General features: G+C 69.7%; 51 protein-coding genes, 1 tRNA gene and 1 pseudogene. 22 read left to right on the top strand and 31 right to left on the bottom strand.

Features of this window, described 5'->3' with window-relative positions:
• Together AX721_RS27800 and AX721_RS05265 are read left to right on the top strand one after the other, a co-directional pair.
• Nucleotides 1–308 (top strand): annotated as a pseudogene (locus AX721_RS27800) (MCE family protein); the annotation flags it as partial.
• On the top strand, nt 305–934 hold the full coding sequence (locus tag AX721_RS05265) for an ABC-type transport auxiliary lipoprotein family protein (protein WP_068874971.1): 630 nt from the start codon (nt 305–307) through the stop codon (nt 932–934). The pseudogene AX721_RS27800 and the gene AX721_RS05265, both read left to right, overlap by 4 nt.
• On the opposite strand, the gene folD is transcribed toward AX721_RS05265, so the two are convergent.
• Genes folD through AX721_RS05245 form a run of 4 tightly spaced genes read right to left on the bottom strand, consistent with a single transcriptional unit; the run spans nt 931 to nt 3,931 of the window.
• Nucleotides 931–1,824 (bottom strand): bifunctional methylenetetrahydrofolate dehydrogenase/methenyltetrahydrofolate cyclohydrolase FolD, encoded by an 894-nt coding sequence (gene folD / locus AX721_RS05260; protein ID WP_068874970.1) that lies wholly within the window; start codon nt 1,822–1,824, stop codon nt 931–933. The two genes, AX721_RS05265 and folD, sit on opposite strands and share 4 nt — an antisense overlap.
• Nucleotides 1,825–1,841: 17 nt before the next feature.
• Complete coding sequence (locus AX721_RS05255; protein ID WP_068874969.1) at nt 1,842–2,300, bottom strand: NUDIX domain-containing protein; 459 nt, start codon at nt 2,298–2,300, stop codon at nt 1,842–1,844.
• The gene (locus AX721_RS05250; protein ID WP_068874968.1) at nt 2,300–3,307 is read right to left on the bottom strand and encodes a S1/P1 Nuclease; all 1,008 of its coding nucleotides are present in this window, start codon (nt 3,305–3,307) and stop codon (nt 2,300–2,302) included. The genes AX721_RS05255 and AX721_RS05250 overlap by 1 nt, the downstream gene beginning before the upstream one ends.
• Before the next feature lie 42 nt (nt 3,308–3,349).
• Nucleotides 3,350–3,931 (bottom strand): glutathione S-transferase family protein, encoded by a 582-nt coding sequence (locus tag AX721_RS05245; RefSeq protein ID WP_068874967.1) that lies wholly within the window; start codon nt 3,929–3,931, stop codon nt 3,350–3,352.
• Nucleotides 3,932–4,117: 186 nt separating this feature from the next.
• Here AX721_RS05245 and AX721_RS05240 point away from each other — a divergent pair, with 186 nt between their 5' ends.
• Together AX721_RS05240 and AX721_RS05235 are read left to right on the top strand one after the other, a co-directional pair.
• Nucleotides 4,118–4,597 (top strand): 3D domain-containing protein, encoded by a 480-nt coding sequence (locus AX721_RS05240; protein WP_068874966.1) that lies wholly within the window; start codon nt 4,118–4,120, stop codon nt 4,595–4,597.
• Nucleotides 4,582–5,223 carry an AAA family ATPase gene (locus tag AX721_RS05235; RefSeq protein WP_082765587.1) on the top strand — a complete coding sequence of 214 codons (642 nt, stop codon included), beginning with the start codon at nt 4,582–4,584 and terminating at the stop codon, nt 5,221–5,223. The genes AX721_RS05240 and AX721_RS05235 overlap by 16 nt, the downstream gene beginning before the upstream one ends.
• 92 nt (nt 5,224–5,315) lie before the next feature.
• On the opposite strand, the gene AX721_RS05230 is transcribed toward AX721_RS05235, so the two are convergent.
• From AX721_RS05230 to cobA, 7 genes are all read right to left on the bottom strand, one after another.
• A complete protein-coding gene (locus AX721_RS05230; RefSeq protein WP_082765586.1) occupies nt 5,316–6,278 on the bottom strand; it encodes an adenylate/guanylate cyclase domain-containing protein in 963 nt (320 codons plus the stop codon).
• Nucleotides 6,279–6,420: 142 nt separating this feature from the next.
• The gene (locus tag AX721_RS05225) at nt 6,421–7,245 is read right to left on the bottom strand and encodes a ferredoxin--NADP reductase (protein WP_068874963.1); all 825 of its coding nucleotides are present in this window, start codon (nt 7,243–7,245) and stop codon (nt 6,421–6,423) included.
• Nucleotides 7,246–7,255: 10 nt separating this feature from the next.
• Nucleotides 7,256–7,993 carry a phosphoadenylyl-sulfate reductase gene (locus AX721_RS05220; protein WP_068874977.1) on the bottom strand — a complete coding sequence of 246 codons (738 nt, stop codon included), beginning with the start codon at nt 7,991–7,993 and terminating at the stop codon, nt 7,256–7,258.
• 3 nt (nt 7,994–7,996) lie between these two features.
• Nucleotides 7,997–8,497, bottom strand: a complete 501-nt coding sequence (locus tag AX721_RS05215; RefSeq protein ID WP_068874962.1) for a DUF934 domain-containing protein — start codon at nt 8,495–8,497, stop codon at nt 7,997–7,999.
• Nucleotides 8,481–10,136, bottom strand: a complete 1,656-nt coding sequence (locus AX721_RS05210) for a nitrite/sulfite reductase (protein ID WP_068874961.1) — start codon at nt 10,134–10,136, stop codon at nt 8,481–8,483. The genes AX721_RS05215 and AX721_RS05210 overlap by 17 nt, the downstream gene beginning before the upstream one ends.
• A 4-nt stretch (nt 10,137–10,140) precedes the next feature.
• On the bottom strand, nt 10,141–10,503 hold the full coding sequence (locus AX721_RS05205; protein WP_068874960.1) for a DUF2849 domain-containing protein: 363 nt from the start codon (nt 10,501–10,503) through the stop codon (nt 10,141–10,143).
• Nucleotides 10,500–11,354 carry a uroporphyrinogen-III C-methyltransferase gene (gene cobA, locus AX721_RS05200; RefSeq protein WP_068874959.1) on the bottom strand — a complete coding sequence of 285 codons (855 nt, stop codon included), beginning with the start codon at nt 11,352–11,354 and terminating at the stop codon, nt 10,500–10,502. Before cobA ends, AX721_RS05205 begins: the two co-directional genes overlap by 4 nt.
• Before the next feature lie 177 nt (nt 11,355–11,531).
• On the opposite strand from cobA, the gene gcvA reads away from it, so the two are divergent.
• Together gcvA and AX721_RS05190 are read left to right on the top strand one after the other, a co-directional pair.
• A complete protein-coding gene (gene gcvA / locus AX721_RS05195) occupies nt 11,532–12,488 on the top strand; it encodes a transcriptional regulator GcvA (RefSeq protein ID WP_068874958.1) in 957 nt (318 codons plus the stop codon).
• 25 nt (nt 12,489–12,513) lie between these two features.
• Nucleotides 12,514–13,143, top strand: a complete 630-nt coding sequence (locus tag AX721_RS05190; protein ID WP_197422473.1) for a hypothetical protein — start codon at nt 12,514–12,516, stop codon at nt 13,141–13,143.
• Here AX721_RS05190 and AX721_RS05185 read toward each other — a convergent pair.
• The 3 genes from AX721_RS05185 to AX721_RS05175 all read right to left on the bottom strand — a co-directional run bounded on the left by AX721_RS05185 (nt 13,140) and on the right by AX721_RS05175 (nt 14,025).
• Entirely contained in the window at nt 13,140–13,430 is a 291-nt protein-coding gene (locus tag AX721_RS05185; RefSeq protein WP_068874956.1) for a hypothetical protein, read from the bottom strand. The genes AX721_RS05190 and AX721_RS05185 overlap by 4 nt on opposite strands.
• 60 nt (nt 13,431–13,490) lie before the next feature.
• Nucleotides 13,491–13,811, bottom strand: a complete 321-nt coding sequence (locus tag AX721_RS05180; RefSeq protein ID WP_068874955.1) for an Hpt domain-containing protein — start codon at nt 13,809–13,811, stop codon at nt 13,491–13,493.
• Nucleotides 13,812–13,949: 138 nt separating this feature from the next.
• Nucleotides 13,950–14,025 (bottom strand) — tRNA-Lys (locus AX721_RS05175).
• 237 nt (nt 14,026–14,262) lie between these two features.
• On the opposite strand from AX721_RS05175, the gene AX721_RS05170 reads away from it, so the two are divergent.
• Nucleotides 14,263–14,709 (top strand): hypothetical protein, encoded by a 447-nt coding sequence (locus AX721_RS05170; protein WP_068874954.1) that lies wholly within the window; start codon nt 14,263–14,265, stop codon nt 14,707–14,709.
• Nucleotides 14,710–14,713: 4 nt separating this feature from the next.
• Here AX721_RS05170 and AX721_RS05165 read toward each other — a convergent pair whose 3' ends face one another.
• Nucleotides 14,714–16,297, bottom strand: a complete 1,584-nt coding sequence (locus AX721_RS05165; RefSeq protein WP_068874953.1) for a caspase family protein — start codon at nt 16,295–16,297, stop codon at nt 14,714–14,716.
• 213 nt (nt 16,298–16,510) lie between these two features.
• Between AX721_RS05165 and AX721_RS05160 the strand changes: the two genes are divergently transcribed.
• The 5 genes from AX721_RS05160 (at nt 16,511) to AX721_RS05140 (ending at nt 22,111) form a co-directional block, all read left to right on the top strand.
• Nucleotides 16,511–17,881, top strand: coding sequence for a lipopolysaccharide biosynthesis protein (locus AX721_RS05160; RefSeq protein ID WP_068874952.1), 1,371 nt, complete (start codon nt 16,511–16,513; stop codon nt 17,879–17,881).
• A complete protein-coding gene (locus tag AX721_RS05155; RefSeq protein ID WP_068874951.1) occupies nt 17,878–19,587 on the top strand; it encodes a fatty acyl-AMP ligase in 1,710 nt (569 codons plus the stop codon). Before AX721_RS05160 ends, AX721_RS05155 begins: the two co-directional genes overlap by 4 nt.
• Nucleotides 19,584–20,534, top strand: a complete 951-nt coding sequence (locus AX721_RS05150; RefSeq protein ID WP_156467020.1) for an NAD(P)-dependent oxidoreductase — start codon at nt 19,584–19,586, stop codon at nt 20,532–20,534. Before AX721_RS05155 ends, AX721_RS05150 begins: the two co-directional genes overlap by 4 nt.
• A 108-nt stretch (nt 20,535–20,642) precedes the next feature.
• Complete coding sequence (locus tag AX721_RS05145) at nt 20,643–20,894, top strand: acyl carrier protein (RefSeq protein ID WP_068874975.1); 252 nt, start codon at nt 20,643–20,645, stop codon at nt 20,892–20,894.
• 2 nt (nt 20,895–20,896) lie between these two features.
• Nucleotides 20,897–22,111, top strand: coding sequence for a pyridoxal phosphate-dependent aminotransferase family protein (locus AX721_RS05140; protein WP_068874950.1), 1,215 nt, complete (start codon nt 20,897–20,899; stop codon nt 22,109–22,111).
• Here the strand turns inward: AX721_RS05140 and AX721_RS05135 are convergent.
• From AX721_RS05135 to AX721_RS05125, 3 genes are read right to left on the bottom strand one after another with little or no spacing between them, the layout of a single operon-like run.
• Entirely contained in the window at nt 22,084–22,995 is a 912-nt protein-coding gene (locus AX721_RS05135; protein ID WP_068874949.1) for a hypothetical protein, read from the bottom strand. The two genes, AX721_RS05140 and AX721_RS05135, sit on opposite strands and share 28 nt — an antisense overlap.
• Complete coding sequence (locus AX721_RS05130) at nt 22,992–23,909, bottom strand: diacylglycerol kinase family protein (protein WP_068874948.1); 918 nt, start codon at nt 23,907–23,909, stop codon at nt 22,992–22,994. The genes AX721_RS05135 and AX721_RS05130 overlap by 4 nt, the downstream gene beginning before the upstream one ends.
• Entirely contained in the window at nt 23,906–25,012 is a 1,107-nt protein-coding gene (locus AX721_RS05125; RefSeq protein WP_068874974.1) for a CDP-alcohol phosphatidyltransferase family protein, read from the bottom strand. Before AX721_RS05125 ends, AX721_RS05130 begins: the two co-directional genes overlap by 4 nt.
• A 76-nt stretch (nt 25,013–25,088) precedes the next feature.
• Between AX721_RS05125 and AX721_RS05120 the strand changes: the two genes are divergently transcribed.
• Nucleotides 25,089–25,973 carry a metallophosphoesterase gene (locus AX721_RS05120; RefSeq protein ID WP_068874947.1) on the top strand — a complete coding sequence of 295 codons (885 nt, stop codon included), beginning with the start codon at nt 25,089–25,091 and terminating at the stop codon, nt 25,971–25,973.
• Here AX721_RS05120 and AX721_RS05115 read toward each other — a convergent pair.
• Nucleotides 25,970–26,437, bottom strand: coding sequence for a DUF2141 domain-containing protein (locus AX721_RS05115; protein WP_068874946.1), 468 nt, complete (start codon nt 26,435–26,437; stop codon nt 25,970–25,972). The genes AX721_RS05120 and AX721_RS05115 overlap by 4 nt on opposite strands.
• A gap of 63 nt (nt 26,438–26,500) precedes the next feature.
• Between AX721_RS05115 and AX721_RS05110 the strand changes: the two genes are divergently transcribed.
• Genes AX721_RS05110 through AX721_RS05090 form a run of 5 tightly spaced genes read left to right on the top strand, consistent with a single transcriptional unit; the run spans nt 26,501 to nt 31,085 of the window.
• Nucleotides 26,501–26,935, top strand: a complete 435-nt coding sequence (locus AX721_RS05110; protein ID WP_068874945.1) for an HIT family protein — start codon at nt 26,501–26,503, stop codon at nt 26,933–26,935.
• A 22-nt stretch (nt 26,936–26,957) separates the two neighbouring features.
• Nucleotides 26,958–28,145 (top strand): LptF/LptG family permease, encoded by a 1,188-nt coding sequence (locus AX721_RS05105; RefSeq protein WP_231733345.1) that lies wholly within the window; start codon nt 26,958–26,960, stop codon nt 28,143–28,145.
• Nucleotides 28,142–29,200: an LptF/LptG family permease gene (locus tag AX721_RS05100; RefSeq protein WP_068874944.1), complete on the top strand. Its 1,059-nt coding sequence runs from the start codon at nt 28,142–28,144 to the stop codon at nt 29,198–29,200. The genes AX721_RS05105 and AX721_RS05100 overlap by 4 nt, the downstream gene beginning before the upstream one ends.
• A gap of 2 nt (nt 29,201–29,202) precedes the next feature.
• Nucleotides 29,203–30,339 (top strand): dATP pyrophosphohydrolase, encoded by a 1,137-nt coding sequence (locus tag AX721_RS05095; RefSeq protein WP_231733344.1) that lies wholly within the window; start codon nt 29,203–29,205, stop codon nt 30,337–30,339.
• Nucleotides 30,336–31,085, top strand: coding sequence for a nucleotidyltransferase family protein (locus tag AX721_RS05090; RefSeq protein ID WP_068874943.1), 750 nt, complete (start codon nt 30,336–30,338; stop codon nt 31,083–31,085). Before AX721_RS05095 ends, AX721_RS05090 begins: the two co-directional genes overlap by 4 nt.
• On the opposite strand, the gene AX721_RS05085 is transcribed toward AX721_RS05090, so the two are convergent.
• The 7 genes from AX721_RS05085 to AX721_RS05055 all read right to left on the bottom strand — a co-directional run bounded on the left by AX721_RS05085 (nt 31,082) and on the right by AX721_RS05055 (nt 36,466).
• On the bottom strand, nt 31,082–32,164 hold the full coding sequence (locus AX721_RS05085) for a methyl-accepting chemotaxis protein (protein WP_068874942.1): 1,083 nt from the start codon (nt 32,162–32,164) through the stop codon (nt 31,082–31,084). The genes AX721_RS05090 and AX721_RS05085 overlap by 4 nt on opposite strands.
• A gap of 155 nt (nt 32,165–32,319) precedes the next feature.
• Nucleotides 32,320–33,069 (bottom strand): sugar phosphate nucleotidyltransferase, encoded by a 750-nt coding sequence (locus AX721_RS05080; RefSeq protein ID WP_068874941.1) that lies wholly within the window; start codon nt 33,067–33,069, stop codon nt 32,320–32,322.
• Between the two features lie 161 nt (nt 33,070–33,230).
• Entirely contained in the window at nt 33,231–33,491 is a 261-nt protein-coding gene (locus tag AX721_RS05075) for an SWIB/MDM2 domain-containing protein (protein WP_068874940.1), read from the bottom strand.
• A 120-nt stretch (nt 33,492–33,611) separates the two neighbouring features.
• Complete coding sequence (locus AX721_RS05070; protein ID WP_197422471.1) at nt 33,612–34,250, bottom strand: dienelactone hydrolase family protein; 639 nt, start codon at nt 34,248–34,250, stop codon at nt 33,612–33,614.
• 70 nt (nt 34,251–34,320) lie between these two features.
• Entirely contained in the window at nt 34,321–35,433 is a 1,113-nt protein-coding gene (locus AX721_RS05065; protein ID WP_068874938.1) for an HlyD family secretion protein, read from the bottom strand.
• Nucleotides 35,430–35,885: a PaaI family thioesterase gene (locus AX721_RS05060; RefSeq protein WP_068874937.1), complete on the bottom strand. Its 456-nt coding sequence runs from the start codon at nt 35,883–35,885 to the stop codon at nt 35,430–35,432. The genes AX721_RS05065 and AX721_RS05060 overlap by 4 nt, the downstream gene beginning before the upstream one ends.
• Nucleotides 35,882–36,466, bottom strand: a complete 585-nt coding sequence (locus AX721_RS05055) for a TetR/AcrR family transcriptional regulator (protein WP_068874936.1) — start codon at nt 36,464–36,466, stop codon at nt 35,882–35,884. The genes AX721_RS05060 and AX721_RS05055 overlap by 4 nt, the downstream gene beginning before the upstream one ends.
• Before the next feature lie 63 nt (nt 36,467–36,529).
• Between AX721_RS05055 and AX721_RS05050 the strand changes: the two genes are divergently transcribed.
• The 3 genes from AX721_RS05050 (at nt 36,530) to AX721_RS05040 (ending at nt 40,334) form a co-directional block, all read left to right on the top strand.
• Entirely contained in the window at nt 36,530–38,110 is a 1,581-nt protein-coding gene (locus AX721_RS05050) for a DHA2 family efflux MFS transporter permease subunit (protein ID WP_068874935.1), read from the top strand.
• A gap of 62 nt (nt 38,111–38,172) precedes the next feature.
• A complete protein-coding gene (locus tag AX721_RS05045; protein ID WP_068874934.1) occupies nt 38,173–38,634 on the top strand; it encodes an Lrp/AsnC family transcriptional regulator in 462 nt (153 codons plus the stop codon).
• Nucleotides 38,635–38,702: 68 nt separating this feature from the next.
• Nucleotides 38,703–40,334, top strand: a complete 1,632-nt coding sequence (locus AX721_RS05040) for an acyl-CoA synthetase (RefSeq protein WP_068874933.1) — start codon at nt 38,703–38,705, stop codon at nt 40,332–40,334.
• 336 nt (nt 40,335–40,670) lie between these two features.
• Here the strand turns inward: AX721_RS05040 and AX721_RS05035 are convergent, their stop codons facing one another.
• From AX721_RS05035 to AX721_RS05025, 3 genes are read right to left on the bottom strand one after another with little or no spacing between them, the layout of a single operon-like run.
• The gene (locus AX721_RS05035; RefSeq protein ID WP_068874932.1) at nt 40,671–41,987 is read right to left on the bottom strand and encodes a M20/M25/M40 family metallo-hydrolase; all 1,317 of its coding nucleotides are present in this window, start codon (nt 41,985–41,987) and stop codon (nt 40,671–40,673) included.
• 5 nt (nt 41,988–41,992) lie between these two features.
• Nucleotides 41,993–42,379, bottom strand: coding sequence for a helix-turn-helix domain-containing protein (locus AX721_RS05030; protein ID WP_068874931.1), 387 nt, complete (start codon nt 42,377–42,379; stop codon nt 41,993–41,995).
• A 32-nt stretch (nt 42,380–42,411) separates the two neighbouring features.
• Nucleotides 42,412–42,738, bottom strand: coding sequence for a hypothetical protein (locus tag AX721_RS05025; protein WP_156467018.1), 327 nt, complete (start codon nt 42,736–42,738; stop codon nt 42,412–42,414).
• 39 nt (nt 42,739–42,777) lie between these two features.
• Here AX721_RS05025 and AX721_RS05020 point away from each other — a divergent pair, with 39 nt between their 5' ends.
• Nucleotides 42,778–43,050, top strand: coding sequence for a hypothetical protein (locus AX721_RS05020; protein ID WP_156467017.1), 273 nt, complete (start codon nt 42,778–42,780; stop codon nt 43,048–43,050).
• 3 nt (nt 43,051–43,053) lie between these two features.
• Here AX721_RS05020 and AX721_RS05015 read toward each other — a convergent pair whose 3' ends face one another.
• Together AX721_RS05015 and AX721_RS05010 are read right to left on the bottom strand one after the other, a co-directional pair.
• A complete protein-coding gene (locus tag AX721_RS05015; protein ID WP_068874928.1) occupies nt 43,054–45,129 on the bottom strand; it encodes a response regulator in 2,076 nt (691 codons plus the stop codon).
• 1 nt (nt 45,130) lies between these two features.
• On the bottom strand, nt 45,131–48,628 hold a 3,498-nt coding region (locus tag AX721_RS05010; protein WP_156467016.1), incomplete at its 5' end, for a response regulator.

Below are 48,628 nucleotides of genomic sequence, written 5' to 3'. Positions count from 1 at the left end.
CCGAGATCGCCGCCCTCTCCCGCGCCACCCGCGAAGTGGTCGACGGCGACGGCCGCCGCGCGATCAAGAACCTGGCCGACGCCGCCGAGGAAGGCCGCGCCGCGGCCAAGGACGCCCGCGAGATGCTGGGCCGCTTGCAGGGGCCGACCACGGACTTCGCCACCAACGGCCTGCCGCAGGTGACCGCGGCGGTGATCCAGCTGCAGACCACGGCCGAGTCGCTGGAGCGGCTGATCAACGAGGTCCAGTCCAACCCTTCGGGCGCGCTCGCCAAGGGCAAGGCCGAGGAAGTGAAGGTGCCCCAATGATGCGCTCGCCCGCCCTCCTCCGCTTCGTCGTCGTCGGCGCGACCTCGCTGGCGCTCTCGGCCTGCGTTTCGCTGCTTCCGAAGACCAAGCCGGCGCACCTCTACCGCTTCGGCCAGCCCGTGGGCGCCAGTGCGGTCGCCACGCCGATGGGAACCGTCGGGGTGTTCCGCGCCAACGCGACCTTCCAGCGCGAGGCCGCGGGGGACCGGTTGCTCACCATCACGGGCGGCAAGGCGGCCTATGTGGCGGAGACCCGCTGGGTGGCCCCGGCGGCAGTGCTGTGGGACGAGGCCGTGGTCGCCGCCTTCGACGCCGACGAAGGCCCCGTTCGGCTGATCGCCCGGGGCGAGCCGGCCTCCGCGGCCTATGTGCTGCGGCTCGATGTCCGGAACTTCGAGGCGCACTACGACCAGGGACCCAAGGCGCCGCCGCTGGTGGTCGTGCGGGTGCGGGCCGCGATGACGGGCGCGAGTGATCGCGGCCTGGTAGGTGAGAAGCTGTTCGAGAAGCGGATTCGCGCTGGCGACAACCGGGTCTCGGCCATCGTGCCGGCCTACGACCGCGCAGTCTCCGAAGTTCTGGCCGAAGTCGTGGCCTGGACCAACGAGAGCGCCAAGCCGACCTAGCCGGCGAGGCCGGCCTGTCGCCGGGCGGCGGTGACCGTGTTCTGGAGCAGCACGGCGACCGTCATCAGGCCAACGCCGCCCGGCACCGGCGTGATCGATCCGGCGACCTGCAGGGCCTCCTTGTAGTGGACGTCGCCCACCAGCTTGGTGCGCCCCTCGGCGGCCTTTATCGGATCGTCGAACGGCACGCGGTTGATGCCCACGTCGATGACGCAGGCCCCCGGCTTGATCCAGTCGCCACGGATCATGCGCGGCCGCCCCACGGCGGCGACCAGGATGTCGGCCTCGCGGCAGACGGCCGGAAGGTCGCGGGTGCGCGAATGGGCCATGGTGACCGTGCAGTCTTCGGCCAGCAGGAGCTGGGCGACCGGCTTGCCCACCAGCAGCGAGCGGCCCACCACAACCGCCCGCTTGCCCGTCAGGTCGCCCAGCGTCGCCTTGAGCATGATGATGCAGCCCGTGGGCGTGCAGGCCACCAGCGCCGGCAGGCCCGCGACCAGCCGGCCCGCATTGACGACGTGCAGGCCGTCCACGTCCTTGTCCGGGTCGATGGCGGCGATCACCGCCTTCTCGTCCAGGTGCTTCGGCAGCGGAAGCTGGACCAGGATTCCGTGGATCAGCGGATCGGCGTTGAGGTCGGCCACCAGCCGGAGCAGCTCGGCCTGTTGCGTGTCCGCGGGCAGCCGATGCGTCACGGAATGCATGCCCACGGCCAGCGAGTGCTCGCCCTTGGACTTCACATAGACCTGGCTCGCCGGGTCGTCGCCCACCAGCACCACCGCCAGGCCGGGTTGCAGCCCATGCTTCGCCCGCAGTTCGGCGACCTCGGCCGCCACCTCGGCCCGCACGCGCTCGGCGTGGACCTTTCCGTCGATGATTCCCGCCGTCATGGCGCGCTGCTAGACCCTCAGGCCCGCGCGCGCAATCTCAGCCACGCCGCGACGGCCCAGGCATGGGCGTCATGACGCAGGATCGCCAGCGCCTCATGCGGGTCCATCCACACCAGGGTGTGGTCGTCCTCGATCTTCAGGCCAGGATCATCGCCCGCCACCACCAGGGTGAAGAACACCGCCCGGTTGTCGAACGCCTCGCTGTCGGTGTTGAGGAAGTACTGGTCGGCCCGCGCATACTCGCGGCCGACCGCAACCTTCAGGCCGGCTTCCTCCCCGAACTCGCGGACCACGGCGTCTTCAGCCGTCTCGCCGGGGTCCAGCGCGCCGCCAGGCAGATCGTGCCAGGCGGTATGGCCGGGCTTCTCGATCCGGACCAGCGCAATGCGCCCCTCGCGCGCTGCGATCCCGAAGGCGGCCGGGCGATCGCGATAGTCGCGGCCGTCCTCCCGCGTCCCGAACTGGGGAACGGCCATCAGTCGATCCCGTAGAGGGCCGGATAGGGGTCGGCCGCGCCGGCCAGCACGTCCTTCACCGCCACCGGCCGCCAGCCGACCTTGGAGTTCAGGCTGGCCCGCCACGCCTCGACGATCACGTCGCGCAGCTCGGACGCGCCCACCGCCAGGCGCTCGGTAGCCATGGCCGTGCCGCGCGGGTCACCCGGCGCCATGCCCCCCGCCTTCTCCATCTCGTAGAACGGGATCACCTGCCTGCCCGTGGCGGACAGGTATTCGGATACGCGCTGTTCGATCGGGCAGTTGCAGAGGCGCAGCGGCGCAACCTTTGCCGCCACGGCCGCCGGCTTCACCGTGGCCTGGACGAGATCGCTCTCGAACGGACCGTGCAGGCGCGCCTTGGAATAGTTGTTGGGGTTCGGGCCGTCGCCCCAGCCGTTGTAGTGGCTGGTCACGTGCAGCGGCTGGCTGCCGTCTCCCACGAAGTGGCTGAGCTCGCCGATGCCCTTGAAGATCAGGGCTTCGCGGCGGATTCGGTCCGCGGTGAACCACTTGCGGTTCGCCTTCCATTTCGGATTGGCCTCCGCCGCCTTCAGCACCCGCCAGTAGGCGAAGTCGCTGGTGAGCTGCTGGTAGCGGTCGATGATCGAATACGGCAGGTAGCCGACCTTCCACTGGTCGAGGCCGGCAGCGCGGAGCTGGGTCTCGAAGTCGGCCCGGGTGGCCGCCAGGGGCAGCATCTGGGGCCCGCCCAGCAGCTTGCCGTCGTCGTCCAGGTCAATGAAGTGCCCCGGGTCGCGATCCTGGTCGTGCAGCTTGCCGGCGCCCTTGGACCGGTCGGGCTCGCGCGACAGCTCGCCGACATCCGCTGCCGCCGTCTTCGTGAGCAGGAAGGCGGGCATGTCGGACGGCAGGGCCCGCATGGCGATCTCGCCCAGCATGCGGTGGCCGGAGTTCCCCCAGGCGAACAGCGAACTGGGCGCGGCGGCGAGCGCGGCGGCGAGGGCGAGGGCGGGAAGGCGCTTCATGCCTCCGCTTTTCACGCCCGTCCGCGACAATGGCAAGCGCGCTCAGCGGATGCCGAGAGCCGCCTCCACGCGCGCCACCCAGGCCTTCACCCGCGGATAGGGATCGAGGCTGAAGCCGCCCTCGTGGGCGACGCGGGTGTAGGCGACCAGCGCCACGTCGGCGAGCGACAGCGCCTGGCCCACGAGGAACGGGGTCTCGCCGAGCGCCAGCTCCATCCGCTGCAGCGCCGCGTTCCCCCGCTCGATGAGCCGAGGTTCCAGATCGGCGACGGGCTTGCCGAGATAGAAGACCTGGAACCGGGCGACGGCCACGTAGGGCTCGTGGCTGTACTGCTCCCAGAACATCCACTCCAACATCTTGGCGCGGTCGTAAGGGGCAGCCGGAACGAGGTCGGAACCTTCGGCCAAGTGAAGGATGATGGCGTTGGACTGGGCCAGGGCGCGGCCGTCGTCCAGGACCACCGCCGGGACTTGGCCCGCCGGATTCATCGCCAGAAAGTCGGCGGTCCGCGACTCGCCTTTGAGGACGCTGGTCTCGATCCAGGCGTAGTTCAGGCCCAGGAGATCGGCCGTCCACTTCACCTTCAGGCAGTTGCCCGAGATGCTGTCACCATAGATTTTCACGCGCCGGCCTCCCTCGTTCGTCACGTCGCTTTGTGCCGGAAGCCGAGAGGGATCAAGCGATACCGTCTCACGACGACTGTCAGGAAAACTCACAGGGCGCGGCCAATGGCCCGGCGGGGGTTGCCCCGCGGGAGCTCAGCCGGTAGGACTCCGCCACCAGTTCAACGACGAAGGAGGACGCCGTCCATGCGACGCCGCCTCGCCGCCCTGGCAGTGCTTTCCGCCATCGGTATCGCCTCAAACGCGCAAGCCGCGAGCAACGATCCCGTCGGGGACCTCGTAAGCTCGATCATTTCGGGGGCGCTCCCCGGATCGGCGGTCTTCAACGTGAAGGCCACGCTCTATCACGCCGGCGCCAAGGGCGTGGGCGCCCTGGACAGCCTGGGCTGCCGCGTCGTGCCGATGCGCACCCTGGCCGTCGACAAGAACATCATCCCCCGCCGCACGGTGGTCTTCATCAAGGAGACGGTGGGCATCAAGATGCCCGACGGCCAGGCGCACGATGGCTACTGGTACGCGTCCGACGTGGGCGGCGCGATCAAGGGTCAGCGGATCGACCTCTACACGGGTCATGGCGCGGCTTCGATGAAGCCGATGCAGAAGCTCAATCTCGGCACTCTCACCGCGGTGAAGGTCGGGAACTTCGCGGGCTGCCCGCCGAAGTAAGGCGGGCCGGCCCTCGCCTTCCGGGGGCAGCCATCCACAAGCCGAACTTCTTCGTCCTCACCGGCGGCCCCGGTGTGGGCAAGACCACGCTCATCCGCCACCTCCAGGCCATGGGCGAACGTGTCGTCGAGGAGACGGCGCGCGCCGTGATCCGCGAGCAGGTGGCGGCCGGCGGCGACGCCGTGCCGTGGCTCGACAATGACGCCTTCGTGGCGCGGTGCGTGGAGCGCGACATCGCCATCTTCGACGCCCTGGCCTGCGAGACCGGCAGGGTCTTCTTCGACCGCGGGATCATCGACAGCTACGGCGCGAACGGCGCCCTGCCCTCGCCACGGGTCGTGGAGGCGGTGCGGACGCGCCGGTATAATCCGCGGGTCTTCGTCTTCCCGCCCTGGCGCGAGATCTACGCGACCGACGCCGAGCGGCGGCAGGACTGGGTGGAGGCCGAGGCCACGTTCGGGATCATCTGCGCGCGTCTTCCAGCCCTGGGCTACGAGCCGGTGGTCGTACCGAAGGCCGGCGTCGAGGCGCGGGCGGTGTTCGTGCTACGCCGGACAACCGCCTGGCAGGGATCAGCCGAACAGGCGGATCGCGCCGTAGATCAAGGGCGCCCAGAGGACGAGTGAAACGGCAGCTCCGATCATGAGGCCCACGCCTCGCGGAAGTCGCTCGTCGGTGTGAGCCGGGAGAACGGCCTGCTCATGAGCGGTGACGAAGGTCATGCCGCCAACCCCTCGCGCGCCGGCTGGCCCAAGGCGAACACGCCCAGTCGCTGGCTACGTCCGCGCAGGCCGACCCGGCCGATGGCGGTCAGGCCGGCATCCTGACCCAGACGCCGCGCCGTCTCCTCGCCGATCAGAAGGGGCGTGTCGTAGGCCTTGCAGAGTTCCTCGAGCCGGGAGGCGACATTCACCGGGTCGCCCAGAACCGAGTAGTCGAAGCGCCGGCGGCTGCCCACGTTTCCGACAATGCAATCGCCGGAGTTGATCCCGATGCTGATCCCGATGTTCACGGGCGGCGGTTCGCTCTCCTCCGCGAAGATGGCGCGGAAGCGGTCCCGCACCTCGTCCATCGCGGCGATCATGGCCTGGGCGGCATCGAAGGCGTGCGAGGCCTGTGCCGGGTCGTGAGCGGGTGCGCCCCAGAAGGCCATGATGCAGTCCCCCATGTACTTGTCGATCGTGCCGCCGTGCGCCAGCACGATGTCGGTCATCGGGTCGAGGAAGGCGTTGATCAGGTCGGCAAGGCGCCCGGGATTGTCCTTCAGCGCTTCCGCGAGCGAGGTGAAGCCCTGGAGGTCGGCGAACAGCACGGTCACGTCGCGGGTCTCGCTGCCCGCCCCAATGCCGTCCGGATCCGCCATCAGGCGCTCGAGCACGCCGGGCGAGACGTATTGCGATAGGACGCGTTCCATCTCGCGGCCACGCTGCTGCTCGGCGCGAAGCTGGGCGGCGAGATCGCAGGCCGGAGGCTCGGCGTCGGACCCGCAGGCGCCCACCGGTCCGCACGCGCCGGGACTCGTCCCGCCACATGCCGCGGAGCACCCGGGATTCAGCCGCACCACAGCGGAGCGGTCAGTCGGGGCGTCGTGGCTGCAGACCTGCGGCGTGCCGAACCACCCGGACAGGTGGGTCCTGAGCGCTTTGGCGGTCGCGGCGGTGTCGAAATGGGTCTCGGACATGGAGGCTTTCCCTCGATCTGTCCGAGTTTCGCATTCCCGCCGTATGGTTAAAATCCGGGAGGAATCCCTACGTAGAACCTCTTATGGGTAATGCCGCAGGTCGGATTTAACGTTTTGGCGAGCGGGACGTGCAGGCCTTGGTTCAGGTCTCGACGAACGCCTTCTCGAGCACGAAATCGCCAGGCTGCGCGATCGAGCCTTCCTGGTAGCCAAGGTCGATGAGTTGCTGCTTGAGGTCGGCCAGCACCGACGGCCCGCCGCACAGCATGACCCGATCCTCCGCCGGATTGAACGGCGGCAGCCCCAGGTCGGCGAACATCTGCCCGGAGGCGATGAGATCGGTGATCCGCCCCTTGGTCCGGAACTCTTCTCGGGTCACGGTGGGATAGTACCTGAGCTTTCCGTCGATCAGCTCGCCCAGGACCTCGTCCTTGGGCAGCTCGGCGAACAGGTCGGCGTAGTTGAGGTCGGCCACCTCGCGGACGGTGTGGGTCACCACCACGGTCTCGAAGCGCTCATAGACCTCCGGGTCGCGGGCCAACGACAGCCAGGGGGCAAGGCCCGTGCCCGTGCCGAGCATATAGAGACGCTTGCCCGGCTTCAGGCCGTCCAGCACGAGGGTGCCGGTCGGCTTTCGCCCGATGAGGACCTGGTCGCCCACCTTGATGTTCTGCAGGCGCGAGGTGAGCGGGCCGTCCGGCACCTTGATGGAATAGAACTCCAGTTCCTCGTGCCACGACGGCGAGGCGATGGAATAGGCGCGGACCAGAGGCTTGCCGTCCTCCTTCTGCAACCCGACCATCACGAACTGGCCGCTGGAAAAACGCAGCGCCGGATCCCGCGTCGTGCGGAAGGAGAACAGACTGGGCGTCCAGTGATGGACCCAGGTCACCGTTTCGACGAAGAAGGCGCCGGACGCCTTGATAGCGCCGGCCGGCGCCGGCTGAGCCAGGGTCACGTCGTTCATTCCTGAAATCCTAGATATCGCCGCCGACGTTGTCAGGCGTCCCCGGCGCACGCGCCAGATGGATGCCGCACTCGGTCTTGTCCATCCCCTTCCAGCGGCCGGCGCGCACATCCTCGCCCTCCTCCGCCGGCTGGGTGCAGGGCCAGCAGCCGATCGAGGGAAAGCCCTGGGCCACCAAGGGATGGGCCGGAAGGCCGTGCTCGGCCGCATAGGCGTCGAGGTCGGGCTTGCCCCAGTTGGCCAGCGGGTTGAACTTGAGCTTGCCCTCGGACTGTTCGACCACCGGCAGGTGCAGACGGTCGCCGCCGTGGAAGCGCTTGCGGCCGGTGATCCAGGCGTCGAACTCGCCCAAGGCCTTGTCCAGCGGCAGAACCTTGCGGATGTGGCAGCAGGCGTCGGTGTCGGTCTGCCAAAGCTTGGCCTGGGGATCGGCGGTGGCCAGGTCTTGGTACTGAGGCCGCAGGTCGCGCACATTGGTGAGGCCAAGGCGTGCGGCGAGCTGCTGGCGATAGTCCAGCGTCTGGCCGAACAGCATGCCGGTATCCAGGAACAGCACTGCGATGTCGGGCTTCACCTTGGCGGCGATATCGAGGAGCACGGCCGACTCGGCGCCGAACGACGACACCAGGGCCAGCTTGTCCCCGAAGCTCTCGACTGCAGCTTCCAGGATGGTGCGCGGGTGCGCATGGCGCAGCTCGGCGTCGAGGCGCAGAGCCACGGGGTTACGATCGAGAGCGTCAAAGGCCATCACTCAGCCCTCCCGTTCCGCGAAGGCCGGCGCACGGCCGTCGGCGGACCTCTGGTAGACGTGGCGGTAGCGGTGGGCCGCAGCCTGCCACTCGTTGGAACTGGCGTCGTCGGCAGGCTCGAAGGCGTCGAAACCTACCCGGACCATGAAACCGGCCTGCTCGCGCAGCACATCGCCCACGGCGCGCACCTCGCCTTTGAAGTGGAACCGCTCGCGCAGCAGGCGGGCGTTCGTATAGGCGCGGCCGTCGCGATACTTGGGAAACTCGAGCGCGACCACCGAGAGGCGGGGAAGATCGTAAGCCAGGGCCTCGACCTCTTCCTCCGCCTTCAGGCGCACGCCCACGCGACGCCCGTCGGCAAGCAGCCCCTCGCCTTCGGACTGGAAGCGGACCAGCGAGACGATCACGTCGCCGCTCGCCATGTCCTGGTCGTCCGCAACGTGGGTGAAAGGATCTTCGGCGGACTTGGCGACGCCGTCCTTCAGCTCAATGAGCATCGGCATAGACAGCCTCCTTGAAGGGGGTGACGCCGGTGCGGCGGAAGGTGTCGAGGAAGCGCTCGCCGTCCTGCCGTTCGCGCAGGTAGACGTCGACCAGCGTGTCCACGGCGTCGGCGACCCTGTCGTAGGGCAGCGCCGGGCCGAGCATGGAGCCTACCGAAGCGTCCTCGGCGCCCGAGCCGCCCAGCGTCAGCTGGTAGAACTCCTCGCCCTTCTTATCGACGCCCAGGATGCCGATGTGGCCCACATGGTGGTGCCCGCAGGCGTTGATGCAGCCGCTGATCTTGATCTTCAGCTCGCCGATCTTCTCGGCCCGGTCCTGGTCGCGGAACTTCTCCGCGATGTGCTGGGCGATGGGGATCGCCCGGGCGTTGGCCAGGGCGCAGTAGTCGAGCCCCGGGCAGGCGATGATGTCGCTGACCAGGTTGATGTTCGGCGTGGCGATGCCGGCCTCCGCCAGCGCCGCCCAGACCGCCGGGACGTCGTCCAGCTTCACGTGTGGCAGCACCAGGTTCTGTTCGTGCGTCACCCGGATGTCGCCCAGGCCATACTGCTCGGCCAGGTCGGCCACGACCTCCATCTGTTCGGAGGTGGCGTCGCCGGGCGTATCGCCGATGCCCTTCAGGCTGATCTCGACGATGCCGTAGCCGGGCTTCTTGTGCGGCTTGACGTTGTTGCGGACGAAGCGGGCGAACGCCGGCTTGGCGGCCTTGGCGGCCTCGAACGCCTCCGACTGCGCCGGCAAGGTCACGAAGTTGGTCTGGGCGAAGGCGCCGCGGATGCGGGCGAGCTCGGTGTCCGGCAGGTCCGCGCCCTCGCCGATTTTGGCCCACTCAGCCTCCACCTGGCGGGCGAACTCGTCCTTGCCCAGGGCCGCGACCAGGATCTTGATCCGGGCCTTGTAGATGTTGTCCCGGCGGCCGTGGCGATTGTACACGCGCAGGATCGCTTCCAGATACGAGAGCAGCCGGTTGACCGGCAGGAACTCGCGGATCGTGGGGCCGACGTAGGGCGTGCGCCCCATGCCGCCGCCGACGATCACCTCGAAGCCCAGCGCCCCGTCGCGGGCGCGCTTCAGCACCAAGCCGATGTCGTGGACGCGGGCGGCCGTGCGGTCCTTGGGCGCCGCGGTGATGGCGATCTTGAACTTGCGGGGCAGGAACGAGAATTCGGGGTGGAAGGTCGACCACTGGCGGATCGCCTCGGCCCACACTCGCGGATCGTCCACTTCCTCGGCCGTAGCCCCCGCATAGGGATCCGTCGTGGTGTTGCGGATGCAGTTCCCCGAGGTCTGGATCGCGTGCATGTCGACGCTGGCCAGGTGATCCAGGATGTCCGGCGTGTCGGCCAGCTTGATCCAGTGGAACTGCAGGTTCGTCCGCGTCGTGAAGTGGCCGTAGCCCTTGTCGTAGGTGCGGCCGATCCAGGCCAGCTTGCGCAGCTGGGTCGGGTTCAGCGAGCCATACGGGATGGCGACCCGCAGCATGTAGGCGTGGAGCTGCAGATAGAGGCCGTTCATCAGCCGCAGCGGCTTGAACTGGTCCTCGGTCAGCTCGCCGGCGAGGCGGCGGGCGACCTGGCCGCGGAACTCGGCCGAGCGGTCGGCGAGCATCGCCTTGTCGATGGTGTCGTACTGGTACATCGCGCTACTTCCGCTTGATCAGGTTGACGCGGCCGGTCGAGCGGGCCGCGCCGTGGGCGTGTTGCAGCGCCTCGATCACCGCCCCGCCCTCGGCCTGCTTGCCGTGGTGGAGGTGGTTCGAGGGCCCGAGCGCGCGGATGCGCTCGCGATAGCTCAGCGGAGCCCAGAGGCCTTCGGACTCCACCAGGTCGATCAGATAGGCGTCGACCACGACCTTGGGCTGGTTCTTGGCCGCGGCCTCCGCCTCGATGGCCACCGGGTCGTCGTTGGCCCACAGCTGGGCGTCGGCGAAGCGCTCGACCCACTGGCCGGCGTTCCAGAAGACGACCTCGCCGTCGAGCAGGCGGTTGGCGGTCAGAGCTTTCATGCCCGGGCCTCGCGGATAAGCGTTTCGACTTGAGGGCGTCCCTCACCCTCGCGGGCCAGGGCCATGGCCTCGCCCACGATCAGCAGGGCCGGACCACCCAGGTTGGCCGCCGCCTCGGCGAGGCCGGCCAGCGTAGTTTTCAGGCGGCGCTCGGCAGCGCGGCTGGCGTTCTCGACGATCAGGGCGGGCGTCGAACCGGCCCGGCCGGCGGCCATCAGGCGCGTGGCGATCGGGGCGGCCATCGACAGGCCCATGTAGATCACCACCGTCTGGTTCGCCTTTGCCAGGCTCTCCCAGTCCAGGTCGGGCTCGCCGCTTCCCCCTGTTGCTTTCTGCGCCGCATGGCCGGTGACGAAGGTCACCGCCTGGGCCGAGCCGCGGTGGGTCAAGGGCGCGCCCGCGCTGGCGCTCGCCGCCAGGGCCGCGGTGACGCCGGGCACGATGCAGCAATCCACGCCCGCCTCGCGGCAGGCTTCCAGTTCCTCGCCGCCACGGCCGAAGATGAAGGGGTCGCCGCCCTTGAGCCGGACGACGTTCAGGCCGTCGAGCGCGAAGGCCACGAGCATCCGGTTGATCTCGTCCTGGCTGTAGGAGTGCCGCGACTTGCGCTTGGCCACCGAGATGCGGCGCGCCGCCCCCGGCGCCAGGGCCAGGATTTCGTCCGACACCAGGCCGTCGTGGACCACGACCTCGGCCGCTTGCAGCGCCTTGAGCGCCTTGATGGTCAGCAGGTCCGGATCGCCAGGCCCCGCGCCCACCAGCCACACCTGACCCGGGCCGCGCGACGGGGCGCCGCCGCCCAGCACCACGAGGCGATCGTTCCGCCTGCCTTTGCCGCTGCTGACACCCATGTTTAGCTTCTCTATCGACACACCGGCCCCGAAATCATGACGGGGCGGACTGGCGCCCGCCCCGTCTGTCGCCCACCGGTGAAAAGGGCCGATACACCGGCGGACGCTTGCAAATAGGGGCGGAGAAGCCCAAGTCGCAACCCGAGGACTTCTGCCCGGGGTGTCAGGAATTCTAGGATGGATCGAAACCAGCAGCGCCGCCGTCTGCCGCCGCTCAACGCCCTTCGGGCGTTCGAGGCGGCCGCGCGCCACCTGAACTTCAGCCGGGCGGCGGACGAGCTGTCGGTGACGCCGGGCGCCGTCAGCCAGCAGATCCAGAACCTGGAAGACTATGTCGGCGCGGCGCTCTTCAAGCGCACGCCGAAAGGCCTCCTGCTGACGGACGCGGCCCAGACCGCCCTGCCCGCCCTGCGCGAGGCCTTCGACCGCCTGGCCGAGGCCGCCAGCCTGCTGACCGCCGCCGTCGACGGACGGCGCCTGACCATCACCGCCCCGCCCTCCTTCGCCGCCAAGTGGCTGGCGCCCCGCCTGGGAGCGTTCGAGCGGGCGCATCCGCAGGTGGACGTGTGGCTCAACGCCGGCATGGACCTCGTCGACCTCAACGCGGGCGAGGTCGACCTGGCGCTCCGCTACGGCGCCGGCCGCTATCCGGGCCTGGAGGTCAAGCGGCTGGTCAGCGAGGCGGTGATCCCCGTGATCAGCCCGGAGCTCGTCAAGGAACACCCGCTGGAGAGCCCCGAGGACCTGGCCCACCATACGCTGCTGCATGACGGCTCGCCCGAGATCGACGACAGCTGCCCCGACTGGCCGATGTGGCTGGCGGCCCGAGGGCTGCGCGGCATCGATGGGCACCGCGGTCCGCGGTTCAACCAGTCCAGCCTGGTGATCGAGGCGGCCGCCAACGGCCGCGGCGTGGCCCTGGCCAAGCGCACCCTGGCCCAGGCCGACCTGGACGCGGGACGCCTGGTGGCCCCGCTGCAGATGGCGCAGGCCGTCGACTTCGCCTACTACCTCGTCCACCCCAAGGCCAAGGGACGGCTGCCGCAGGTGAAGGCCTTCATCGGCTGGATCGAGGCGGAGGCGCAGGCCCATGAGGAGGCGTTGCGGGCCATCGACAATGGCGCGGGCATTTAGGGATTTGAGGTTGGCAGGAGGTCTCGTGGCGGCGGTTCTGGCCGCGGCCTCGCTCGCGCCCGGCGGCGCGGCGGCGGAAGGCTCGCAAGCGGACTACATCCAGCGCCTGCGCCTGCAGGCCCAGCTCCAGACGCTCAACGCGGACCTGCTGAGCCAGGACAGCGCCACGGCCGTGCTGCAGGACCTCTGCAATCGCCGCGATCCAGAGGCGCCGAAGATCCTGGCCCGGCAGGTGGAAGCGCCCGACAACCTGGCCGCCGCCAACGCCGCCCGCCGCCAGCTGGGCGCGGCTGCCAACGAGCCGGTCCGCCACCGGAGGGTCGAGCTGATGTGCGGCGACGTCGTCCTGTCCCGCGCCGATAACTGGTACCTGCCCAGCCGGCTGACGGCGCAGATGAACATCGACCTGGAATCTACGCAGCGGCCCTTCGGCGTGGTCGTGCGGCCGCTGGCGTTCCAGCGACGGACCCTTTCGGCTCGCCTGCTGTTCAACCCCCTGCCGCGGGGATGGGAGGCCGTCGATCCCGCCGGTCTCGATGCGCCGGTGGCCATTCCCGCCAACGTGCTCCAGCACCGGGCCTATCTCCAGACGCCGGACGGCCGGCCGTTCGCCCTGCTGATCGAGACCTATTCGGACCGGGTGCTGGTCCCTTAGACCCGACGCCAGCGCAGCGGCTTGCCATGGCGCGCCAGGACGCCCTTGGCCTCCAGGTCGAGTTGCACGGCCTTGACCCACCAGCCGGCGGTCTGGCCGCCCGGAAACAGTTCGTCCGGCAGATGCGGCTTCACCGCCGCGGTCATCTCGGCCTGCGACAGACCGGGCTCGGCGGCAGGCAGGATCGCCATCAGCGCCCCGCGTATCGCCTCGTACTTCACCCGGTTCACCGGGCTCGTGCGCCCGGGGTGATTGACGTTCTCCACCAGGATCGTGTCGTCACGCATGTGCCGTCCTCCGCGTTGCGTCTTGATCGACGACGAACGGATAGAGCCGGTTCCGACCGCTCAGCCGCCCCCGATGCGGGTAAGATAGCCCTCGATCTCGGCCAGCGTATCGGCCAGCGCGCGCTTAAGCTCGGGGGCCATCGAGGGGTCGCTCCGCTCGGCACGGCCCGCCACGTCGCCCAGCGCTGCCGCGCCGATGCCGCGAGCCGCCCCCTTGATGGTATGCGCCAGGTCCCGCCAGTCGGGGGTCGCAGGAGCCTCGAGCCGCGCCTGCCAGCCCTCGGCCTGGCCCTGGAACAGGCCCAACACCTCGGTGACGATCTGCATGTCGCCGGCCATGAAGCTTTCGAGATATTCGAAGTCGACCGCCCCGCCGTCCATTCGTCTGCAACTCCTCGCCCCGCGCGCCGCTGGTAGCGGGATGGGCGACTTGCTTCAACAGTGCAGCGGAGCCGCGCGCGCAGGTCCGCTCGCGGACGCAAGCGTTTCGCGACGATCACCATCATTCCGGGAGGAAGGTGGTGGGTGCAGTAGGATTCGAACCTACGACCCGCTGATTAAGAGTCAGCTGCTCTACCAACTGAGCTATGCACCCGCCGTGCCCCGAACACCCCAGGGGGCCGGCGGCGAGGGCGCGGAAAATACGCAAAATCGCGCCGTTGGCAAGGCGCGTCTTCGCCCCTTCGAAAAGAACGCGCGCCGCGGGCCGCACCCCCGCCTTGGCCGACGGGCGTTCGCTGGGCAAAAGCTCCCGCATAGGGCGCATGCCCTTGACCGCATTCGCGCGAGGCGGGATCACTCCCGCAGCGTCGGGGGGTGCTAGGAGCGGTTCATGCGCAAGACGATCCTGGGCTTCATGCTCGCCGCCGGCCTCGCCGGCGTGGCCCAAGCCGCCGACTTCGTCGTCGTCAAGTCGACCGATCCCGCGGTGAGGCCGGGTCTGGAGCTCAGCGCGGGCCAGCGGCTGGCCCTGGGCGAGGGCCAGGTCGCGACCCTGATGTCGGCCAGCGGCTCGGTCGCCACCCTGCGCGGCGGGCCGGGCGGCGCGGTCGCGCCCCGTGCCGGCGGACAGGGCGACGCAGCGCGGCTGGCGGCGCTGAAGGTGCTGGTGGAGCCGGCGCCGACAGGCCGTACGTTCGGAGCCCGGCGCTCGGGCGTCTGTCCCGACCCGTCGACCCTGACCACCTTGGACGAGATCCTCTCGGTGCAGTCCGGCGGCTGCGCCACCCAGGCCAAGGCGGCCCTGGACGCCTACGTCGCGCAGCAGAGCAAGCCCTGAGCCTTCAGGGGCCGGTGTAGAGCTCGCCGAGCGCCATGGCCGCCTGACCCTTGGCGGCGTCCAGCTCGTCGCGCACGAGGCCCGCGGCCACCATGGCGTCGCGCTTGCCGTCGATGCGCTTCAGGGCGGCGCGCAGCACCTTGGGCTCCGTGGGCGTCGCGATGGCCACCACATTGTCGACCCCGAACGGCGGAACCGCCTTGGTCCGCGCCATCACCACCCGCGTCTGGCCCGCCACCATGCGCCCGTCGCCGTCGCCCTCCAGCGGGAACAGCATCTGCACCGTGCCGTCGCCGGCGAGGTTGAACGCCGTCAACCACGCCTCGCCGCCCCTGTGGGTGACGGCCAGGTCGACGCTCTCGCCCTTCTTGTAGAGCTGGCCCTTTGGCCGGGGACCGATGTCGACCTTCAGCTGCCGCTCGTTGGCCGAGGCGGCGAGCTGGCTGATGGCCCGCCGCTTCATGATCACGCCCGAGAGCTGCTCGGCGCTGGTCAGGTTCTCGGCCACACGGTCGCCGCGACTGTCGGTGACCCAGCCCTCCTTGGCGTTCCAGGTCAGGTCAGGGGTCCCGCGCGGGATCGACGCCCAGGGTCCCTTACCGCCCAGGAGGTCGGCGGCCTGTTCGTCCGCGGGCTTCACCTCGATCGGGCGCTCGTCCGGCGGCGGCGGTTTCAGCGGCTGGAAGATCACGCTGCGCTCGTTGCGCGGCGGCACGGCGGCGCTGGACCACTGCTGGGTGCTGGAGAGTTCGCGCGTGCGGCTCTCCAGGCTGGAGGTGAGCTCGGCCAGCGAGAGTTTGCCATCGTCGTCCGCATCGGCGGCCAGGCGGCCGTTGGGCCGGCGGTCCTTGAGCGCGCCCTCCAGGGCGTAGGTCAGCAGGCCGCGAGGCGGCGAGTCGCCGCGCGGCAGCGGGCCTTCCAGGGCGAACTGGTTGTCCTGGGCGGCGCCCACATAGACGAGGTTCGGCGGATCCACACCGGCCGGCGCCACCGCCATCGGGTCGGCGGGGCTGGGCGGCAGCGAGATCGCCATGGGATTGTCCAGGGCCGAGCGCCGCTTGAACGGGGTCGCGGCGACCAGGCTGCGGTTCATCGTGCCCGAGTGACACGCGTCGGCGATCTGCAGCACGTTGACCGAGGTCGGGAAGAAGTTGATCAGCCAACCGCGCAGGTCATTGTCGAGGACGAACTGGTTCGGATCCGGCTTGGCGACCCGAAACCCGCCCAGCGCCAGGAACTCGTCCATGCCGTCGGCCTCGGTGGGGTCACGGGACTTCGCCTGCGAGCCATGGCCTGCGTAGTAGAAGATCACCCAGTCCCCCGGCTTCGCCCTCTGGCCCAGGGCCTGCAGTTGGGCCCGGATCGAGGCGCGCGTCGCCTGCGCGTCGCTCAGCGAGACGATGTCCTTGGCGCCCTGGGCCTCAAGCACCGACTTCAGGGCCGCCGCGTCGTTGGGCGGGCCCTCCAGCGACGGAATCGGGGCCGTGTACTGGGCGACCGTCACGATCAGCGCCCGGATTTCGGCGCTGGCCGGTTGCGCCGCCGACACCATCGCCGCTGTGGCCAGTCCCGCGAACCACCTGCGCATCGACTTAACCCCGCTCCTGAACACCCGTCGCGTAGAATGACGCGCGCGCAGCCCGCGACAAGCAGCTCCGCCACAAATCCTACGGTCCAGCGCCCGGTTCGGAGGCGTCCGCCCTGCGCCCGCGGGTCGCGCGGAGCTTTGCGCGGGGGCATGGTAGGGGCTAGTTGAAGCGCGCCGTCCCGGGACGGCCACCCAAGGAGTTCGATTCCGCGTATGAGCGCTTCCCAGGCGGAACAGATCGCCGGCGTCCGGCCGATCCTGAAGCGTGTGGTGGCCAACGCGGGCCTCCTGCTGGGCGGCCGGACCGTGAACGCGATCCTCGGCCTCGCCTTCATGGCCATCGCCGGCCGGGCGCTGGGCGCCGCCGACCTGGGCGTCTTCGTCCTGATCCAGGCGTTCGGCCAGTTCCTCGGCGAGGTGGTCAAGTTCCAGTCCTGGCAGACCATCCTGCACTATGGCGCGCGGCCGCTGGCCGAGGGCCGGGTCGCCGACTTCCAGCACGTCCTACGGTTCACCCTCCTCCTCGACGTGGCCAGCACGATCCTGGGGGTCGCCGTGGGCGTCGTCGGCGCCTTCGCGTTCGCAGGCGCGCTCGGCTGGGGGCCGGGCGAAGCGCCGGCCGCCGCGCTCTACATGGTCTCGATCGCCTTCATGGTCTCAGCGACGCCTCTGGGGCTGCTGCGGTTGTTCGACCGCTTCGACGTCCTGGCCTGGCAAGCCGGCCTGATCTCGCTGATCCGCGCGGTCGGCGGCGTGGTCGCCCTCGCGCTCGGCGCTTCGATGGAGGGCTTCCTGCTCGCGGCGGCGGTCGCCACGGTCGGCAGTTGGCTCTACCTGGCCGGATCGGCAGTCGCCGAATTGAAGAAGCGCGGCCTGCTGCAGGACTTCTCCTGGCGCGGGCCGCTGGCCACGGGGATGCCGGGCGCCTGGCGCTTCGCCTGGAACACCAACCTCGCCAGTACGCTGGACGTGGCTTTCACCCACGTGGCGACGTTGATCGTCGGCGCGCTGGTCGGTCCCTCTCAGGCGGCGTTCTGGCGGATCGGCCGCCAGGTCGCCGACGCCCTGGCCAAGCCCGCCAAGCTGCTGACGCCCGCCCTCTATCCCGAACTGGCGCGGCTGCGGGCCGACGACCACCATCACGCGATGTGGCGACTGGCGCGCAACGTCGGCCTTTTGGCCGGCGGGGTGGCTCTAGTCATCCTGGGCGCGAGCACGCTCGCAGGCCCCGCCCTGCTGACCCTCGTGATGGGCAAGGCGTTCGCGCCGGCGGCGGAGGTCATGAACTGGCAGGTGGGGGCTGCGGTGATCGGCGTCTTCGCCCTGCCGCTCGAACCGATGCTGATCTCGCTGGGCAAGCCGGGGGCCGCGGTGCGGGTCAGACTGGCGGTCAGCGCGGCCTTCCTCGCCGCCCTGCCCTTCCTCGTGACGCGGTTCGGCCTTATAGGCGCGGGCGCCGGACTGGCTGCGGCGGCAGGCGCCCTTGCCCTCGGCATGCTGTGGTTCATCCTGCGAGAGAACGGGACTCGGCGAAAGGCGGCCACGCCCACGCCGGAACCCGAAAGTCTGAAAGGCGACGTTTGACTGCTACCCCTACCGCTCCGGACCGTCCGTTTCACGCGGACGGCTTCGCGACCCTGACGGAGGCGCTCGATTTCGCGGCCCAGGGTCCGACCGGGATCAACCTCTATGGCCTGCGCGGCGAACTGATCGAGGCCATCCCCTACGCGACGCTGCGCGACCGCGCCCGGGCCATGGCCGCCCGCTTCCTGGCCGCGGGCCTGAAGCCGAACGACCGCATCGGCCTGGTGGCCGAGACGGACGTGGACTTCGTCGTCGCCTTCTTCGCCTGCCAATACGCGCGCGTCACCCCCGCGCCACTGCCGCTTCCCGCCCCGCTGGGGGGCCGCGACGCCTATGTCCAGCAGATCGGCCGCATGCTGGCCTCGGCGAGCGCAGCGGCCGTCTTCGGACCCGAGAGCCTGCTGCCCTGGCTGCAGGAGGCCGCGGAAACGGCGGGCGTCGAGATCGCCATGCGCGTCGGGGACCTGCCCGAGGCGCAGGCGTGGGAGCTGCCGGCGCCGACGCCGGACGATCCGAGCTACGTGCAGTTCTCCTCGGGCAGCACGCGCAACCCCACGGGCGTGCTCTGCACCCACCGCGCCCTGATGGCCAACGCCCTGGCCTCGACCCGCGAAGGCCTGCAGGTCACGCCGCACGACCGCGCGGTCTCCTGGTTGCCGCTCTACCACGACATGGGCCTGGTCGGGTTCCTGCTGATGCCCCTGTCCGCGCAGATGTCCATCGACCTGATGCCGACGGGCGCCTTCGTGCGCCGGCCGCTGCTGTGGCTGGACCTGATCTCGAAGAACGGCGGCACCATCTCGTACAGCCCCAGCTTCGGCTATGAGCTCTGCGCCAAGCGAGGGGACGGCGCCCGCGAGGGCCTGGATCTCAAGGGCTGGCGGGTCGCCGGCTGCGGCGGCGACATGGTTCGGCCAGGCCCGCTGACCGCCTTCGCCGAGCGCTATGCGACGGCCGGATTCTCGGCGACGGCCTTCGTGGCCAGCTATGGCATGGCCGAGGCGACGCTGGGCCTGTCGATGTCGCCCCTCGGCCAGGGGCTGATCTTCGACATGGTCGACGTGGACCGGATGGAGAAGGACGGCGAGGTCGCCGGCGGTGGCGGGCCGCGGTCGCGCGCCTTCGTCCGCTGCGGGCGCATCTTCAGTGGCCACGACCTCGAGGTGCGCGACGAAGACGGCAACGCCCTGCCTGAACGCAAGGTCGGCCGCATCTTCGTGCGCGGCCCCAGCCTGATGCGCGAGTACTACGGCGATCCACAGGCGACCGCCGCCGTGCTGAGCCCCGACGGCTGGCTCGACACGGGCGACCTGGGCTACCTCGCCGAGGGCCAGATCGTGCCCACCGGGCGGGCCAAGGACCTCATCCTGTTGAACGGCCGCAACGTGTGGCCGCAGGATCTGGAATGGACTGCGGAGTCCGAGATCGAGCGGCTGCGCAGCGGCGACGTCGCCGCGTTTTCGATCGACGAGGACGCCGGCGAGCAGCTGGTCGTGCTGGTCCAGACGCGCACCAGCGATCCGGCGCTCCGCAGCACGCTCGTCGACGATGTGGCCGCCCTCCTACGCGCCCGGCACGGCGTCGAGGCCCGGGTGGAGCTGATCGGCCACAACACCCTGCCCCAGACCTCGTCCGGCAAGCTCAGCCGATCCAAGGCCCGCGCCCTGTTCCTGAGCGGCGCGTTCAAGCAGCAGGAGCCGGCCTGAGCCAGGCAAGCGCCGAGGGGCGACTGGCCGCGGTCACCGGCGCGACCGGCTTTCTGGGCCGCCAGGTGGTCCGGGCGCTGGCCACGGACGGCTGGCGCGTCCGCATCCTCGCGCGGCGGGACCCGATCGACCCGCTTTGGCGCGAGGCCACGCCCGAAGTGGTGGTGGGAGATCTCGGTGACCGCACGGCCCTCACCCGGCTCTGCAGCGGCGCGGACGTCGTGATCCATGGCGCCGGGCTGGTGAAGGCGCAGAGCCGGGCGGCGTTCGACGCCGTGAACGTGGCCGGCGCGCGGCGTGTGGCCGAGGCCGCCGCCGAATCGCCGCACGTGGTGCTGATCTCAAGCCTCACGGCTCGCGAGCCACGCCTCTCGCACTACGGAGCCAGCAAGCGGGCGGGCGAGGAGGCGATGGCCCAGGTGCTCCAGGATCGGCTGACGATTGCGAGGCCCTGCGCCATCTATGGACCTGGCGACCGGGAGCTGCTGCCGGTGTTCCGGGCCGCCGCCGCCAGCCCGGTGCTTCCCGTCCTCAGCAAGACCGGCCGCGTGGCGATGATCCATGTCGAGGACGCCGCCCGTCAGACCGCCGCATTGGCCGCGGGTGCGCCAGTCCCCGCCCCCGTCGTCCTGTGCGACGAGCGGCCGGACGGCTATTCCTGGCGCGAACTGATGGCCGCGGCGGCCCGCGCCTGCGACCGCACGCCGCGGTTTGCGCCGGTTCCGAAGGCTCTGATCCATGCCATCGGGATCACGAATGATTTCACAGTGCTTCTGCGCCGCACGCCGATGTTGACCTCGGCGAAGGTGCGGGAATTGCTGCATCCCGATTGGGCAGTTTCGCCCGGGGAACGCTCAGAGGGGCTGCCGCGCGCAATATACGACCTGGAAGCTGGGTTTTCGGCTACGGTCGCGTGGTACCGCAGCGCGGCATGGATGAAACATTAGCTGCGGTTTTGTGACCCGCTTTCCCCGCACGGGTGGAAAAACCCGGCGGAGAGGCTTAGGTACGCGTTTGGCGTAAAGCAGTGAGAGCCGATGGGGGGCTCGTCTATGGTGGAACTGGCGACGGATTTGACCGTCCGCGAGGTCGCGCGAGCGGCCGAGACGGTCCTGGGCCGAAGCGTTCAGGTCACGCCCGAGACGGACATCGCCCGCGACCTCGCAGTGGATTCGCTTGCGCTGATGAACATCGTCATGGAGCTTGAGGATCGCTTCGACCTCTCGATTCCCCTGGATCGTCTGGCGACGGTGCAGACGGTCGGCGACCTTTCTGAATTGATCAACAAGCTGCGGGTGAAGGCTTAAGGATGTCGCTGCTCGACAAGCACCTGGGCTATCGCGCCCCGTTGGATGGCATCCGCGCGGCGGGCGCCGATCCGTCCGCCGTCCGATTCGACGCCGTCCTGTCGCCCACCGAAGGCATGCTGGACGGCCGGAAGGTGATCCTTCTCGGCACGAACAACTATCTGGGCCTGACGTTCGATCCGGCCTGTATCGAGGCGTCGGCCGACGCCGTGCGCCAGTGGGGCACCGGCACCACCGGCTCGCGCTTCGCCAACGGCACCTTCGCCGGCCACACGGCGCTGGAGACGGCGCTGGCCAAGTTCTACGGCCGCAAGCACGCCATGGTCTTCACGACCGGCTACCAGGCGAACCTGGGCGGCATCTCCGGCCTGGTCGGCCGCGGGGATCACCTGATCCTGGACGCCGACAGTCACGCCTCGATCTATGACGCCGCCAAGCTGTCCGGCGCCGAGGTCATCCGCTTCCGCCACAACGACCCCGAGGATCTGGCCAAGCGTCTGCGCCGCATGGGCGACGCCGCCAAGGGCAGCCTGATCGTGGTCGAAGGCATCTACTCCATGATCGGCGACGTGGCGCCCCTCAAGGAGATGGTCGCGATCAAGAAGGAAGCAGGCGCCTACCTGCTGGTGGACGAGGCCCACTCGATGGGCGTGCTGGGCGAGAAGGGCCGCGGCCTGGCCGAGGCGGCCGGCGTCGAGGACGACGTCGACTTCATCGTCGGCACCTTCTCCAAGAGCCTGGGCGCGGTGGGCGGCTTCCTGGTCTCCGACGAGGACAATTTCGACCTGCTGCGCATCGTCAGCCGGCCCTACATGTTCACGGCTTCGCTGCCCCCGGCCGTGATCGCCTCGACCCTGACCGCGCTCAAGCGTCTGGAAGAGGATTCCAGCCTGCGCGCCCAGCTCGCGGCCAACGCCGACCGCCTCTACGAAGGCCTGCGCGACATGGGCTATGCCGTGGGTCCCCACGCCAGCCCCATCACCGCCGTCGTGATGCCCGACCAGGCCACGGCCGTGATGATGTGGAACGCCCTGCTGGCCAACGGCGTCTACCTGAACCTGGCGATTCCGCCGGCCACGCCCGAGAACAAGTCGCTGCTGCGTTCCAGCGTCAGCGCCGCCCACACATCTGAGCAGATTGACGCCGTGCTCGACATCTTCGAGCGCCTGGGCCTCGAGTACGGCCTGCTTCAGCGCGCGCGCCGCGCCTCGGCCTGACGCCGCCTGAGTTCAAGCCATGCGCCGGGCGCCGCCAGGAACGGGTGGCGCTCGCGGAAAGGCGTGATCGAAAGCTCGATGCCGGTATGCCGCTCGACCTTGTAGGCCGCATACCGCGCCGCGCCGTCGAAGGTGAAGGCCGCCTTCAGGATCCGCGCCACATTCAGCGGCTTGCCCATCAGGTCCGGCAGCGTCCAGGCCGGCAGGCCGCGCTTCATCGGCCGCAGCGTCCCGCCCTCAGCCACATACCGGACGCCACCCTCGTCCCAGGCTAGCGACAGGATTTCGGCGTAGCGGTCGCCGCCAGCCGCCATCACGGTGTCCGCGCGCCCGACGCCCTCCACCCGGAACTCCGCCGCATAGGTGCGCCGGAACAGCGCTCGCCAGAAGGCGTCGGCCGGCCCGGCGTCCGGCCCCAGCGCGGCGGCGTAGCGGGCCGCCGTCACCGCCGCGGCCGTGACGGCCAGGGCCGCAGCCTCCGCCGCTTCGGCGTCTGCGCTCCATACGCGCTGCGCCGGCTGGACGAACCGGGCCCAGATGGTGGTGTCCAGCGTCCGCCCCTCCGCCGCCCGCAGGAAGGTCGCCAGCGGCAGGGTCGCCACCTTGGCGCGCAGCAGCCGGCCGCCGACCTGGACCTCGTGGTAGCTGACCTCGGGCCAGATCACCCGCTCGACCAGGCCGTGGAACCCGCGGCGATGCGGCCGCCGGGTCAGCCGGTAGAAATCGAGGATGCCGGACAGATCGCCCGTCCGCAGGGTCGAGCCATAGTAGAGGATCGCCGCGTCCCGCGCCGGATCGGCCAGCGCCCGCGCCAGTTCGACCACCGCCTCGGGCGCCGTCGACGCCAACTCGGCCTCGATGCGCCGGGCGAGCTCTCCCGTCACGGGATCACGAACTCCAGCGCCGGGCCCTGGCGCACCGTGAGATCGCCGCCCTTGTACGGCTCACCGTCCAGGACGAAGTCGCCATCGAAGGACAGGTCGAAGCTGTCCACGTCATGACGCCGGTAGCCGCAGGACTCCAGCCAGGGGGCGTCCTCACCCCGGACGATCACCGGCAGGGCGCGCAGCAGCCGCTTTGGCGGCGCCTCCACCGACAGCACCTTCAGCCCCTCCCGCGGCTCGCCGTAGGGTTTCAGGCCCAGCGGGAACCGTTTGAGCGTCGAGGCCATGACCAGGAACCAGCGCCGCCCGTCCGGCGTCGGCGCGATCGACAGGCTGGCTGTCTCCCCGCGCCGCCAGCGGTCGCCAGCGCCGCCCAGGACCGTGCGCACCAGCGCCCCGGCCATGGTGATCCCCACGGCGGCGTCGTCGACGAATCCACGCCCATGGTTCTTCTGCGCCAGCTTGGTCGCCCGCACGAAGGCGCCGACGCCCAGCAGGAAGCCGCGCCGCTCAGGCGCCGTCTGGCCCGCGCGGACCACTTCCAGGCACTGGCGCCGCTTGGTCGGCCGGCCGGCCTGGCAGGCGGCGAGGATCTGCTCCAGGGTCGTGCCGAGCGGCGTCTCGATATCCAGCGCCAGGGCGTTGGTCTTGCCGTTCGGCAGCACCGCCAGACGCGGCAGGCGGCCCTCGAACGCTTCGGGCAGGCGCGTCAGCACCTCGCGCACCGTCCCGTCGCCGCCGTCGATGACCACCAGTTCGACGCCCGTGGCCGCGAAGCGGCGCAGGCCGGCCAGCAGGTGGCTGGGCTCCTCCGGAACGATGTCCAGCACATCGTCGGGCAGGCAAGGCGGTGCGCCGCCGCCGCCGCGGTTGCGGTGGCTGTAGCGGTTCCAGATGAGGCCGGCGCGGATCACCGCGACAGCCAGGAGACCACGCGTTCGCGCGGCATGGCCATGGCCTGGACCACCTGGGCGCCGTGGACGATCAGGCACAGGCCGGTCCAGACGGCCACCAGGAAGAAGCCGATCTGCGGATAGCCCAAGAGCCAAGCCGGCGTCAGGATCAGCAGATTCGGGTTCCGCCGGGCCGTGATCAGGCGGAAGAAGCTGTCGAACGGCCGCCAGGCGTGAACGTGGAAGCCGAACAGGCGCATGAAGATCCCCTCCTCCACGCGCTGCAGCACATAGCCCGCCAGGATCACCGCCAGCGACAGCTCGGCCCAGGGCGGCGGCAGGCCAACCTGGAAGCAGCCGACGTACCAGGCCCACCACCAGAACGGCGGGTGGATGAGGTCGATGCCGTGGTCAAAGACGTTGCCGATGGCCGACGAGGTCAGGGTCACCCGCGCCAGCTTGCCGTCGACGGTGTCGAGAAAGGTCATGATCCAGGCGCAGACCAAGCCCCAGCCGAACTGCCCCTCCCAGAAGAGCCAGAAGGCCGCCAGGACCAGCAGGAAGCCCGCAAAGGTCACATGGTTCGGCTTCAGGCCCGCGATGGCGCACCAGCGGGTGACGATCCGGGCCGGCACGGGCCACCAGTACTTGGTGACCACGTCGGTCACGCCCTTGTACGAGCCGGCGAAGGTGCGGGCCTCCACCGCGCGGACGTTGTCCGGGGTTAGCCGCACCAGCACCGGCGGCTCGCGCTTGCGCAGCGCCTCGTTGTAGGCGAGCTCGGCCAGCGACAGGCGCTGCAGCCCACCGGGGTCGGCACCCCTCTCCAGCGCCGCGGCGGCCTCGGCGGCCCGCTCGGCCGGCACGTGAGCGGCCACCGCCTCGCCCGCGTCGGTCACCAGCACGGAGCCCGGACGTTTCGCCAGCGTGGCCAACAGGGATTCGTCGTAGACCCAGCCGCCCAGCGCCAGCACCACGCCGCCCGAGGCCGGCGCGGTCTCGACGACGTTCAGCTTCGCCCGCACGAAGGTCCGGCGCAGCCGCTCGCGCGCCGTCATCCCCCATATGCGGACCTCGCCCGCACCCAGGATCATCCCAGCCGGCGCGGCGGCCGTCTCAGCCATGGTCTGCAAAAGCTCGCGCGCCTCTCACGCAAATCAGTGGAACCTGATACCGAGCGCCGTTCCGTTAGGAAAGCTCGTGACCACCTTCCGCCTCGCCCACCTCTCGGACCTGCAGCTCCCGCCGCCGCCCCTGCCCTTCCGCTGGCGTGACGCCGCCTCCAAGCGGCTGCTGAGCCGGTTCGCCTGGCGGCGCAAGCAGCACAGGCACCTCCGAGCCGTGCTCGACGCCGTCGCGGCCGACGTCGCGGCGCGCGCGCCGGACCATGTGGTCATAACCGGCGACGTCATCAACTTTGCGACGCCCGAGGAATTCGCCGCCGCGCGCGACTGGCTGGAGGCCCTGGGCCCGCCCGACCGCATCACCGTCAGCCCGGGGAACCACGACGCCCTCAGCGCCGCGGGCGCGCCTAGAGGGTTCGAGCCCTGGAAACCCTGGCTGTCCGACGGCGGCGAGGCCGGATTCCCGCACCTGCGCGTCCGCCGGCCGGTGGCGCTGGTGAACCTGTCGTCCGCCGTGCCCACGGCCCTGCACCTGGCGCAAGGCACGCTCGGCCAGGCGCAGATCGAGGCGGCCGGCCGGCTGCTGCGCGAAAGCGGCGAGCGCGGCCTCTACCGGGTGGTCCTGCTTCATCATCCCGTGGCGCGGGGCGTCGTCGCGGGCCGCAAGGCCCTGACCGATGCGGTGGCGTTGCGGGCTATGCTGGCCGAAACAGGCGCCGAGTTGGTCCTTCACGGCCATGCCCACGAAGCGCTGATGACGTCGACGCCGGGTCCGCGCGGCGCCATCCCGATCCTGGCGGTCCCCGCGGCTTCCACCCCGGCCGGCGGGCGCGGCCAACCCGCCCGCTGGAACGAGATCGCCATCGCACGAAGCGACGGGGGCTTCCGGACCGAGGTCACCGCGCGCGGCGTCACGTCCGCGCTGGCCGTCGAGACGCTGGGAAGCTTCGTGCTGTGCTAGCGCAGGTACTTCATCTGGATCGGCACCAGCCGCTCGCCCGGACCCACGCGGAACCGGACCGCGGAGAGCGGCGGCAGGCCGGTCCGGGTGTCAGGATCGTTCGAGAAGCCGAACCCCTCGGCCGGCAGGCCGACGAGCGTGCGATCGAAGTCCCGGTCGCCGTCGCGGTCGTGATAGACGGCCACGGCGTAGCTGCCCTGGGGCGCCCAGAAGCAGGCGCGCACGGTCGCGGCCGCCCGTATGCGCTGACGCGCCCACTTGCCGCCCTTGGCCAGGAATCGGCGCTTGTCGTCGGGATAGACCGTGATCGCCACCTCTCCGACCGCCGGCCGAACGCCGGCAACCTGCACCGTCAGCTTGGAGGAGCTCGGGGTACGCGTTCCCGCGCAGCCCTGGTCGGCCAGGGCCGGACCAGCCGCCAGCAATCCTGCAGCGGCGGCGATTGCGGCCGTTCGGCCTTTCATGCTCAGGACCGGCTCCCTATGATCTTTCGCGCGGCCTCGCCGCTCATCTGGCATGGATAAGTCGTGACGAACCCGACGGCCCGCAAGTTCGGCTACCCCCACACCCTGGTCGCCGAGACCGCGCACTGGCTGGTGCTGGTCCGGCCGCAACAGCCCACCTTTGGCGCGCTCGTCCTGGTTTGCAAGGATGAGGCGACGGCGTTCTCCGACCTGCCTGCCACTGCGTTCGCGGACATGAAGCTGGCTGTGGACGGCATCGAGCGCCTGCTCCGCCACACTGTGGCCTACGAACGCATCAACTACCTGATGCTGATGATGGTCGATCCCGACGTCCATTTCCACGTCCTGCCCCGCTACGACGGCGAGCGGACGTACGCGGGCCAGACGTTCAAGGATGCGGGCTGGCCGGGGCCTCCGGCGCTTGCGTCTCACGTCGCGCTGAGCGAGGAGGGGGCGACGGCGCTGGCCGCCGATTTCGCCGCCCGCTGGCGGGCATGACCGCCGCTGACCGGGGGACCCGTTGAGTCTCATCGACCGCTATCTGCTCCGCCTGGCCCTCTGGCCGATGGTGGGAGCCATGGGGGTGACCCTGGTCGCGCTCCTGCTGGAGCGGATCCTGCGGCTGCTCGACATGCTGTCGGCCTCCAGCGACCGCTTCGGCTTCGTGGCCCAGCTCGCGGTGAACCTGGTGCCGCACTACCTGGGCCTCACCCTGCCCGCCGCCTTCTTCCTGGCGCTGGTGGTGGTGGTGAATCGGATGAACCAGTCGTCCGAGGTGGACGCCCTGCTGGCCGCCGGGGTTTCGCTGACCCGGTTGGCCGCGCCCTATCTCTGCCTGGCGGCGGCGCTTACGGCGGTGAGCCTGCTGGTCTTCGGTTTCCTGCAGCCCTACAGCCGCTATGCCTATCGCGCGGTGCTGCACACCGCCCAGAACGCGGGCTGGAACGGCCTGGTGCCGGCCGAGACGATCCTGGCGCCGTCCAAGAACCTGACCATGACCACCGACGAAGCGGATGCGGCCGGCCAGCAGCTTTCGCGCATCTTCATCCGCCGCATCACCGACAAGGGCCGCGAGGAGATCACCACCGCCAAGATGGCCGAGATCCGCCGCGCGGCGGATGGCAAGAACGTCCGGCTCGAGCTGCAGGACGGCCAGCAGCTCCGCTTCAACGAGCAGGGCCGGCCCGAGATCCTCAGCTTCAAGACCTTCACCATGCAGCTGCCGATGACCGGGCCGGCGCGCCTGCTCCGCGCGCGGGGCGGCGACGAGCGCGAACTGACCCTGTTCGAACTGGCCGATCAGGCCCGCACGGGTAGTTCCACGCTATCCAGCGCGGCCCTGAAGGGCGAGCTGTACGGGCGTTTGGCCCGCGCGTTCTCCCTGCCCTTGCTCCCGCTGCTTGCGGTGCCCTTGGGACTGGCCGCCAAGCGCAGCGGCCGCGCGCCCGGCGCCATCGTCGGCGGCATCCTGCTGCTCGCCTTCCACCACCTCATCCAGCTTGGCGAGGGCCTGGCGGCGAAGGGCCGTGTCTCGGCCGAGGTGGCTGTCGGCGCGCCCTATCTGGCGTTCGCGGCCATCGCCCTCACCGTCTTCTTCACCAGCCGCAAGCGGCCCGGCGAGACGCCCATCGGCCAGGCGATGGAACACCTCGGCGCCTTCATCGCCCGGATGCGGATGAAGAAGGCCTCGGCGAGCGCTACGCCGTGACCCTGGGCGGCTACCTCCTGAAGCTGGTGGGATCGCGGATCCTGATCGCGCTCCTGGTGCTGGTCGGCATCCTGCAGATCCTGGATCTGCTCGACGTCACCAATGACATCCTGGACCGCGACCTGGGCGCCGCCGGCGTCGGATACTACGCCATGCTGCGCCTGCCGCGGCTGATCGAACAGGCCGCGCCCCTGGCGGTGCTGGCCGGGGCCCTGTTCGCCTTCGGCAAGCTGGCCGGCGACAGCGCGGTGACGGCGATGCGGTCCACGGGCATCTCGACCTACCGCATCACCATGATGGCGATCCCGGCGGCGCTGGTGCTCGCGCTGACCCAACTGGCGATCGGCCTGCAGATCGCACCCCGCACGGACAGCATGCTGTCGGACTGGTGGCAAGCCAGCACCCCCAGGGACAAGGCCAAGGCCGTCGATCCGGTGACCTTCCGCGTCGGCGACGAGATCGTGGTCGCCTTGCCGCGCGATCCCGACGGACGCAGCCTGGAGCAGGTCACGATCTATCGCCGCGACGCCAACGGCCGCCTCGTGCAACGCACCAGCGCACAGGCCGCCGTTTTCGAGAACGAACGCTGGCGGTTGGTCGAACCGCGCTTCGAGAGCCTGGGAACCGCCAGCATCGCCGAGGGACAGGCCCGGTCCATGGACTGGACCCAGAACCTGCGCCCCAGCGACGTCCGCATGCTGGCCGCCGGCGAGACCACGGTCACCGCCGCCGAAGCCCGACGCGCCCTCACCGGCGGTCTGTCGGTGCGCCCTCGCACCTACTACGACACTCAGCTCCAGCGGGCCTGGGCGGCGCCTCTGGCCTGCCTGGTGATGCTGTTGCTGGCCGCGCCGGCGTCGCTGGCGAACTTCCGCGGCGGGGGGGCGACCCTGATGGTCCAGTGCCTGGCCGCCGGTCTCCTGTACCTCGTATTCGACGGCGCATTCACGGCGCTGGGCGAGAACGGCGCAGCGCCTCCGATCCTGGCCGCCTGGGCGGCGCCGGCGATGTTCGCCGCCCTCGGGGTCACCGTGTTGCTCTACCTGGAAGGATAATCGTGGCAGGGGGCGTCGATATCGTCCCGGTCAGTTCCAAGGCGGAGCTGGACCGGTTCATCCGCGTGCCCATGCGGCTCGGCGCGCGCGATCCGAACTACATCGCGCCGCTGATCCTGGAACGCGGCGAGTCGCTGAGCCCCAAGGGCAACCCGTTCTTCGAGCACGCCGACGTCCAGTTCTGGCTGGCGGTGAAGGACGGCCGGGACGTCGGCCGGATCAGCGCCCAGCTCGACCACCTGAACCCGCAGACCCGCGAAGGCGTCGGCCATTTCGGCATGATCGCGGCCGAGGACGATCCGGCCGTGTTCGAAGCGCTCTTCGCCGCGGCCGAGGCCTGGCTGAAGGCCAAGGGCTGCCGGGTCGCGATCGGGCCGGTGAACCTGTCCACCAACGAGGAGGTGGGTCTCCTGGTCGAGGGGCACGACACGCCGCCGATGTTCATGATGAGCCACGATGCGCCTCACACGCCCGGCCGCATCGAAGGCATGGGATACGCCAAGGCCAAGGACATCTTCGCCTACGTCTGCAGTGTGGCCGACGATCTGCCCGCCCCCATCCAGCGGCGTATCCGCAAGGGCCTGCCCGAGGGCGTGACGCTCCGGACAGTGGAGATGAAGCGTCTCGATCAGGAGGTGCAGACACTGACCGCCATCCTCAACGACGCCTGGTCGGACAACTGGGGCTTCACGCCGACCACCGAGGCCGAGACGAAGGCGCTGGCCACGACGCTGAAGCTGCTGATCGACGCCCGCCTGGCCTGGTTCGCCGAGATCGACGGCGAGCCGGCCGGGTTCATGATTCTCCTCCCGAACATCAACGAGGCGATCGCCGACCTGAAGGGCAAGCTGTTCCCGTTCGGCTGGGCCAAGCTCCTGTGGCGGCTGAAGGTGAAGGGTCCGAAGACCGGCCGCGTGCCGCTGATGGGCGTGCGGCGGAAGTTCGCGAACAGCCTCCGCGGCCAACTCCTGCCCTTCCACCTCATCGACGCGGTGGCGCAGGCCGCCCGCAAGCAGGGCTACGAGCGGTACGAGCTGTCATGGATCCTGGAGGATAACATGGCCATGCGGCGCATCTGCGACGCCGGCGGGGCCAAGGTCTACAAGACCTACCGGCTCTACGAGAAGGCGCTGGCGTGACGGGCTTCCAGGCGCTGGTGCTGGCGGGCTCGCGCGCCGGCGTCGACCCGGTGGCGGCCTATGGCGGCGCCTCGCACAAGGCGCTGATCCGGCTGCAGGGCGAAACCCTGCTGGCGCGGGTGGTGGGCGCCGTGCGCGCGGCCGGCGCGACGCGCGTCGCTGTGATCTCCAGCCATCCCGAGGTCCGCGCCGAGATCGCGCGCCTGGGCGCCGAGGCGCTGGACGAGGCGGAGGGGCCGAGCCTGAGCGTCCGGGCCGGCGCGCTGCGTCTCGGGACGCCGCTGCTGGTCGCCACCGCCGACCACGCCCTGCTGGAGCCGGCGTGGATCACACGCTTCCTGGCCGACACGCCGCCCGACGCCGACGTCACGGTGCTGGTCGCCTCGCGCGCTGCCGTCGAAGCGGCGGCCCCCGGAACGAAGCGCACCTGGCTGAAACTCGCCGACGGCGACTGGTCGGGCTGCAATCTGTTCTACCTGGCCAACGACCGGGCGCTGGCCGTGATAGACCTGTGGCGGCGGGTGGAAGCCGAGCGCAAACGTCCCTGGAAGATGGCCCAGATCCTCGGCCCGGGCATGCTGCTGCGCTACCTGAGCCGGCGACTGGGGCTGCGGGATGCGGCCGCCCGCCTCGGCGCGTTGGCCGGCGTTCGCGCGGCCATCGTGGAGACGCCGTTCGGCCTCGCTTCGGTGGATGTCGACAAGCCGGCCGACCTCGACCTCGTGCGCGAGCTCACCAGCCGCTAGGCCGCGTTGGCCCGGCGGACGGTTTCGGTGGCGGCGACGCGCTCATCCTGGACGATGCAGCCGTACCAGCCCAGGCCCTCATAGGTCTCGTAGCCTGGCGTGAGGGCGTAGCCGACGGTGACGCCCTGGGCCGCATAGCTGCCCATGCTCTCGGCGCTCGCGGGAAGGCTGAAGGTGTCGGCGAGTTCGCCCCGACGGTCGGACGAGGCCAGGACCCGGCCGGTGCGATCCAGCAGCAGGACGCGCGAGCGCTGTCGCTCCTCGTCCGTGAGGCGCACGCCATCGACAACCGCATGGGCCTGCGGCTGCCAGTCGAAATGGATGCCGAGCACGCCGATGACTTCGCCGTTCACGGCGCCGTTGCGCCGGATCGCGGCGGCGTAGGTGGCGACCGGAGCGTCGTTCAGGAGGGCGGCGCGCTCCACGTCGCAGGCCACGAAGTCCTGCCCGGAGGCGGTCGCCTTGGCGTTCTTGAACCAGGCGGCGTTGGCGACGGAGCTGCCGGCGACCCGCGGATAGCGCTCGGGCCGGCCCGTAGCGATCACCCGGCCCTGCGCGTCGCAGATCCACAGGTCGAGATAGACCGTGTACGCGTCGAGGATGACCTTCAGGCGCCCGCTGGCGTGCTCGGCGGCGGCGTCGGTGCCCGCCGCGGCGCAATCCACGACCGCAGAGTCCGTGGCCCACCAGCGGACGTCGCAGGTCCGCTCATAGAGGTTCCGGTCGATGATCTCGATGGCGTTCAGCGCCAGGTCGGCCAGCCGCTGCCCGCGGAGATGGCCGAGGATCGCGCCGCCGACCGCGGAGAGCTCGCGCAGGTCGCCCTGCACCTGGCTCTGCAGGTCCGCCGTCACCTCGTCGATGCGCGACGAGATCTGCTTGAACTCCTCCGCCACGACCGAGAAGCCGCGACCGGCCTCACCGGCCCGCGCGGCCGTGATCAGGGCGTTGATGGCCAGCATCTTCGCCTCGCGGTTGATGCGGGCGATCTCGCCGATGCTGGTCGCGGCGGCCGTGGACAGCCGCTCGGACAGCTCGAGGATCCGCTCGGGAACCAGGGCTTCTTCGCTGTCGGACAACGGAACCTCTGCACGCCTGTCGCCCCCCGTGCGGGCGCGTTAACGGTAACGCTGGCAGCCGATTCTTTAGAAGAAGTTGTCGAGGGCCGAGGAAGTCGTCATGCCCCGCCCCACCCCGGCGGAACGCCCAATTCGTAGGCATTTCAGCCGAAAGACTAGGCGCCGATCGGGGCGTCCCATCCGCTGGAGAGGCGTGTCAGATTCTCGACATCCTGCGGGAAGTCCATTTCGCCCCATTCGAGGCCCTCGATGGACACCACCTTCACGTCGACCCCGGCCCGGGCCAGTTCGTCGATCACCGAGAGGTACCAGCGGCGCAGCCCCTCCGGCGTCTGCAGCACCTGTTCGACGCCCGCCGCGAACTTTGCCGCCCCCGCCTTGGAGAAGCGCAGGAAGCCGATGGACTCGGCGTCGTAGGCCTCGATCGTCTTGCCGATCGCCTTCAGCCGGCCGTGCTCGGTCAGCACCTTCATGTCGTCGGCGTCGTAGGCCGGTTTGCGATCGATGGTGACGGTGATCTCGGCGGGCGGGGCGGCGAGCAAGGCCTCGGCCACGCCGGGCCCAAACAGCGTATCGCCGTTGAGGATCAGAACCTCCCGGTCGAACTCCTGGCGCACGATCCAGCACGAGGCCGTGTTGTCGGACACCGTATAGAAAGGGTTGAAGGCCAGCCGCACGGGCATGGTGAGGTCCAAGGCCGCGACCTCGGCCTCGACCGCGTCGGCGCGGAAGCCCGTGACGATCACGGCCTCCTGCACCCCCGCCGCCTGCAGGCGCAGGAGCTGCCATGCCAGAAGCGTGCGGCCTGACAGCTCGATCAGGCATTTCGGACGGGTCTCGGTCAGCGGCAGCAGCCGCTTGCCCTGCCCTGCAGCGAGGATGATGGCTCTGTTGGGCGAGGTCACGAAAGCGTCCGTGAGAAAGGGGGTCGCGGCGCGCGCCGCGAAGGTCGGCCCTTATGTAGGCACAGGGCCCAAAAGTGAAGAGACCCCGCAGGGCGAGCGGCCCGCGAGGTCTCTCTAGTCCGCACGGCTGCGGCGCGTGAAAGAGGCGCGCCGCGCGCGTCCTACTTCAGGTGCGCCGCCAGGTGCTTGTTCATCTCGAACATGCTGACCTTGTCCTTGCCGCCGAAGACGGGCTTCAGCTTGGCGTCGGCCAGGATCTCGCGCTTGTTGGCGGGATTCTGCAGGTTGTTCTTCTTGATGTAGTCCCAGATCTTCGAGACGGTCTCGCCGCGCGAAAGCTGGCCAGCGCCCACGACGGCCGCCAGTTCGGCGGAGGGCGTCAGGGGCTTCTGCAGTGCGTTCGTCTTCTTTTCCGTGGCCATGGGCTCCCCCGGCTAAAATGTTGGCGCGAGGTCCCGGCGGGGGTCGCCGTGACCGAGTCGCTTTAGGCATCCTAGCGCGGCGAGCGCACCGCGCCACAGAAGATGCGTCACATCAGTCGTCTAGGGGTTGAGCGCGCGATGAACAGGGTTCGTTCCCGCGACGGGCGCGGGCGGCGGAACGACAAGCGCGCGGGCGAAGAAATCCAGCAGGTCGGGCCATCGCGGCTCGGCCTCGTAGACCTCGGTATCGAACAGCACGCCGGAGAGGCTGAAGGCGGCCTCGAGAATCCCAGCCCTGCGCCTCGCGGCGCCGACCTGGTAGCCAATTCTCACCAAGCCATTGATTCTTTGGGATATTTCGAGGGCGGTTCGAGCGCTGAAGCCGCGACCGCCGTAGGCCGCCGCCGCCGCGATGCGCTCGGCCCGATCGGCCGCGAGACGCAGGGCCATGTCCCCGCCCCCGCCGAATCCCAAGGCGCCGACGCGGCTGTCGTCCACGCGGCGCTCGTCGGCGAGATAGTCCATGCAGGCCCAGGCAGCCTCCCGCCGGTCATCCGCGGCAAGGCCCGTGAGGTCGGGTACGATGACGAAATAATTGTGGGCGGATAGCCGCCGGGCGGTGGATTCGCCCCCATGTCCCCCGTCCGGCGGGCCGGAAAGCAGCAGAATCGGGGGCTTGCGGCCTGGCGTGTCGGGCCAGACGACGAAGGCGTCCAGCGCCCCTTCATCCAGTTCGAGCTCGATGCGGGCTTCCGGCATGCCCGCCACCATAATCCTACAAAATTAGTAGGAATAAAACCGATTGTCTGGCGCCGGTTTGAGATTCCCTCTAAGCGCCGTCCAGGGCCACGGTCACCTTGGCGGAGAGGCCTGGCCGCAGGCGCGCCACTTCGGGCTGGCCGGGATCGAAGCGCAGGCGCACGGGCACCCGTTGGACGATCTTGGTGAAGTTCCCCACCCCAGGCTCGAACGGCAACAGGGCGAATTCCGAACCGGTCCCAGGCGCGAAGCTTTCCACGCGGGCCTTCAGGGTCACGCCCGGCAGGGCGTCGACCTTCACCGTGGCGGCCTGACCGTTGAGCATCCGCGCCGTCTGGGTCTCCTTGAAGTTGGCCGTGATGTAGAGGCGGTCCAGGGGGTTGACCACCAGCAGGCGGGAGCCCGGCTGGACGTAGTCGCCCACGTTGGCCTGGCGATCGCCCACCACGCCGGAGATCGGGGCCTTCACCTCCACATGCTGGCGGTCCTGGCGGGCCAGTTCCAGTGCGGCCATAGCCTTCTGCCGCTGCGCCCTGGCCTGGGCCACGGCCGCGATGAGCTCGCCCCGACGGCTGGCCGTGGCCGCGGCCTGGCTGCGGCTGACCGCCAGGCTGGCGCGGGTCCTGTCCGCCGCCGCAGCCGCGGCGACGGCCTGGGTCTGGACCCGGTCGGCGTCCCGGCGGGGCGCAAAACCGGTCTTCAGCAGGGCGTCGTAGCGCGCCCAATCGGCCCCGGCGCGCGCGGCCTCGGCGTCGGCGGCGCGGATTCCCGTCTCAGCCTCGCGCACCTCGGCGATGGCCATGGCTTCTTCCGAATTCAACCGCACAAGGGCGGCCTCGGCGGAGGCCACCGCAGCGTCCGCCAGGGCGACATCGCCCTCGGCGGCGGCGACCCGGGCGGCGTACTCCTCGGGATCCAGCCGCACCAGCACCTGGCCGGCCTTCACCGGCTGGTTATCGGCCACCAGGACCTGCGCCACATGCCCGCGCACCCGCGGCGCCACGATGGTCACATCGGTCTTCACATAGGCGTTGTCGGTGGTGGCCGAACCCTTGGCCGCATGGATGTAGGCGTAGCCGCCGGCCCCTACGGCCAGGGCCGCGCCGAGGATCAGCACGCCCCGCGGCGGCAGCCGCCGCCGAGGCTTCACGGGCGAGCCCGTGGTGACGGTTTCCATCTTCATCGGTCGAAGACCAGCAGGGTCGAGGTCGCCGTGGCGTAGAGGCGACCCTCGGCGTCGGTCAGCCGGCCCTCGGCAAAGGCGGCGCGGCGGCCCGCCTGGACCACGCGGCCTTCGGCCCGGACCGGGCCGGTGTGCTTGGTCATGGCCCGGTGATAGGCGACCTTGAGCTCCAGGGTCGTGTACCCCTGCCCCGCCTTCAGCACCGAGTGGACGGCGCAGCCCACCGCCGAGTCCAGCAAGGTCGCCGCGTAGCCGCCGTGCACCGTGCCGATGGGGTTGTAGACGTTCTCGTCGGGCGTGCCGCCGAACACCACCCGCCCCTCCTCGATCTCGATGACGGTGAAGCCCATGGTCCTGCCGATCCCCGGCGCACGTTCGGGCCGGTCGGGATCGAAGACCGCGCGCAGCTGTTCGAGGCCCGAAAGCTGGGCTGTGGGCGTGACGGCGTTCATTGGATGATCCCCATGCGGTGCTTGATGCGATGCCGCGCTTGCGCGAGCAGGCGGCCGGCCTCGGCCTCGTCGGAGATGGCGCGGGAGAGGGCGACGGTCCCCGACATCTCGGCCACCAGGGACGCGGCGAGGCTCTCGCGGTCGGGCGTCGTCTCGGGCAGCCAGCCGGCGATCCGCTCGATCATCCGCCGCACGCCGCGCTCGTAGGCCTCCCGCACGGGCGCGCCCTGGCGCGGCAGGTCGCTGGAAAGGCCCGCCACCGGGCAACCGCGCTCCGGATGGGCGCGATGCTCGGGCGTCACATAAAAATCCACGAACGCCGCCAGAGCCTCTGCGGGCGCCATGCCCTGGGTCGCCCGGCCGAACCGACGCCCGCTCTGTCCGAACGCCTCGTCGATGGCGGCGGCGATCAGCGCCTCCTTGTTGGGAAAGTGGGCGTAGAAGCCGCCGTGCGTCAGGCCGGCTTCGGCCATGATCTCGGCGACGCCCACGCCCTCCGGGCCCTTGGCGCGAACGGCCTTGGCGGCCGCCTTCAGGACCTTGTCCCGCGTCTCCTGCTTGTGCGTCTCGCTGTAGCGCATGGCCTTGCCCGCATTTATATGATGCCCATAATATTAAGTGTCGGCCGCCGGAGCGCAAGGACCATGACCGTCGCATCGGCTGCCGCAGGCGGCCCCGCCGGCCTCAGCGAGGGCCGCAAGCTGCTGATCTTCGCGATCATGGCCTTCGGCCAGTTCATGGCCCTGCTCGATATCCAGATCGTGGCGGCGTCGCTCAACTCGATCCAGGCGGGCCTGAACGCCGGCCCGGACGAGATCGCCTGGGTGCAGACCGCCTATCTGATGGCCGAGATCGTGATGATCCCGCTGGCCGCCTTCCTGTCCCAGGCGCTCTCGACCCGCTGGCTGTTCACCCTCTCGGCCGGTCTCTTCACCGTCTCCAGCCTGCTGTGCGGCCTGGCCTGGGACATCAATTCGATGATCGCCTTCCGCGCCATCCAGGGCTTCACGGGCGGGGCTATGGTGCCGCTGGTGTTCGCCACCGGCTTTGCGATGTTCGAGGGGCCCAAGCGCGCCGCGGTGCCCGCGATCCTGGGGATGGTCTCGACCCTGGCCCCGACCCTCGGCCCCAGCGTCGGCGGTCTGATCACCGAGTACTGGGACTGGCGCTGGCTATTCTTCATGAACATCGTGCCCGGCGTCGCCGTGACGATCCTGTTCCCCCTGCTGGGCAAGGTGGACGGCGCCAATCCCCAGATGCTCCGGCGCATCGACTGGCTGCACGTGGCCTCGCTGGCGGTCTTCCTGGGAGGCCTCCAGTACGTGCTCGAGGAAGGTCCCCGCCACGAGTGGTTCACCGACGAGAAGGTGCTGACCGCAGCCTGGTTCTCCTTCGTCGGCGCGGCGGTGTTCTTCGAGCGGACGTTCTTCTCGACCATGCCGGTGGTGAAGCTGACGCCCTTCCGGCGGCCGACCTTCGCCATGGCCTGCGTCCTGAACGTGGTGATCGGCTTCGGCCTCTACGCCTCCACCTATCTGACGCCCGTGTACCTGGGCCGGGTGCGCGAATTCTCCAGCCTGCAGATCGGGACGACGGTCTTCGTCACCGGCGTCGCCATGACCATCACGGCGCCCATCGCGGCGCGCCTCTCGACCCGGGTGGACGGGCGCTACGTCATCGCGGTCGGCTTTGCGATGTTCGCCTGCTCGCTCTGGATGTTCAGCGACATCACGCCGGACTGGGGCTTCTGGGAGCTGTTCTGGCCCCAGGTGATGCGGGGCCTGGCCATGCTGCTCTGCATCGTGCCGGCGGTGGGCATGGCGCTGAACGGCGTGCCGCCCGAACAGCTGCGCTATGCGTCTGGCCTGTTCAACCTCATGCGGAACCTGGGCGGCGCCATCGGGATCGCGGTGGTGAACACCTGGCTGATCGACTTCAGCCGCGAACACGCCGCGCGTCTCTCCGACGCCATGGGCGGGCAGCCCGACCGGGCGCAGGAGATGCTGCGGGGCCTCTCCCAGATGGCCCAGCAGCGGACGCCGGACGCCGGCCGGGCCCTGCAGACCGCCGAGGCGGTAATGGGCCGCGTGGTGGGACGCGAGGCCGCGACCCTGGCCTTCTCCGACACCTTCATGCTGATGGCCCTGTTGTTCGCGGCCGCCCTGCTCATCGTGCCCTTCGCCAAGCCCGCGCCACTCCAAGGTCCTCCACCCACCGAGCATTGAAGATCGGCAAGCTCTCATGCAAGGTCGAGGGAGATCTGAATTCTCCCGCTGGACCAAACCACATGGATATCGTTCTCGACGCCATCGACCGTCGAATCCTGCGCGAACTGCAGAAGGACGCGACCATTCCCATCGCGGAACTCGCCCAGATCGTCGGCCTTTCGCAGACGCCGTGCTGGAAGCGCATCAAGCGGCTGACCGACGCCAGGATCATCACCAGCCGGGTGGCGCTGCTGGACCGCAGCAAGCTGGATCTGGGGCTGGCGGTCTTCGTCTCTGTGCGGACCAACCGCCACGACCAGGAATGGCTGGACGCCTTTGCCGGCGCCGCGGCCAGCATGCCCGAGGTGGTCGAGTTCTACCGGCTGTCCGGTGACACCGACTACCTGTTGAAGGTGTTGGTCCGCGACATCGCCGCCTACGACGCCTTCTACAAGCGCCTGATCGCCGCCGTGCCGCTGTCCGACGTCAGCTCCGCCTTCGCCATGGAGCAGATCAAGTCCACCACCGCCCTGCCCGTTTGACATAACCCCACGGCAGGCGGCCAACTTGCCCCAAACGAACAAGAAGCTTGTTGGGAGGCGTACCGGCCATGTCGTGGACCCTTGCGGACATCTGGGAAGCGATCGCCGCCGCCCAGCCGGACACCCCGGCCCTGGTGCAGGGCGAACGGTTGATCAGTTGGGCGCAGTTCGACGCCCGGGCGGACGCCCTGGCCGCCCACCTGATCGCGGGCGGGCTCGGCCACCAGGCGAAGGTCGCAGCCTACCTCTACAACGGTCCGGAATACCTCGAGACCTACTTCGCCGCCTTCAAGGGTGGCTACGCGCCGGTCAACACCAACTACCGCTACGGCCCCGAGGAGATCGTCTACCTCTTCGACAACGCCGACGCCGAGGCCGTGGTCTTCCACGCCGGCTTCACCGACCTCTTGGAGCAGATCCGCCACCGCCTGCCGAAGGTTAAGGCCTGGATCGCAGTGGCCGAGCCGGGCCACCCCGCGCCGGCCTGGGCCGCCGACTACGACGCCGTGGTCGGCAAGGTTCCGGCCAGCCGCCCGGTCAAGGCGCCCTGGGGCCGTTCGGGCGACGACCTGCTGCTGCTCTACACCGGGGGCACCACCGGCATGCCCAAGGGCGTGATGTGGCGCCAGGACGACCTGTTCCAGGTGCTGGGCGCCGGCGGCAACGCGGCGCTGGGCATCCCGCCGGTCACCTCGATCGAGGAGCTGATCGCCCGCATCGCCGGCCCGGAACACCTGCGCCCCACCATGATCGTGGCCGCGCCCCTGATGCATGGCACGGGCCAGTTCTCGGCCTTCATCGCCCTCAACAGTGGCGGCACGGTCTGCGCCCTGCCGTCGCGCAAGTTCGACGCCGTCGAGCTTTGGAACGAGACCGAGCGGCTCAAGGCCACCAACATCGTCCTCGTGGGCCTGGCCTTCTCCACCCCCATGCTGGAGGCGCTGGAGGCCAATCCGGGCCGCTGGGACCTCACCAGCGTGCGCTCGATGAGCTCGTCCGGCTCCATGTGGAGCCAGGAGAACAAGCGCGGCCTCCTCAGCCATATCCCGGGGGCCATGATCGCCGACAGCTTCGGCTCGTCCGAGGCCGTTGGGCTGGGCGCCTCGGCGTCCGCGGCCGGCGCGGAAGCCCAGACCGCCGCCTTCATGCTCGGCCCCAACACCGCGGTGTTCTCCGAAGACGGGCGGCGCATCCAGCCCGGCTCCGGCGAGCGGGGCCTGGTGGCGGTCAGCGGCTTCCTGCCCGTGGGCTACTACAAGGACCCGGAAAAGAGCGCCAAGACCTTCAAGGTCATGGAAGGCGTCCGGTGGAGCGTGCCCGGCGACTGGGCCGAGGTGAATGCGGACGGCTCGCTGAAGCTGCTGGGCCGGGGCTCGGTCTGCATCAACACCGGCGGCGAGAAGGTCTTCCCCGAAGAGGTCGAGGAGGCGCTCAAGCGCCACGCCGGCGTGCGTGACGCGGTGGTGGTGGGCGTCCCCGATGCACGCTTCGGCGAGCGGATCTGCGCCGTCGTGGAGCCCGAAGCCGGCGCCGCCCTGACCCTGGCCAACCTCTCCGAACACGTGCGCGGGCAGCTCGCGGGCTACAAGGCGCCGCGCGAGCTGGTGGTGGTGGACACCATAGGCCGCGCCCCCAACGGTAAGGTCGACTACAAGGCCATCAAGGACCACGCCCTGAGGACGCTCGGCGCGCCGGCCTAGGCTGCGAACTGCGGGAGTAGCCGCGGGGGCCTCGCACCCCAACATCCGTCATCCCGGGCGGAGCGCTCGCCAGAGCGCGCAGACCCGGGACCCAGCCGCACCGCCGCCGACGCTCGCCTAGGCAGCTCGTCACGCCGGTGTAGAGCGTTCTGTTCCGGCGGCTTGCTAAGACGTAGATGGCGATGAAGTCGCCCCTTCCCGACCATGAGAGAAGCTTGGCCTTGATGCTGCCTACGTCGTCCGTCGCGGCGCAGCTTCCAGGTCGAGTCTGCTGGGTCCCGGGTCTCCGCGCTGCGCGCTCCGCCCGGGATGACGGCCAGGAGGGGAGTGACCGCCCTAGCGCTTCGGCCGCGGTTCCTTGGACAGCCGCGTGATGAGCAGCGCAGCGCGCTTGGCCTGAAGGTCCAGGCTCTTCAGGTCGGCGGTCTCGCCGGGGGCGTGACTGCCCTCGCCGGCCATGCCGAGGCCGACCAGGCCGTCGATGAAGGCCACGAACGAGATGTCGCCGGCGCCGCGGTTGGCCGGGTCGCCCGCCGGCATCTCGGGCACGCCAAGCGCGGCGTTGACCGCGTTCAGCTTCGCCAGCAGGGCCTTGTTGCCCTCGGTGGGGGCCATGGGCGGATAGCCGTCGTCGGAGAACTCGATCTCGGCCTTCGCATGTTCGAGATGGCGTCCGACGATGGCCTGCATCTTGGCGCGGACCCGCGCCTCCTGTTCGGACGACAGGGTGCGGATGTCGCCGCGGGCGACGGCTTCGGCGGCGATGATGTTCGGCTTGCCGCTGGCCGCGCCGCCCGTGTCGCCGGCGTTCAGGGCGGCCTCGGCGCCGCCCAGGATCACGCCCACATTGTAGGTCAGGTTCGGCTCGGGCAGCTCGCGCCGGAATTCGTCGACGATCCGCGCCAGCTCATAGATCGCGCCACAGCCCGCGTTCGGCTTGCAGACACCGGACGAGTGGCCGGACTTCGCCGTCGCCCGGATGGTCCAGGAGGTCGACGAGCGGCGGGCGATGGAGCCCACGTCCCGGCCGCCGACCCGCGACAGGCCTTCGAAGTCGAGCGCCACGTCGCTCGCGCGGCCGGCGGCGATGAGATCGGCGCGCGCCTCGGCCAACGGCGCCCCAGGCTTCTCCTCGTCACCCGTCAGCACCACGGTGATGTCGGCGTCCTTGAGCGCGCCGGCCGCATGCATGGCGCGCAGCGCGGCCACCATGACCACGTCGCCGCCCTTCATGTCGCCGACGCCCGGCCCCTCGACGATGTCCCCGTCGCGCTTCCAGCCCTGGAAGGGGCTGTCCGGCTCGAACACGGTGTCGAGGTGGCCGATCAGCAGGACGCGCTTGCCCCGGCCGTTCCCCTTGTGGGTGGCGATCAGGTGGCCCGCACGGCCGACCTTGGCCATCGGAACCCACCGCACCTCGAACCCGAGCTGTTCGAACTCGGGGCGCAGCATGCGGCCTACCTGCTCGACGCCGGCGAGGTTCATCGTGCCGGAGTTCACCCGCACCAAGTCCTCGAGCAGCTTCAGGCTGCGCGTCCGCTCGGCCTCGATGGTCGCGACCATCTTGCGCTCGACCGGGTCCTTGGGCGCCCCGAAAGCCGGGGACGCCAAGGCGACCGCGGCCAGGGCGGCGAGGACGACGGACTTGCGCAAGGGGTTCAGCTCGGCTGGCTGCGAAGGCTGCGGACGAACTCCACCAGCGCAGAGCGGGACACGCCGCGCGGCAGGCCGGCATAAGCCTTGAGCAATTCCAATGCGCCGGGTTCGGCCAGCAGGGCCGCGACCTCGTCGACCGCGCCGCTGTGGACCGATGCTTCTCCGAACATCTCGGCCACGGGCACGCCCAGGGTCTTGGCGATGCGCGTCAACATGGACGCGCTGACGCGGTTGGCGCCGCGTTCGTACTTTTGAATCTGCTGGAACGTGACGCCGGCGGCTTCGGCCAGCGCCTGCTGGGACAAGCCCCGCACCTTGCGCAACAGCCGGATTCGAGCGCCGACGGCAACGTCAACTGGATCGGCGGCCGTCTCGGTTCTGTTGGCCATGTTTTTCCCGGATCTCCTAGAAGTCGTGAGCCTTACCTGCCCCGCCCGGCCGCGTCATCGGCCGGAGGAACAAGGTCTTCTTGCGGCAAGGAACTATCCGAAATGCAGTAACACGCCTCGGCAATCGCAATGCCCACGGCCCGCCGCAGGGGGCCAAACGCCGGCACATCGCGTTCAAGCTGGATCAGTTCTTCTTCGTAGGGGCCGAGCAGTTCAACAAGGTTCTGGGCAAGACGCCTGCCGTGCTCCGAGTCTTGAATCATGCGGTCCTCTTTTGCCGGAACCTCGACCATCGATTGGGGGAATGCAAGCAACCGCAGCGCGCGAACCCCCCAATAGCGATCATGCGTCGCAGGCAACGCGGAACCCCTGGCGAAATGAGGGGTTAGGTGCGTCCAATGGCACATCCAAGACCAGACGAAGATCCGCCCGGCCCCGCCGAGGTGGTCGACTTCGACGGAGCCCTGCTCGACGCGTGCCCCCCGGAGGTGCGGGCCGATCTCCTGCTGGAGGCGAAGCTGCTGGCCGGCGTGTTCGCCCCGGCGGGCGATGCGGTCGCGCTGACGAGAATGGCGGCCCAGCTCTCGGCCGGCAAACGCGACGCCGAGATGGACCGAGCTCACGCCCGGCGGCTTGCTGCGGCCCTGAAGCACCTCGCCAGATCGGCCTGAGAGCTACTCGGCCGCCTCGGTCGCGCGCTTGCGCGGTCGCCGCTCCGGCCGGTCGAGCAGCTTGCGCAGCGTCGTCGCGAGCACGGCCGCCTCGTAGGGCTTGTCCAGCAGCGGGAATTCGCGGCCATCGACGGCCCGGTGCTCGCCGACGAAACCTGAGGTCAGCAGGACCCTCAGCCTCGGACGCAGCTCGCGCGCCGTGCGCGCCAGGCTGAGGCCGCTCACGCCGCCCGGCATCACCACGTCAGTGAAGAGCAGATCGATCTCGGGATCCGCATGCAGCACCTGCAGCGCCTCGCTGGCGTTGGTCGCGGTGGTGACGCGGTAGCCAAGCCCGGTCAGGACATCGAGGGTCAAGGCCAGGACGGTCGGGTCATCCTCCACCAGGAGGATCCTCTCGGTTCCCCCCACCACCTTCGCGGGCCGCCCCTCGCGCCGCGGCGCGTCGGCCTCGGCCTCGCTGGCGGGCAGCAGCAAGTGGAACGCCGTCCCCTCGCCCGGCGCGCTGTCCAGGCGCACCTGCCCGTCGGACTGGCTGACGAACCCGTAGACCTGGCTGAGGCCGAGACCCGAGCCCTTGCCCACATCCTTGGTCGTGAAGAACGGCTCGAAGACCCGCGCACGAACCTCTTCGGTCATGCCGACGCCGTCGTCGCGCACCTCGATGACCACGTAACCGAGCTTGTGCGGACCGCGCTCCCGGCGCGTGGCGATCAGCAGCCGGCCACCTTCCGGCATGGCGTCGCGCGCGTTGACGGCCAGGTTGAGCAGCGCCGTCTCCAACTGCGTGGGATCGACGTGGGTGTTGAGGCCTTCTTCGCCCAGGTCCAGGTCGATGGTGACGGCTTCGCCCACCGCCTGACGCATGAGGGGCGCGAAGTCGCGGATCAGGCGGTTCACGTCGAGGGTGACCGGGGTGAGGTGCTGGCGGCGCGAAAAGGCGAGAAGCTGGCCGGTGAGGTCGCGGCCGCGTTCCGCGGCCTGGCGGACGGCCTCGATCCGGCGCATCCGACGCTCTTCCTCCTCCTTGCGGGTGGCCAGCATGTCGATGTTGCCCAGCACGACCGTCAGCAGGTTGTTGAAATCGTGGGCGACGCCGCCGGTGAGCTGCCCGACCGCCTCCATCTTCCGGGCCTGCGCCAGCTGTTCCTCCAGGCTGCGCCGGTCGGTGGCGTCCAGGATCACGCCGAAGATCTCGCGGGCCTCCCCGTCGGTGCTGGGCGCCATCACCCCCTGGTCCTGCAGGACCCGATACTGCCCGTCGGCGCAGAGCCAGCGGAATTCGACGGCGTAGTGACCCGTGCGGGCGGCGGCCGAGATCCGCTCGACCACGAGGGCGACGTCGTCCGGGTGAATGCGGCTGGTCCCGAACTCGGGTTCGGCGATGAAGCGCTCGGCGGGAAAGCCGGTGATGGCCTGGACGCTGTCCGAGACGAACAGCGGCGCGAACGGGGGCTCGATGCTGCGAGAGTGGAAGACGATCGGCAGCGACCGCAGGATCGCCTCCTGGGTCGCCTGGGTCCGGCGAAGGGCCCGTTCGGTGCGGTCCTTGTCGGCCTTCACCCGGGCATGTTCGTCCAGCAGCCATTGCTGGTAGGCGGACTGACGCTCCACCTCCTTGGTCTTGAGATAGAGGTCGACGAAGACCTGGACCTTCGCCTTGAGGATGAAGGGGTCTATCGGCTTGAAGACTACGTCCACCGCGCCGGCCGAGTAGGCCTGGAAGATGTGCGCCTCGTCGCGGAAGATGGCGGTGAGGAAGACGATGGGCGTGTGCTGGTTGCGCTTGCGCGAGCGCAGCAGGGCCGCCGTCTCGTAGCCGTCCATCCCCGGCATGTGCAGGTCGAGAAGGATCAGGGCGAACTCCTCGGCCAGGACACGTTTCAGCGCCTCCTCGCCCGACCGCGCGACGACCAGTTCGTGCCCGAGCTCCTTCAGCGCTTCCACCGCGGCGAACGCGTTGCGCTCGTCGTCGTCGACGATGAGGATCCGCGCCGCGAGGGGGGCGTCCAGGTCGGGCGGCGCGGCGTCCGCCCGCCAGACCCTGGACGCCGGTCTGGCCTGTGCAGGGGCGGTCACGTCAGCTCGCTTGCGGCATCATCGGCGCCACGGTGTCGCTGGCGAGCCGCATCGCGTCGGCCCGTTGGATCGAAACCCGCAGGACCGAGATGAGGTGGTCGATGTCGACAGGCTTGGAGACATAGTCGGACGCTCCGGCCTGAATGCACTTCTGACGGTCGCCCTTCATCGCCTTGGCGGTCACGGCGACGATCGGGATGTCCGCCGATTCGGACCGCGAGCGGATCTCGCGGATCGTCTCGTACCCGTCCATGTCGGGCATCATGATGTCCACCAGCACCACGTCCATGTCGGTCTTGGCGTCCAGGATCTCGAGGCCGGCGCGTCCGCTTTCGGCGTAGCTCAGCTCTATGCCGTACTCCTCGAGCGCCGAGGCGAGCGAGAAGATGTTGCGGATGTCGTCGTCGATGACCAGCACCTTGCGGCCGGTGAGCACGGCGTCCTCGTGCCGGCTCTGGCTGAGCTTGGCCCTGACCGGCGCCGACAGGGTCTCGACGGGGGTGTGCAGGAGCAGCGCCGCCTGGTCGATCAGCTGGTCCGGCGTCCGGGCCATGCGCACCAGACCGCCGAACACCGCCAGCCGCAGGCGGCGGTCCTCTTCGGGGTCCATCGCCAGCGGCGCGTAGACCACCACCGGCGTGCAGCGGCCCTCGGCCTGCTTGAGCTGTTCGATGAGCTGCGCGGTGGGAACGCTGCCGCTCTCCACGACGGCCGCGTCGGGCAGTTCGGCGGCGGGCCGGGCCACCACCGACGCGAAGTCATCGGCCAGTTCGAGGTTGGTGAAGCACTGGCGGAGCATGTCGGCCGCCTCGCCCTCGCGCCCGACCAGCACGATGCGGCGGTCGGACTTGTCGGCGAAATTCTTGACGCCCTGGAGCGTCGAGACGACGACTTCGCGTTCCACCGGCTTGTGGGTGAAGCCGAAGGCGCCCATGGACAGGCCGAGGCCCTTCTGGTCGTCGGCCGAGATCACGTGGACCGGGATGTGCCGGGTCTCGGGCGTGCGCTTCAGCAGGTCGAGCAGAGCCAGGCCGTCCATGTCGGGCAGGCCGATGTCCAGCATGATGGCGTCGGGCCCGAACCGCCGTGCGAGCGACGGCGCGGCCCCGCCCTCGCCCGTGACGACGCCCTTGAAGCCGGAATCGTGGACCAGGTTGAGCAGGATCGAGGCGAAGCGCGGGTCGTCCTCGACGATCAGCACCACGGAGTCTCCCGAGGTGATCAGGTCCCGGTCGTCGGCCACGCCTTCGGCCGGCTCGTCCGAGAACGACGAAGGGATCAGCATCGGCCGCGGCTGCGGCCCGGCGGCCGCGCGGGCGGCCGGCGCCTGGGCCGGGCTGAAGTTGAGCGGCAGGTAGAGGGTGAAGGTCGACCCCTTGCCGGGCGTCGAGGCCACCCGCAGTTCCCCACCCAGCAGGCGCGTGATCTCGCGGCTGATGGAGAGGCCGAGGCCCGTGCCGCCGTACTTGCGGCTGGTGGTGCCGTCCGCCTGCTGGAAGGCCTCGAAGATGATCCGCTGCTTGTCCTCGGGAATGCCGATGCCGGAGTCTTCCACCGAGAAGGCCAGGACCTGGCCGGCGGTGTTCAGATGGTCGTTCGTCGCGTTCCAGCCCGAATGGGCTCGGGCGACCCGCAGCTTCACATAGCCCTTCTCGGTGAATTTGAAGGCGTTCGAGAGCAGGTTCTTGATGATCTGCTGCAGCCGCTTGTCGTCCGTGTACATCGAACGCGGCAGGGCCGGATCGAGGTCGATGACGAAGTCCAGCCTCTTGTCGGCGGCCACCTGGCTGAACGTCCGGTCCGTCTGGTCGCGCAGGCTGGCGAACGACATCTCGCTGATATCCAGCGTCGTGGTGCCGCTCTCGATCTTCGACAGGTCCAGGATGTCGTTGATCAGCCCCAGCAGGTCCGCGCCGGCGGCGTGGATGTTATGGGCGAACTCCACCTGCTTGTCCGACAGGTTGCCCTGGGTGTTGTCGGCCAGGAGCTTCGACAGGATCAGCAGCGAGTTCAGCGGCGTGCGCAGCTCGTGGCTCATGTTGGCCAGGAACTCGGACTTGTACTTTGAGGTCAGAGCCAGCTGTTCGGCCTTGTCCTCCAGCGCGATCTTGGCCTGTTCCACCTCGCGGTTCTTGGCTTCCACCTGCTGGTTCTGAACCGACAGCAGGTGGGCCTTCTCCTGCAGCTCGGCATTGGTCTGCTGCAGCTCCTCCTGCTTGGTGCGGAGCAGTTCCTCCGACTGGCGGAGCGAGGCGGCCTGCTGTTCCAGGCGGTCGTTGGTCTTCTTCAGTTCCTCCTGCTGGGCCTGCAGCTCGGAGGTCAGCAGCTGCGACTGCTTCAGCAGCCCCTCGGTCCGCATGTTGGCGGCGATGGTGTTCAAGACGATGCCGATGGATTCCATCAGCTGGTCCAGGAACTGCTGCTGGGTCTCGTTGAACTCGCCGAAGGTGGCGAGCTCGATCACCGCCTTCACCTCGCCTTCGAACAGCGCCGGCAGGACGATGATGTTGGCCGGCGCCGCCTCGCCCAGGCCGGACGAGATCTGAACGTAGTCCTTGGGCACGTTGCTCAGCAGGATGCGCGACTTCTCGTAGGCGCACTGACCGATCAGGCCCTCGCGCAGCTTGAACGAGTTCGCCAGGTGCTTGCGGTTGTTGAAGGCGTAGGAAGCCGCGAGGTTGAGCGCGGGGTTGCCGTCCTCGTCGCGGTCGGAGACGTAGAACACGGCGTGCTGGGCGTTGATCAGCGGCGCCAGCTCGCTGAGCACCAGGTTCGACACGGTGGAGAGGTCGCGCTCGCCCTGCAGCATGCGGGTGAAGCGGGCCAGGTTGGTCTTCAGCCAGTCCTGCTCGGTGTTCTTCAACGTCTGATCGCGGAGGTTCCGGATCATCTCGTTGATGTTGTTCTTCAGCTCCTCCACCTCGCCCGAGGCCTCGACGGTGATCGAGCGGGTCAGGTCGCCCTTGGTCACGGCCGTCGACACCTCGGCGATGGCGCGGACCTGGGTGGTCAGGTTGGCGGCCAGTTCGTTCACGTTGTCGGTCAGGTCGCGCCAGAGGCCGGCGGCGCCGGGCACCCGGGCCTGGCCGCCCAGCTTGCCCTCGATCCCCACCTCGCGGGCCACGTTGGTCACCTGGTCGGCGAAGGTGGCCAGGGTCTCGATCATGCCGTTGATGGTGTCGGCCAGGGCGGCGATCTCGCCCTTGGCGTCCAGGGTCAGCTTGCGCTTCAGGTCGCCGTTCGCCACCGCGGTCACCACGTCGGCGATGCTTCGCACCTGGCCGGTCAGGTTGCCGGCCATCATGTTCACATTGTCGGTCAGGTCCTTCCAGGTGCCGGCCACGCCGGGCGCCTGCGCCTGGCCGCCCAGCTTGCCCTCCGTACCCACCTCGCGCGCCACGCGCGTCACCTCCGAGGCGAAGGCGTTCAGCTGGTCCACCATGATGTTGATGGTGTTCTTCAGCTCCAGGATCTCGCCGCGCACGTCCACGGTGATCTT

Origin of the sequence: Phenylobacterium sp. CCH9-H3, from assembly GCF_001557235.1 — a bacterium.
Lineage (GTDB): Bacteria > Pseudomonadota > Alphaproteobacteria > Caulobacterales > Caulobacteraceae > Phenylobacterium.
The sequence above is the reverse complement of the archived record's forward strand: the minus strand, read 5'-3'. Positions and strand labels throughout refer to the sequence as shown.

Bases quoted from the DNA above. Each gene is read 5' to 3' on its own strand.
- AX721_RS05140 (WP_068874950.1), top strand. From the start codon at position 20,897: ATGTCGCTGCTCGACAAGCACCTGGGCTATCGCGCCCCGTTGGATGGC.
- cobA (WP_068874959.1), bottom strand. From the start codon at position 11,354: ATGGGTGTCAGCAGCGGCAAAGGCAGGCGGAACGATCGCCTCGTGGTG.
- AX721_RS05045 (WP_068874934.1), top strand. From the start codon at position 38,173: ATGGATATCGTTCTCGACGCCATCGACCGTCGAATCCTGCGCGAACTG.
- AX721_RS05160 (WP_068874952.1), top strand. From the start codon at position 16,511: ATGAGCGCTTCCCAGGCGGAACAGATCGCCGGCGTCCGGCCGATCCTG.
- AX721_RS05205 (WP_068874960.1), bottom strand. From the start codon at position 10,503: ATGAAAGCTCTGACCGCCAACCGCCTGCTCGACGGCGAGGTCGTCTTC.
- AX721_RS05060 (WP_068874937.1), bottom strand. From the start codon at position 35,885: ATGAACGCCGTCACGCCCACAGCCCAGCTTTCGGGCCTCGAACAGCTG.
- AX721_RS05210 (WP_068874961.1), bottom strand. From the start codon at position 10,136: ATGTACCAGTACGACACCATCGACAAGGCGATGCTCGCCGACCGCTCG.
- folD (WP_068874970.1), bottom strand. From the start codon at position 1,824: ATGACGGCGGGAATCATCGACGGAAAGGTCCACGCCGAGCGCGTGCGG.
- AX721_RS05020 (WP_156467017.1), top strand. From the start codon at position 42,778: ATGGCACATCCAAGACCAGACGAAGATCCGCCCGGCCCCGCCGAGGTG.
- AX721_RS05065 (WP_068874938.1), bottom strand. From the start codon at position 35,433: ATGAAGATGGAAACCGTCACCACGGGCTCGCCCGTGAAGCCTCGGCGG.
- AX721_RS05125 (WP_068874974.1), bottom strand. From the start codon at position 25,012: ATGGCTGAGACGGCCGCCGCGCCGGCTGGGATGATCCTGGGTGCGGGC.
- gcvA (WP_068874958.1), top strand. From the start codon at position 11,532: ATGGATCGAAACCAGCAGCGCCGCCGTCTGCCGCCGCTCAACGCCCTT.
- AX721_RS05055 (WP_068874936.1), bottom strand. From the start codon at position 36,466: ATGCGCTACAGCGAGACGCACAAGCAGGAGACGCGGGACAAGGTCCTG.
- AX721_RS05220 (WP_068874977.1), bottom strand. From the start codon at position 7,993: ATGGCCTTTGACGCTCTCGATCGTAACCCCGTGGCTCTGCGCCTCGAC.
- AX721_RS05230 (WP_082765586.1), bottom strand. From the start codon at position 6,278: ATGTCCGAGACCCATTTCGACACCGCCGCGACCGCCAAAGCGCTCAGG.
- AX721_RS05030 (WP_068874931.1), bottom strand. From the start codon at position 42,379: ATGGCCAACAGAACCGAGACGGCCGCCGATCCAGTTGACGTTGCCGTC.
- AX721_RS05240 (WP_068874966.1), top strand. From the start codon at position 4,118: ATGCGACGCCGCCTCGCCGCCCTGGCAGTGCTTTCCGCCATCGGTATC.
- AX721_RS05170 (WP_068874954.1), top strand. From the start codon at position 14,263: ATGCGCAAGACGATCCTGGGCTTCATGCTCGCCGCCGGCCTCGCCGGC.
- AX721_RS05075 (WP_068874940.1), bottom strand. From the start codon at position 33,491: ATGGCCACGGAAAAGAAGACGAACGCACTGCAGAAGCCCCTGACGCCC.
- AX721_RS05265 (WP_068874971.1), top strand. From the start codon at position 305: ATGATGCGCTCGCCCGCCCTCCTCCGCTTCGTCGTCGTCGGCGCGACC.
- AX721_RS05185 (WP_068874956.1), bottom strand. From the start codon at position 13,430: ATGCGTGACGACACGATCCTGGTGGAGAACGTCAATCACCCCGGGCGC.
- AX721_RS05255 (WP_068874969.1), bottom strand. From the start codon at position 2,300: ATGGCCGTTCCCCAGTTCGGGACGCGGGAGGACGGCCGCGACTATCGC.
- AX721_RS05215 (WP_068874962.1), bottom strand. From the start codon at position 8,497: ATGCCGATGCTCATTGAGCTGAAGGACGGCGTCGCCAAGTCCGCCGAA.
- AX721_RS05040 (WP_068874933.1), top strand. From the start codon at position 38,703: ATGTCGTGGACCCTTGCGGACATCTGGGAAGCGATCGCCGCCGCCCAG.
- AX721_RS05250 (WP_068874968.1), bottom strand. From the start codon at position 3,307: ATGAAGCGCCTTCCCGCCCTCGCCCTCGCCGCCGCGCTCGCCGCCGCG.
- AX721_RS05115 (WP_068874946.1), bottom strand. From the start codon at position 26,437: ATGAAAGGCCGAACGGCCGCAATCGCCGCCGCTGCAGGATTGCTGGCG.
- AX721_RS05180 (WP_068874955.1), bottom strand. From the start codon at position 13,811: ATGGACGGCGGGGCGGTCGACTTCGAATATCTCGAAAGCTTCATGGCC.
- AX721_RS05070 (WP_197422471.1), bottom strand. From the start codon at position 34,250: ATGCCGGAAGCCCGCATCGAGCTCGAACTGGATGAAGGGGCGCTGGAC.
- AX721_RS05165 (WP_068874953.1), bottom strand. From the start codon at position 16,297: ATGCGCAGGTGGTTCGCGGGACTGGCCACAGCGGCGATGGTGTCGGCG.
- AX721_RS05050 (WP_068874935.1), top strand. From the start codon at position 36,530: ATGACCGTCGCATCGGCTGCCGCAGGCGGCCCCGCCGGCCTCAGCGAG.
- AX721_RS05225 (WP_068874963.1), bottom strand. From the start codon at position 7,245: ATGAACGACGTGACCCTGGCTCAGCCGGCGCCGGCCGGCGCTATCAAG.